Below are 56,278 nucleotides of genomic sequence, written 5' to 3' on the forward strand. Positions count from 1 at the left end.
GGAGGAGAAAGAGCTCCGCACCAGCACCGCTCACTGCAGACGCGTGTCCGCTTCTGTCGTCCGGAGTCACGTTCGTGGGAGTCGGCGATGAATCGATGGGGATAGCAGTGCTGCACGGCGTGCCTTCATCCAGGGTTTCGCGGCCGGTCGTCGACCTGCTGTCGGCGATGGACGGCACGACCTCGCTTCACGATCTGCATCTGCGCTTCGCCGCATCCGAATCCTCCGAGAGCTTCCTCCAGCTGGTCCAGCGTTTCCGCGCCACGGGGCTGCTCGAGGGCGACACCAAGCTGCCGCCCGGTCGGCTGACCTACCGGCCCCCGTTCACGCTGCAGATCGCAACCCTTCGTGCGGCCGCCATCTTCGGTCGACTGCACCGTCTGATCGCGCCCCTCCCACGCCGGGCGATCCTGGTATCCGTTGCGGCCGTGCTCAGCCTGGGGTTCGTGGCGGCCATCCTTCAGGCGAGAGAGCTGCTGAACGTCGTCACCACGCCCATGCCTTTGGGGGCGATCGTGGTTCTCGTCGCCGTCCTCGCGTGCCTCACCCTGCTCCATGAGAGCGCCCACGGCCTCACACTCACGCGCTACGGCGGCAGGCCCCGGCGCGCCGGCGTCATGCTCTTCTATCTCGCTCCCGCCTTTTTCGTCGATGTGACGGATGGCTGGCGCCTGCCTCGCCGTCGGCAGCGCGTGGAAGTCGCTCTTGCCGGACCCGCCGTGCACGCCGTTGTCGCGGCGATCGCACTCACGGCGGCGCTGGTTGCTCCGCAACCGGTCGTCCGCGAGACCCTGCAGATCCTCGGTCTCTCCTGCACAGCCATCGTCCTCGTCAATCTGATCCCGTTCGTGCGGTTCGACGGGTACATCGCGCTCATGAGTGCGATGGACGAGCCGAACCTCAGGAATCGGACGATTCGCGACGGAGCGAACTTCCTGACAGGCCTCCTCTTCGGCGGACGGCGCATGAGCAAGAGCATGAACACGTGGTGGAGCGTGCCGTTCGGCCTCGCGAGCCTCATCGCACCGATCGCGCTGGTGCTGCTCGCCGTCACACGCGCGGTCCGATCTCTGGCCGCGGGTGGACCAATTCTCGGGATGTTCGTGGTGGCGCTGGAAGCCGTCGTCGTGCTCGTCGGGATGGGGCTTTTATGGAGGGCCCTGCACCGGGTGCTCCGGTCAGGTGTGTCGCGACTGCGCTTCATCTCGGTCTGCGCCGCGCTGGGTGCGATCATCGTGATCGCCGGAGCCGTGATCCCCGTACCGATGACCGCCACCTTCGGCTTCTCCACAGAAGGCGGTCGGGTGGTCCTTGTCCACGCCGACGGGCAAACGGCAGTGGAGGTGCGCGACGGGACCCCTATCGTGCTCTTGAGCAGCGGCATCCTGGGCAGCCGGCAGGTCGGCGAAGGAACCGCGAGACCGCAGCGACCCGAGCCCACGAGGGTGCCGCTCGATGCTCTGGTTCCCGCCACAGCGGCGGGCGTGTCGGTCTCGGCCGTGTCCTTCGCAGAAGTGGATGTATCCGACAGAGGCGGGAGCCCTCCCGAGGTCGGGCAGGCGAGGTTCGATCTCGGAATGGTGAGTCTGTGGGAGTTCCTCTGGGCCACCGGCGTGATGCAGCCACTTTCGGCATCCCAGAACGAGAAGTAGAAAGAGGATCAAGATGAACGACCAAGCAATCGAAGTCCGAGCGCTCACCAAGCGATATGGGAACCGGACGGCCGTAGAAGAGCTGTCGTTCGCTGTGCCGCGCGGTTCCATCGTCGGTCTACTCGGTCCCAACGGCGCGGGCAAGTCGACGACTCTGCGCAGCATCGTGGGCCTGCTCGCGCCGACCAGCGGCGACAGCCTCATCGATGGTGCCCCGTTCACCGCACTCGACAACCCCGCATTCCACGTCGGCGTGCACATGGACGGCTTCGGCTTCGAGCTCGGGATCACCGCGAGACGGCATCTGGAGATATCCCGACTCGCGGCCGGCGCATCTTCCGGCCGGGTCGACGAGGTCCTGGAGATGGTCGGACTCGCCCCAGACGCCCGTCGCCGTGTGAAGACCTATTCGACGGGAATGGCCCAGCGGCTCGGACTCGCTGCTGCTCTCATCGGTTCTCCGCGCACTCTCATCCTCGATGAGCCGGCGAACGGGTTGGACCCCGACGGCATTCGGTGGCTCCGCCGGTTCCTCCGCGGCTTCGCGGAAAGCGGCGGCACCGTCTTGATCGCCAGTCATCAACTGGCCGAACTGGAACAGGTCGTGGATGAGGTCGTCGTCATCAAGCGGCGCGCGCTCTACGCCGGGCGGCTCGGCGACCTCGTGACGAGCGACCGCGATTCTCTCGAGAGCAAGTACTTCGACCTGGTCGAAGGAGCACCCGCATGAGACGAGCCATTCGGAGCGAGGTGCTGCGCGCGGTGAGCGGCCTCTCCATTCTGCCCGTCTACTTCATCGCGCTCCTCATGCCCCTGTTCGTTCTCTTCTCCGACGGCTCCCGCTTCGATGTCGCCGGCGTCGAGGCTGGCGCTGCCACGACCCGGCTCCTGGAGCCGCTTGCCTGGTCCGCCATCGCCGCGGCGTTCGTCGGGGCATACGGTGTCACCCGCGAGTACTACTACGGCTCGATGGACAGGACGCTGACCGGCGTCGGATTTCGTCGCGCATTCACGGGAAAGCTCGTCGCCGGTGCCTTCGTCGCGAGCGCACTGTCAGTGTGCATCTTCGTGCTGTGGACGGTGGGGGTGCACTTCCTTCTCGCTCAGAACGGACTCTCGCTCGTGCTCACCCAGGATGCCTGGCAGATATATGCGGGAGCTCTGCTCGGTTCCGTGCTCGGTGCCTTCGTCGGGGGCGCCGTCGGATGGATCACACGGAACTACTATGTGACGGCGGCTCTCGTTCTCGCCATCCCGATGGCGGTGGAGTTCGCGCTGCTGCGGAACGCACCCGAGCTGGCGCGGTTCTCGCCCGGATTGGCTCTTGCCGCACTGAGCGTTCCCGGGTACCAGGATCAGCTGCTCGAGTTCATCCCCGCCCTCGCTGTCGCGCTCGCATGGGCTGTCGGCCTGGTCGCGCTCGCGTGGTACCGGAGACGAAGGGCCGCCTCATGATTCTGCGGGCTCTGCGCGCTCAGAGCCGGAGCTTCGCAGCCGACGTCGTCCTCCTCTGGAGCGCGGTTGCGGCATTCGTGATGTCGCTCTCCCTGGCGACGAGCGTCCCGCCGGAGTTCGCTGCTGCGCCTGCTGATGTCCGTGAGGCGCTCATGGCGCCCTTCGGGGCCGTGCTCGCGACCTATGGGGCAGTTGTCGCGGCTGTTTACGGTTCCTTCCGTTACACGGTTGACCGCCGAGATGGTGTCATCGCGCAGCGTCTGATGCTCCAGCCTCGGTGGGTGATCTTCCTCGCCCGAATGCCCACTTCTGCGCTCGGCGGGGCGGTCGTCGCTCTCGCCGGCGTGGTGGGGGGTCATATTGCGCTGATGATCGCCATGGGCGGCATTCCCGTGCAGTGGTCATCGGTCGGCCCCGCCGTCGCGCTCGGCGCTGTCGCGGGCCTCTGGGGAATGGGGCTCGGGATCGTCATCCAGGCCCATCTGGTGGCTTTGTTCGCCGCATCCATGTCGATGGCGGCGGCGATGCTGGTGGCGCCCTTCTGGAGTGCGGGCGCCGCCTACCTTCCGCTTCTCGCAATGCTCGAAGCCCTTCAGTTCGACATCACCGCCCTGGGAGTGGAACCGAAGGACACCCTCGACACATGGCTGGCCGCGCTGGTGGCAGCAGGGTGGGTGGTGGCGGTGCTCGGCGTTGGCGCAGTCGCGTTTCTGAAGCGCGACGTGAAGTAGCGCGGCAGGGACCGGCTCTGAGCGGGTTCCGCCCACCACCCGCACCCGACGTAGGATTCCTGGGTGGCAACCCCCAAGATCGTCCTCTTCTACGCGTTCACGCCCCTCGCCGACCCCGACGCCGTGCGCGTCTGGCAGCGCGATCTCGGCGAGGCGCTCGGGCTGCGCGGACGACTGCTCATCTCGAAGGACGGGATCAACGGCACGCTGGGCGGCGACATCACGGTCCTCAAGAAGTGGCTCCGTTCCTTCCGCTCGTACGCGCCGTTCGCGGACGCCGACATCAAGTGGAGCGAGGGGACGGGGCTCGATGCCGAAGGCCGCAGCCTCGACTTCCCCAAGCTCAGCGTCAAGGTGCGCGACGAGATCGTGTCGTTCGGAGCCCCGGGAGAGCTGCGGGTCGACGAGCACGGCGTCGTCGGCGGAGGCACCCGCCTGACCCCGGAAGAACTGCACGCGCTGATGGACGAACGCGGCGACGACGTGGTGTTCTTCGATGGCCGCAACGCCCTCGAGGCGCAGATCGGACGGTTCCGCGGCGCGGTCGTGCCCGACACCGCGACGACCCGGGATTTCGTGCAGCTTCTCGACTCCGGTGCCTACGACGACCTGAAGGGCAAACCCGTCGTGACCTACTGCACCGGCGGGATCCGCTGCGAGGTGCTGTCGAGCCTGATGACGGCCCGTGGCTTCGGCGAGGTCTACCAGCTTGAGGGCGGCATCGTCCGCTACGGCGAGAAGTACGGCGATGACGGCCTCTGGGACGGCTCGCTGTATGTGTTCGACGGCCGTGGCTCCGTCGACTTCTCCGACCATGCCCGCGTCATCGGCGAATGCGTCGGCTGCGGAGCGCCCACCAAGCGCACAGCCAACTGCCCCGACCTCTCCTGCCGCTCGCAGTTCGTGGTGTGCGAGGACTGCGTCGCCGTGCCCTGCACGGCTCACGCCGCCTGAACGCGAACTCCGACCGACCAGCGCCGGCCGTTCCGGAGCCCTGCCGTCAGACCGGGACGCCCGGCTCGGCGGCTCGCGGAGCGTACAGGGACCGCGGCAGCAGCGCGGCGCGTACCCGCGTCGGTCTATCGACGCTGGCGCGCAGCTGCCTCAGCACCAGGCCCAGTGGCTCGGACAGATCAGTCTCCGCATCACCGGAGCGGGCGTAATTGGACTGCTCGACGGCATCCGTGAGTCGACGCATCGCCGCCGCGTCGACCTGGTTCGACCGCACGAGACCCGCCGCACGCACACGTGGGGTCTCGGCATCGGACACGTCTTGTTGGAGGTCGATCAACGTGTCGCGGAGCTCGGCCCAAGCCGCCGCGGAGTCTCCGCCTCGCGCTCGGCTCATGCGACCGCGGCGCTCCACGACGCGGATGAGCGCCGGCAGCAGGAGCAGCACGACGACTCCGAGCGCGGTGAACACGAGCGGCATCGCGTCGAGGCCACGCTGTGCGTCGCCGTCCGCCGAGTCGCTGCCGGCGTCTTCGCGGTCCACCTCCGGCCCCGAGGTCTCTTCACTCTGCGGGGCCGTGGTGGGGACGGGGACGGACGGGTCTCCGGAGCCACCGCCCTGCGTAACTCCTGCGCGGAAGACGGTCGGCACGCCCAGGGAGGCGGTCGGCTCGAAAGGAACCCAGCCGACGCCGGGGAAGAGCACCTCCGGCCAGGAGTGCAGCTGATCGCTGGTCACGGAGAACACCGATTCCGTGCCCCGTTTCTCGTCGGTGAGCGCGCCGGGCAGGTAGCCGACCACGATGCGCACCTGCATCCCCAGGCTCTCGGCCATCAGGGCGAAGGCGCCGGCGAAGTGCACGCAGTACCCCTGGCGCTCTTCGAGGAACTGCGCCACGGCCTCGGCCCCGGTGCCGTCGAAGCCCTCCTGCACCGGTGTCTCGAGGGAGTACGCGAACTGCGAGCGGAACCAGTTCTGCAGTGCCACGAGTCGGTCGTAGTCGGTGCTCGCAGCCGCGGTCACGTCGGTGGCCGTCTCGGCGATGATGCCCGGCAGCTCCACGGGCTCCTCCTCGGGATCGACGACGGGGGGCGCGGCGTCGATCGCGCGGATCTGCTCGAGCGTCGGGATCAGGCGGGATGAGGTGACGGTGTAGTCGTTGCCGACGGCATCGGCGCTGCGGGAGAAGAGCGTGCGGTTGTCGGGGGAGACCCGCCACGAGCCGCTCAGACCCTGCACGGCGGTGGCCGGGTACGGCACCGGAAGCCACGAGCTCGACATGCGCAGCACCCGGATGGAGGTGTTCTCCTCCTCCGTCGCGATCTCCTCACCCCACTCCGGGGCGCCGAAGCCGTCGTCCTGCGACTGCAGGTCGCCTCGGTCTGGCTGCCAGACGCGTCCGTCGAATCGGGAGAGCGTCGTCAGCCGCAGGTAGGGGGCGGTCTCGCCGTCCGCCGCCACGGTCAGCACCTCGACCGGGTTCGGTTGGCGCAGGTCGTCACCGAGGCGCAGCGATGCGTCGACCGTGACGCCGACGCCGGTGCCGGCCATGCTCGTCGCGACGGGCAGCGCGGGTGCGATGGCCACGGTCGTGACCAGCGCGGCGGCCCCGAGCGCGACGGCGAGCGAGGTCGACGATCGGCGAGGCGATTCCGGATGCCGGCGCGCGGTGTAACGGAAGAGGAGCAGGGCCATCACGCCGTAGAGCACGAACCAGATCACGTTCGTCTCACCCAGGGTGACGATCATCGGCACCGCGCCGATGGCGCCGGTCAGCAGCGAAGCCAGCACGGCCGAGCGGTGCGCCACGAGCTGGTCGAGGAGGATCGCGACGATCGCGAAGCCGGCGCCCATCGTGGCGGCGAGCCCGGGCGAGGCGTCGAGCGGCGCGGAACCGAACGCGACCTCCTCGAAGGCCGCGGCCCCGAGGGCTCCGAACACCGCGAGGGTGGTCGTCGTCGGGACCACCCCGAAGATCGCGGTGTCACCCGCGACGAGCAGCGTCACGGCGCCGATGGCCACGACGATCTGGGTGAGGAGGGTGCCGGTGTCCCGGACCCATGCCGCCCGTCGGCGCAGCAGGTGCCGCAGCAGCATGCCCGTCCCGGCCACGACGATGACCACGACGAGGACCGTGCCCGACCAGGTGCCCGGAGAGATGACCGACGTGTACGGCCACGTCGCCACGAGTGTCGCCGCGGCAGCCAGTGCACCGGGGCCGACGACGCCGGTCGTCTCCTCGCGGTCGCGGTGCCACTGCGGCGCGGATGGCGTGGGGGCGGCCGCGGTCGGGGCCGACCGCTCAGCGCGGAACATCGCCGACTCCGATCCGCGCCGAGACGGCATCCTCCCACGCCTCGGCGATGTCCGCTCCGAGCTCCACCACCGTCCAGCCGTGCGGGATGGTGGCCTCGGCGGCGCCGGGCAGCAGCTCGGTGCTGAACAGCATCGGGGCGGTGGCTCCCGCCGGACGCAGCAGGGCGGCGTCCTCCTCATCGAGGCGCCCGGTGATGAAGACCAGCGGGCCGGGAGGCGTTCCGCCGATGAGCGACGCCAGGTCCCGGCTCTCGCCGCGGGGCGTCACCATCGCCAGCGCCACGAGCAGTCCGTCACGGTCGTCTTCGTGCCCGCGCAGGGCGCCGAGCAGAGTTCCCGCGCCGTCGATCACGTCGACGCTGTAGCCCTCGGACGCGAGATGGATGGCGGCGGATGCGCACAGGGACACGGCGGCTTCGAAGGCCGGATCGGCGTGGACGCCCGGCGCATCCCAGTGGCGACTGCTGCGGTCGAGCACGACGACCGCGTCAGGGCTCGACTCCTCCTCTTCCTGACGCACCATGAGCTGCCCACGGTGTGCGGTCGCCCTCCAGTGGATGCGACGCATCGAGTCGCCGGGGATGTAGCCGCGCGGTGACAGGTTGTCGCTGCCCTGCCCCAGCCTCGTCGACGAGGTGTGCGCGGTTCCTCCGGCGGCTCCGACCCGCACGGCGAGCGGGGCGAGGGCGAAGACCTCGGGCACGACGGTGACGCTGCGGGTGTCGCCGAACGGCTGCTCGCGCTGCGCCAACCCGAACGGATCCACCGTGCGCAGCATGAGCGGCCCAAGCGGCCAGACGCCGCGTCGGACGCCGGTGATCAGGTAGGTGAGCTGACCGGTCTCGGGCGGGTACTCGCCGCCCGAGTCGCCGGTGACGGCGTCGGGCAGCACGTCGTGCCACAGCCCTCGCGGCACGCGGAGCGCACGCAGCGTGAAGCGCACCGTCACCCTCGAGGTCTCCGACACTGTCAGCAGGTCGGTGGAGATCTGACGGGTGACCGTCCCGGAGCGGCGGGGGAGGCGGACGGCGAGGAGTGAGAACAGCGTGAGGGCGGCGAGCAGCACCCCGATGTAGAGCAGGATGCGGGCGCCGAGGACGTTGGCGGCGATCATGCAGCACAGCGCCGCGATGAGCGCACCGGCGCCGCGGCTGGTGAGGGATCGGCGTCGTCGCATGAGGGTCTCGGTCAGGAGCGGGTCGCGACGGGCACGCGCACCCGCTCGACGATCTGGGTCAGCGCGGTTTCGACGGGCTGCGCGCCGGCACGGTGGGCACCGCGCGCAGGCAGCAGGCGGTGCGCCAGCACGGGGATGAGCAGTGCGGTGATGTCGTCGGGGATGACGTAGTCGCGTCCGTCGAGCGCGGCCCACACCTTCGCCGCCCTGATCAGCTGCAGCGTGGCGCGCGGGCTCGCGCCGAGGTGGAGGTTCGGATCGGAGCGGGTCGACTGCGCGAGGGCGACCGTGTACTCCTCCAGCGCGGGGGCCACATGGACGGAGCGTGCCCACGCGATGAGCTGCGAGATGGACGCCGCATCGGCGACGGGCGTCACCGCGGCGAGCGGGCTCACCACATCGCGCTGGCGGAGCATGAGAGCTTCGGCTGCGGCATCCGGGTATCCCATCGAGATGCGCATCATGAAGCGGTCGCGTTGCGCTTCGGGCAGGGCGTAGGTGCCCTCCATCTCGAGCGGGTTCTGGGTCGCGACGACCAGGAACGGCTTCGGGAGCATGTGCGTGGCGCCGTCGACCGTGACCTGTCCCTCCTCCATCGCCTCGAGCAGCGCGGACTGTGTCTTCGGGGAGGAGCGGTTGATCTCGTCGGCGATCACGATGTGGGCAAAGACCGCGCCGCGCTTGAACTCGAACTCCCGGTCGACCGGGTTGTAGACCGAGACGCCGGTGACGTCGCCGGGAAGCAGGTCGGGGGTGAACTGGATGCGGCGCACCGTCGCGTCCACGCTCGCGGCCAGTGCCCGCGCGAGCATCGTCTTGCCGACGCCGGGTACATCTTCGATGAGCAGGTGCCCCTCGGCGAGGAGGCAGACGAGCGCGCTGCGCACGGCATCGGGCTTGCCGTCGATGACCTGGCCGATGGAGCCGAGGATCGCGGAGGTCTGCGCGGCGAACCGCTCGGCGTCGATCGTCACCGGGACCAGGGGGGCGTTCTCGGGCATGCGTTCCCTCTCACATCGGCGCTGCGGTGCGCGTTACTCGATCGTAACCCTGTGGCGGGGGTAACGCTCTGGCAGTTCCTCGTGCTGAGGTCAGGCGTCGCAGGAGGCGAGGGCCGTAACAGTAAAGTACGGCCCCGCAGAACCACAGCTGGTTCTGGGGGCCGTACTCGCGTTTGCCTCTTATTTCCGAGATCTGGTCTTGTCCCCGGCGTGCTTCTTTTGGGATCGACGGGTGAACGAGAAGAACACCACCAAGAAGAGCATCGCCGACATCATTGCCCAAAGCATGCGGCGAATCTAACACTTCACGCTTGTGGGGATGAACGATGGCACGTCCAGTTTGAGGCAGCGTCCTTCTCCGGAGGCATTTCCGGCCACAGTGGCGATTGCCGCGACGGCACCCGCGCCCACGGTATAGAGAACGGCGGTGACCGCGACGCCTCCAGGCAGCGCGGCAATCGCCGCGCCGGCAGCGAGGATGAATCCGACCACGGCGCCGGTGTCGCGCATTCGTGATCTGCTCAGTCCGCCAAAGAGCGGCGGACTGTCGTCGGGCCCGTCGTCATCGGGTTAGGATGGTTGACGGCTCTCCGCGTGGCGGCATCCAGGCCAATTCCCCCAGGGCGGAAACGCAGCAAGGGTAACCGGGCTCTGCTGGGTGCGCGGAGAGTCACTTTCTTTTTCTGCGGGTGATCCGCCGGACGCTCAGTCGTCTCCTGGCTGCACCTGCGACAATCATCCGGTGACCGTCACCCCGCCGCTGAAGACGCAGCATCCGCTCGGCCGATTCGCCTCGCCGGTGCTCCTGCTCGTCGCGATGTGGGTCGTGCAGTTCGCCGATGCGATCCTGCCGGGATCTTTCACCGGCTTCGGGTTGCGGTCCTGGGACGTCTCCGGTCTCGGCGGAATCCTGCTCGGCCCGCTCCTGCACGCGAATTGGCAGCACCTCATCGCGAACTCGGTGCCGTTCCTCGTGCTCGGCTGCCTCGTCGCGGTGGAGGGCACCCGCCGGTTCTGGACGGTCACGGCCATCGTCGCGATCGTCGGCGGCGTCGGTACCTGGGTGTTCAACGCCCCGGGAACCCTGACGGTCGGCGCCTCCGGACTCGTGTTCGGATACTTCGGCTACGTCGTGATGCGGGTGTTCGCGCCGGGCCGGGTCGCCCACCGGATCCTCTACGCCGTCATCGCGTTGATCGTGCTCGCCCTGTACGGTGCCACGATGCTGGCCGGGGTGTTCGGCGTCGCCGAGGGGATCTCCTGGCAGGGTCACCTCTTCGGTGCGATCGGTGGCGGACTCGCCGCCCTCATCGGCCGTCGCCCGCGAACAGAGCGCGGAGCGCTCGCGGCATGAGTCCTCGACGCGCGGCGTCGCCGGCGAAGCGCAGGCGGGCGACGACGAAGCCGAGATCGAAGCGGAAGAGCACGGCGCGGCGGCGCAAACCCGGTACGCGACGGCAGGCGGCGATCCGGCTCCGCCGCCGGAAGATCCTGCAGCGGGTGCTCGTGTCGACCACGGCCGTCCTGGTGCTCGGCGGGCTGCTGGCCCTCATCCCGCTCGGGCTCGCGCGCGACCCGGCACCGATCTGCATCGACGAGCCGCAGACGTTCCCGGAGGCGGGCATCGAGGGGTGGAGCGGAGAGCAGCTCGAGAATGCGGCGACCATCGTGCGCACGGCGGCCGGGCTGGGCTTCCCGCGAGAGGGGCAGATCCTCGGGGTGATGACGGCGATGGGCGAGAGCAGCCTGCGCAACATCGACTACGGCGACTGGGAGACGAGCGGGTTCACCAATCCCGACGGCTCGCGCACCACGAGCATCGGGCTGTTCCAGCAGCAGGACTGGTGGGGGAGTGCCGAGCAGCGGATGGATCCGGCGACCGCCGCGACCCTGTTCTTCGACCGTCTCGGACGGCTTCCCGACTGGCAGAGCATGACGCCTTCGCACGCGATCCATCGGGTGCAGATCAACATGGACCGCGACTACTACTCGCGGTTCCAGGCGGATGCCACGGCGGTCGTCGACGCGCTGTCGGGCCCGTGCGAGTGACGCCGGCGCAATAGTTCCGGTGGGATGCCCGGTGGGTTCACGGATGCCGCGCCTAAGCTGAAGCCGTGGCGCAGAGCATCTACATCACCTCGGCCGAAGGCCATACCGGAAAGTCGACGATCGCCCTCGGGGCGCTCGACGCGTTGATGCGCGTCTCGCCGCGGGTGGGGGTGTTCCGCCCGATCGCGCGATCCGTCACCGAACGCGACGACATCCTCGAGCTGATGCTGGCCCACGACGGCGTGCAGCTCGACTACGAGAACTGCATCGGCGTCACCTACGACGACGTGCGCAGCGATCCGGAGGCAGCGCTGTCGACGATCGTCGCGCGGTTCAAGGCGGTCGAGGCGCAGTGCGACTCCGTGGTGATCATCGGCAGCGACTACACCGATGTCGCCAGCCCCGCCGAGCTCGGCTTCAATGCCCGGATCGCCGCCAACCTGGGGGCGCCGGTCATGCTCGTGCTCAGCGGTCGTGATCAGCAGCGCCAGGCGGAGCAGCTGGGCACGACGACCGCTCGCGCAGCCGCTGCCGTCGGACAGATCGCAGAGCTGGCGCTGTCCGAGCTCGCCGCCGAACGGGCCGAACTCTTCGCGGTCGCCGTGAACCGGGCGGACCCCGACTCGCTCGACGCCGTGATCGATGACGTGCGTGCGGTCCTCCACGACGAGCGCACGCCGGTGTGGGCGATCCCCGAGGACCGTGCGCTGGTCGCCCCGTCGATCCGCGGCATCCTCGCAGCCGTCGACGGGAAGCTCCTCAAGGGCGACGACGACCGGTTGGCGGCGGAGGCGCTGACGATCGTGGTCGCCGGGATGTCGATGGTCAACGTGCTGCCGCGGCTCACCGAAGAGGCGGTCGTGGTGATCCCCGCCGACCGCACCGAGGTGCTCCTCGCTGCGCTGCTGGCGGACTCGTCCGGCACGTTCCCGCGCATCGCCGGCATCATCCTGAACGGCCCGTTCCCCTTGCCGGAGCCGATCCTCCAGCTGCTCGACGGATTCGCCTCGACGGTTCCGATCATCACCACCGACCTGGGCACGTACGACACCGCGGTACGGGTGATGGGCGCCCGTGGCCGGATCTCGGCCGATTCCCGCGGCCGGTACGACCGTGCGCTCGGCCTGTTCCAGGCGCATGTCGACATCGCCGAGCTCACGGAGAAGCTCGGGCTCGCGGAGTCACGCGTCGTGACGCCGCTGATGTTCCAGTACGGGCTCATCGAACGTGCCAGGGCCGACCGACGCCGCATCGTGCTGCCCGAAGGGGAAGACGACCGCATCCTGCGCGCCGCCGCCACGCTGCTGGCCAGGGAGGTCGCCGACCTCACGATCCTCGGTGACGAGGCCGCGGTGCGGGCGCGTGCCGTCGAGCTGGGCGTCGACATCGCGGCGGCCCAGGTGCTCAGCCCGACCGACCCCGAGCTGGTGGAGCGCTTCGCCGCCGAGTACGCGCGCCTCCGCGCCCACAAGGGCATCACGCTCGCCCAGGCGGCCGACACCGTGACCGACGTGTCGTACTTCGGCACGATGATGGTGCATCTCGGCCTCGCCGACGGGATGGTCTCCGGCGCCGCGCACACGACCGCGCACACCATCCGCCCGTCGTTCGAGATCATCAAGACGAAGCCGGGGGTGAACGTCGTCTCGAGTGTCTTCCTGATGGCGCTCGCCGACCGTGTGCTCGTGTACGGCGACTGCGCCGTGATCCCCGATCCGACGAGCGAGCAGCTCGCCGACATCGCGATCTCCTCCGCGACCACGGCGCGCCAGTTCGGGATCGATCCGCGCGTCGCGATGCTGTCGTACTCGACCGGAGAATCCGGCACCGGCGCCGACGTCGACAAGGTGCGCGCGGCGACCGCCCTCGTGCGCGAGAGGGCACCGGAGCTGCCGGTGGAGGGCCCCATCCAGTACGACGCGGCGGCGGATGCGGCGGTCGCCAAGGCCAAGCTCCCCGGCTCCGCCGTGGCCGGACGGGCGACGGTGTTCGTGTTCCCCGACCTCAACACCGGCAACAACACCTACAAGGCCGTGCAGCGATCGGCGGGCGCCGTCGCCATCGGACCGGTGCTGCAGGGGCTCAACAAGCCCATAAACGACCTCTCCCGCGGCGCCCTGGTCGACGACATCGTCAACACCGTCGCGATCACCGCGATCCAGGCGCAGGGAGAGCACGCATGAGCGCGATCCTGGTGATCAACAGCGGTTCGTCGTCGCTGAAGTACAGCCTGATCGACATCGAGCAGGAGACCCTGCTGGCGAGCGGGCTCATCGAGCGCATCGGCCAGGACGCCAGCCCGGTCGCCCACACCGTCCGCCCCGAGTCCGACGGCACGGCCATGCCGACGATGCTGGACGCGACGTATCGCGACGAGCGCCCGATCGCCGATCATGCCGCCGCCTTCGAGATCATGCGCGCGCAGTTCGCCGCGCACGGCCCGTCACTCGAGGAACACCGCCCGGTCGCCGTGGGGCACCGCGTGGTCCACGGGGGCGCCCGCTTCTACGCCCCGACGTTGATCGATGCCGATGTGGAGCGGCAGATCGATGAGCTCGCTGTGCTCGCGCCGCTGCACAACCCCGCGAACCTGGCCGGCATCCGCGCCGCCCGCGCCGTGTTCGATCAGGTTCCGCACGTCGCCGTCTTCGACACGGCGTTCCACCAGACGCTCCCGCCCGCCGCGTACACCTACGCGATCGACGCCGCGCTCGCCGCGGAGCACCGGGTGCGCCGCTACGGCTTCCACGGCACGAGCCACCAGTATGTGAGCGAGGCCGCGGCGGCGTTCCTCGGTCGCGACCTCGGCAGCCTCCGACAGCTCGTGTTCCACCTCGGAAACGGAGCGTCGGTGACGGCGATCGACGGCGGTCGCTCGGTCGAGACCTCGATGGGGCTCACCCCGCTCGAGGGCCTGGTCATGGGCACCCGCTCCGGCGACATCGACCCCGCCGCGCTCGTGCACCTGTCGCGTCGTGCCGGCCTCTCGATCGACGACCTCGACTCGCTGCTCAACACCCGCAGCGGGCTGGCAGGCCTCGCCGGTCGGAGCGACATGCGCGACATCCTCGCCGGGGTGGAGGCGGGGGACGACGCCGCGATGCTCGCCTTCGACGTTTACGTGCACCGCCTGCGCGCCTATGCCGGCGCGTACATCGCGCAGCTCGGGGGAGTGGACGTCATCTCCTTCACCGCCGGCGTCGGCGAGAACGCGGCGCCGGTGCGGGCGGCCGCGATGGCGACCCTCGGATTCGCGGGTGTGGAGATGGATGCCGCCCGCAACGAGGCGAGGGAACGCGGCATCCGGCGCATCTCCACGAACACCTCACCGGTGACGGTCCTCGTGGTGCCGACGGATGAGGAACTGCAGATCGCCCGGCAGACGGCCGAACTGCTCTGATCCGTCCGCCGGGGTTACCTCCTGAAGCGCCACCGCATTACGCTTGCACAGTGGCACGGAGAGGTGCCGGCCCGACGATCGCCCTTCTCCTGGAGGCTCTGTGCCAGAAGCACTGCCCGACCTGTTCCACGCCGACGGCGTACTGTTCGACCTCGACGGCGTGCTCACTCCGACCGCCGAGGTGCACATGCGCGCCTGGAAGGTCGTGTTCGACGACGTGTTCGCCCGCTGGGGCATCACGTCGCCGTACACCGATGCCGACTACTACGACTACGTCGACGGCAAGAAGCGCTACGACGGAGTGGCGAGTCTGCTGCGCAGTCGCAACGTCGAGGTGCCCTGGGGAGAGGTCGATGACGACCCCTCGGCCGAGACCATCTGCGGGATCGGCAACCGAAAGAACGCCGCCTTCGCGCAGTCGCTGCGCGGGCAGGGCATCGCGCCGTACCCGGGCTCACTCGCGGTCGTCGAGGCTCTGCATGCCGCCGGCATCCCGCTCGGCGTGGTGTCGAGCTCCAAGAACGCTGAGGAGGTGCTGGCCGCCGCCGGCATCCGCTCCTTCTTCCGGATCGTCGTGGACGGGGTCGTGGCCGAACGCGACGGTCTCGCGTCGAAGCCCGCCGCCGACATGTTCGCCGCGGGCGCGGTGGCGCTCGGTGTCGACCCGGCCCGCTCGGTCGCCGTGGAGGATGCCACCTCCGGGGCCGCTTCCGCCGCTGCCGCCGGCTATGCGAGCGTGATCGGCGTCGACCGCGGTGCCGGTGCCGATGCGCTCCGTGCCGCCGGCGCCACCGTCGTCGTCGACGACCTGGCCGTGTTCGTCCCCGATACCCGCACCGACATCCCGGAGACCGCATGATCGACCGCGACCGCTTCCCCGTCGACCCCTGGCGACTGATCGACACGCACTACTCGGAGGAGGGCGTCGGCGAGACGCTGTTCTCGGTCGGCAACGGCTACCTAGGCCTGCGCGGCAACCACATCGAGGGCCGCGGCGCACAGGAGCACGGCACGTTCATCAACGGGCTGCACGAGACCTGGCCGATCCGGCACGCTGAGCAGGCCTACGGTTTCGCCGAGGTCGGGCAGACGATCGTCAACGCTCCCGACGCCAAGGTCATGCGCGTCTACGTCGACGACGAACCCATCTCACTCGACGACGCCGACGTGCGCGAGTACCGCCGCACGCTCGACCTGCGCACCGGAGTGCTGGAGCGTCACGTGGTCTGGGAGACCCCGTCGGGCAAGCGTGTGCGCATGCGTGACGAGCGCATCGTGAGCTTCGAGGAGCGGCACCTCGCCGTGCTGCGGCTCGAGGTCGTCGTCGAGAACGCCGATGCCCCGGTCACCATCAGCTGCCAGCTGCTGAACCGCCAGGACGGTGCGGGCGTGTACGCCGGCACTCCGATCGGCACGAAGGCCGCTGCCTTCGATCCTCGCAAGGCCGAGAAGATCGCCGACCGCGTGCTGGAGCCTGCCGAGCACTGGCAGGACGGGCTGCGCTCCGCGCTGTCGTACCGGGTGGCCGACTCCGGGATGACGGTCGCCGTCGTGGCCGACCACGTGGTCGAGACCGAGAACGAGTACAACGCCCGCACGCTCGTGGAGCCCGACATCGCGAAGAACGTGTTCCGCGTGCAGGCGAAAGCCGGCGTCCCCATCACGGTCACGAAGCTCGTCAGCTACCACACCTCGCGGGGCGTACCGCCGCGGGAGCTCGTCGATCGCTGCCGTCGTTCGCTCGACCGCGCGGCCGATGAGGGCGTCGAGACGGTCTTCCAGCGTCAGCGGGCCTGGCTCGATGCGTTCTGGGAGCGCAGCGACGTGCAGATCGGTGGCCGCGACGACCTGCAGCAGGCCACCCGGTGGTGCCTTTTCCAGCTGGCTCAGGCCTCCGCCCGCGCAGACGGCGCCGGCGTCCCCGCGAAGGGCGTCTCCGGGTCGGGATACAGCGGACACTACTTCTGGGACACAGAGATCTACGTGCTCCCCTTCCTCACCTACACGACGCCGCGGTGGGCATACAACGCACTGCGGGCGCGGGTGAAGATGCTCCCGGCTGCGCGTCGCCGGGCCGCACAGCTCAACGAGGCGGGGGCGCTCTTCCCGTGGCGCACCATCAACGGCGAGGAGGCCTCCGCGTACTACGCGGCCGGTACCGCGCAGTACCACATCAACGCCGACATCAGCTTCGCGCTCGGCAAGTACGTGCGCGCGACCGGTGACGAGGAGTTCCTCCGGCGCGAGGGCGCCGACATCGCGATCGAGACCGCGCGGCTGTGGGCGACTCTCGGCTTCTGGCGTGCCTCGCGGCTGGTGGAGGAGGCGGATGCCGGTGACGGGATCGAGACCTTCCACATCCACGGCGTCACGGGGCCCGACGAGTACACCACGGTCGTCAACGACAATCTCTACACGAACGTAATGGCGCGCTACAACCTCCGCTACGCGGCGAAGATCGTCCGCGAGATCAAGGAGAGCCACCCCGAGGACTATGTGAAGCTCGTCGATCGCACGGGGCTCGGCGTCGGCGAGGCCGAGGCGTGGGATCGCGCGGCGGAGGCGATGTACATCCCCTACAGCGAGGGCCTCGGCATCCATCCGCAGGACTCGCTGTTCCTCGAGCGCGAGGTCTGGGATCTCGCCAACACGCCCGCCGAGCAGCGACCGCTGCTGCTGCACTTCCACCCGCTGGTGATCTACCGGTTCCAGGTGCTCAAGCAGGCGGATGTCGTGCTGGCGCTGTTCCTGCAGGGGAACCACTTCTCGCCCGAGGAGAAGAAGGCCGACTTCGATTACTACGATCCGCTGACCACGGGTGACTCGACGCTCTCGGCGGTCGTGCAGTCGATCCTCGCCGCGGAGGTCGGGTACCAGGATCTCGCGCAGAGGTATTTCGAGCAGTCGCTGTTCGTCGACCTGCACGACCTGCACCACAACGCGGCCGACGGCGTGCATGTGGCCTCCGCCGGTGGAGTGTGGACGGCGCTGGTGTGCGGTTTCGGCGGCATGCGTGACTATGCCGGCGACCTGAGCTTCGATCCACGCCTGCCGGCCGACTGGCCGTCGCTGTCGTTCCCGCTGCAGTGGCAGGGATCCACGCTGCACGTCTCGGTCACCAAGGACGAGCTGCGCGTGCAGGTGCGCAGCGGCCCCCCGGTGCCTTTCAGCGTGCGGGACACCGCGTATTTCGCGACCGTGGAGGACGAGGTCGTCGTGCCGCTGGCGGATCAGGGACCACTGATCCCCGGGCGTCCGACGCTGCGGCAGTTCGCCGACGCCCGCCGCGACGACGGCACCCGGATGTCGGCATCCGTCCCCGTCATCACCACCGCCATCCCGGTGATCGAGTCGACCGATTGACGCTTCCGGACGCCGTGGATCGGCCGACCCGCCGAAGGTCGGTGGCACGCCGTAGGCTGTTGAGGTGACCACAGCCCTCTACCGCCGCTACCGCCCCGAGACGTTCGGCGAGATGATCGGGCAGTCCCAGGTGACCGACCCGCTCATGACGGCGCTGCGCGGCGATCGGGTCGGCCACGCGTACCTGTTCTCCGGCCCTCGCGGCTGCGGCAAGACGACCTCGGCGCGCATCCTGGCACGCTGCCTGAACTGCGCCGAGGGGCCGACCGACGTGCCGTGCGGCGTCTGCCCGAGCTGCGTCGAGCTGTCGCGCGCCGGCGGGGGATCGCTCGACGTCGTCGAGATCGACGCGGCCAGCCACAACGGCGTCGACGACGCCCGTGACCTGCGCGAGCGGGCGACCTTCGCGCCCAGCCGCGACCGGTACAAGATCTTCATCCTCGACGAGGCGCACATGGTCACCCCACAGGGGTTCAACGCGCTGCTCAAGCTCGTCGAGGAGCCCCCGGAGCACGTCAAGTTCATCTTCGCGACGACCGAGCCCGAGAAGGTCCTCGGCACGATCCGCTCCCGCACACACCACTACCCGTTCCGTCTCGTGCCGCCCGCAGCGATGCTCGAGTACGTCGAGAAGCTCTGCGCCGAAGAGGGCGTGATCGTCGAGCAGGGCGTGCTGCCGCTCGTCGTCCGCGCGGGCGGCGGCTCTCCGCGAGACACGCTCTCGCTGCTCGACCAGCTCATCGCCGGATCCGACGCACCCGCCGGTTCCGAGACCGTCACGGTCGGCTACGCGCGCGCCGTCTCTCTGCTCGGCTACACGCACGGTGCTCTCCTCGACGAGATCGTCGACGCGCTCGCCGCCGGAGACGCCGCCGCCGCGTTCCCCGCCATCGACCGTGTCGTGCAGACCGGTCAAGACCCGCGGCGCTTCGTCGACGACCTGCTCGAACGGCTGCGCGACCTGATCGTCATCGCGGCCGTCGGTGCCGGCGCTTCGGCCGTCCTGCGTGGGATCGCCGAAGACGACCTGCAGCGCATGCGCGGCCAGGCAGAGGTCTTCGGTGCCGCGCGCCTGTCCCGCACCGCCGACGTCGTGAGCGCAGCCCTCGACGACATGTCGGGGGCGACATCCCCGCGCCTGCATCTCGAGCTCATGGTGGCGCGTGTGCTCGCCAGTGCGACGGATGCCGGCGCTGTGGCTCCGGCGGCTCCCAGTGCCGAGCGCGCCCCGGCGCCCACGCGGCCCACCGCAGCGTCGGCGCCTGTTTCGGCGCCTGCGGCCTCGGTGCCCACTCCCGCTCCATCGGTGTCGGACACGCCACCTGCGTCCGCGCCTGCCGTCGCCACACCCGCGGCGCCGAGTTCAGCCGCGGCCGAAGCGCCCGCTCCGGAAACGACTGCGACAGGGCCGGCTGCCACCGAACCGTCTGCCACCGAACCGTCTGCCACCGAACCCGCTGCCACCGAACCCGCCGCTCCTCGAGGACCGGTCACGTTCGACAGCATCCGTGCGTCCTGGCCCGCTGTCCTCACCCGGCTCGAAGGCATCAGCCGCACATCCTGGCTGCTGGCCACGGCCGTGCAGCCGCTCGCCTACGTCACCGACACCGAGGTGCTGACGTTGGGCTTCACGAGCCAGCACGACGTCGCGAAGTTCAAGGGCACGACCCCCGGTTCCGGTCCCTCCGACCACCTGCGGTCCGCGATCGAGCACGAGCTCGGGGTGCGGGTGAAGTACCTTCCTGCACCGATGCCTGCCGGTGGTGCTCCGCGCCAGTCGGCGGCATCCGGTCCCTCGGCGCCCGCCGATTCCGCTGCCGCATCGGAGCCTGCGTCAGCGAGTTCCTCCCGCTCGCAGGTCCGTGGCTCGTCGGCATCCGCGGTGACCGAATGGGCGGTCGCACCGATCCCCACCGCGCAGGAAGAGCCGGCGAGCGCCCCGCCCGCGCCGTCTTCGCCGCTCCCCGTCGACGAGGAGCCCGAAGAGGTGGAGGCAGCGGCATCCGCTCCCGTCCCGCCATCCGATGGTGCGGTCGATCGTGACGAACCTCCGCTTCCGGGCGACGATGAGGCTCCGGCCTTCGATGACGAGCCGCCCTACGATCCTTCGTACGAGCCGCCGGTCTCGCGGCAGCCTGCTCCGCGGGAGGCAGTGCCTCCACGGGCTGCTCCTCAGCAGCAGCCCGCCCCGCAGGCGCAGCGCGCGGCAGCAGCCCCACCGGTCGTCATCGAGCGCGCGCCCTCGGTCGGGGGAGTTCAACGCTACGGCGAGGCCGTGATCCGCCAGGTGCTCGGCGCGACGTTCCTGCGTGAAGAGCCCTACGAGCCCCCGACGAGGTTCAACTGATGTATGACGGCATCGTTCAGGAGCTGATCGACGAGTTCGGTCGCCTGCCCGGCATCGGCCCGAAGTCCGCCCAGCGGATCACGTTCCACATCCTGCAGACGCCGACGTTCGACGTCGCCCGTCTCGCGGAACTCCTCAGCGAGATCCGCACCCGTGTGCGGTTCTGCGAGATCTGCGGCAACGTCGCCGAGCAGGAGCGGTGTGCCATCTGCCGCGACCCGCGCCGCAGCCAGACGCTGATCTGCGTGGTCGAAGACGCCAAAGACGTCGCGGCCATCGAGCGCACGCGCGAGTTCCGCGGCCTCTACCATGTGCTCGGCGGGGCCATCAGCCCCATCGCCGGTGTCGGGCCCGACGACCTCCGCATCGCGCAGCTGATGACACGTCTCGCCGACGGCACGGTGCAGGAGGTCATCCTCGCCACCAACCCGAACCTCGAGGGGGAGGCGACAGCGAGTTACCTGAGTCGGCTGCTCACGACGATGCAGATCACGGTGTCCCGGCTCGCCTCCGGGCTCCCGGTCGGCGGCGACCTCGAATATGCCGACGAGGTCACCCTCGGTCGTGCCTTCGAGGGCCGGCGCATCCTGTGACCCCGAACGCGGGCTTCTCGCGTCGTGGCTGGCTTCTCTTCGGGGCCATGGCCCTGCTGTGGGGCGTGCCGTACCTGTTCATCAGCGTCGCGGTCGAGTCGTTCTCTCCACCTGCGATCGTCGCCGGGCGCACTCTCATCGCCGCCCTGCTGCTCCTGCCGTTCGCCATCCGCAGCGGCGCGCTTCGGGCTGCGCTGAAGCACTGGCCGTGGGTGCTGGCCTTCGGCGCCGTCGAGATGGCCGGTCCCTTCCTGCTGCTCGGACATGCCGAGATGACGCTGCCCTCCGGCATGACCGGTCTGCTGGTGGCGACGGTTCCGCTCTTCGCCGCGCTGATCGCTCTCGGCGGCGGCGACCGTGGGGTGCTGCGGCCCACTCGCGGAATCGGCCTGCTCGTCGGCTTCATCGGCGTCGCGATCGTGGTCGCCGGTCCCGGTCTCTTCGGTGGCGAGGTCAGCCTGCTGGCGGCCGGCGAAGTCCTGCTGGTGGCGGTGCTCTACGCGATCGCCCCGTTCATCGTGGCGCGCAAGCTCAACGACGTCCCCTCGCTGGGCACCATCACCCTGTCGCTGCTCATGATCGGCATCTTCTACCTCCCGATAGGTCTGCTCACGCAGCACGAGGTCCCCACACTGCCCTCGATCGCCGCGCTCCTCGCGCTCGCCATGATCTGCACGGCCGTAGCGTTCCTCGCGTTCTTCGCCCTCATCCGCGAGGTGGGCCCGGTGCGCGCCCCGTTGTTCACCTACGTGAATCCGGTGGTCGCGATCATCCTCGGGGCGATCGTCCTCGCCGAGCCGCTGACGCCCGGGTTGCTGCTCGGGTTCCCGCTGATCATCGTCGGCTGCTGGTTCGCCGCCACCGGTGGCCGTCTGCGTCCGGTCTCTCCGCAGGCGCTCCCTCCCGCACTCTGACCCACGCGCGCCCCGTGACACATGCACAACGGGGCATACGCGCCGATCGTAGAATGAGCGTGGGCGGATCCGCCCGACATCCCAGGGAGTGATCGTGGCCCTCATCGTGCAGAAGTACGGCGGCTCGTCCGTCGCCGACGCAGAGAGCATCAAGCGCGTCGCCAAGCGCATCGTCGACACCCGTCGTGCCGGTCACGACGTCGTGGTCGCGGTCAGCGCCATGGGCGACACCACCGACGAGCTGCTTGAGCTCGCCAACGAGGTCGCCCCGATTCCCGCGCCGCGCGAGCTCGACATGCTCCTCTCCAGCGGAGAGCGCATCTCGATGGCGCTGCTGGCCATGGCGATCCACTCGATGGGCTTCGAGGCGCGCTCTTTCACGGGCAGCCAGGCGGGCATGATCACCGACTCGCAGCACGGTGCCGCCCGCATCGTCGATGTCACTCCCGTGCGTCTGCGCGAGGCTCTCGACGAGGGGGCGATCGTGATCGTCGCCGGATTCCAGGGCTTCAACCGCGACACCCGCGACATCACCACGCTCGGTCGCGGGGGGTCGGACACCACGGCCGTCGCCCTCGCCGCCGCGCTGGACGCCGACGTGTGCGAGATCTACAGCGACGTGGACGGCATCTTCACCGCCGATCCGCGCGTGATCCCGAAGGCGCAGAAGCTCGATCACGTCTCGAGCGAGGAGATGCTGGAGCTCGCCGCCAACGGCGCCAAGGTGCTCTACATCCGCGCCGTCGAGTACGCGCGCCGTCATGGCGTCCTCATTCACGCTCGGTCGACGTTCTCGTCGGCCGAGGGCACGTACGTTCTGGGCGAGGGTATGAAGAACCCTCGCGAAGCCGAGGGAGCAGTCATGGAAGAACCGATCGTCGCTGGGGTCGCCACCGACTTCAGCCAGGCCAAGATCACGGTCGCGGGCGTGCCCGACGTCCCCGGCAAGGCCGCCGAGATCTTCAAGATCGTGGCCAAGTCCGGCGCGAACGTCGACATGATCGTGCAGAACGTCTCGGCCACCGGGCGCACCGACATCTCCTTCACCGTCCCCAAGGCGGATGCCGCGGCAGCGCTCAAGGCGCTGGCGGGGGATCAGACCGAGGTGGGCTTCCAGAATCTGATCCACGACGACCAGATCGGCAAGCTCTCCGTCGTCGGTGCGGGTATGCGCACTCACTCCGGCGTTTCCGCGACGCTGTTCGAGGCGCTCTCCGCCGGCGGCATCAACATCGAGATGATCTCGACGTCCGAGATCCGCATCTCGGTGGTCCTGCGCGACACCGACCTGACCGAGGCCGCGCGCACCGTGCACACCGCCTACGGACTCGACGGGGATTCCGACGCCACGGTCCACGCCGGCACCGGACGCTGATCTCTGCCATCCGCCTTCGCTTTCCTGCCGACTGTGCGGGCGTGTGCAGCGTGGAAGCCGCATCGCCTCGGACCGCGGTAGACTCACCGAAACCCTGACACCGGCGCCAGGCGCAGCATCCGCATCCCGACGCCGCGCCCGAAGCCTCGTACGCCGCACCGCACGACGCCAAGGAACATCATGACCCGCATCTCCGAATCAGGACTCTCCGTCGCCATCGTCGGCGCCACCGGCCAGGTGGGCACCGTGATGCGCGAGATTCTCGCCGAGCGGTCGTTCCCGATCCGCGACCTGCGCCTGTTCTCCTCCGCACGTTCCGCCGGCACCGCGATCGAGTTCGGTGGGGCGACGGTCATCGTCGAAGACGTCGAGACGGCGGATGCCGCGGGCATCGACATCGCCCTGTTCTCCGCCGGGGCCACCGCGAGCCGTGCCTACGCGCCGCGTTTCGCCGCTGCCGGTGCCGTGGTCGTCGACAACTCCAGCGCTTGGCGCATGGACCCCGAGGTTCCGCTCGTCGTCAGCGAAGTGAACCCGCACGCGATCGATGAGCGCCCCAAGGGCATCATCGCGAACCCGAACTGCACCACGATGGCCGCGATGCCGGTGCTGAAGGCGCTGGATGCCGAGGCCGGCCTCGAGCGCCTGATCGTGTCGACCTACCAGGCGGTCTCTGGCTCCGGCCTCGCCGGTGCGCAGGAACTGCTCGGCCAGGTCGAGGGCGTGCTCGCTCAGGGCGACACCCTGCGTCTCGTGCACGACGGCTCGGCGGTCGACTTCCCCGAGCCCGAGAAGTACGTCGCACCGATCGCGTTCGACGTGATCCCGTTCGCCGGCAACCTCGTCGACGACGGCGACAACGAGACCGACGAGGAGAAGAAGCTCCGCAACGAGAGCCGCAAGATCCTCGAACTCCCCGGCCTCCGCGTGGCGGGCACGTGCGTGCGCGTCCCGGTCTTCACCGGTCACTCGCTGTCGATCAACGTCGAGTTCGCTCGGGACATCACGCCCGAGCGTGCCCGCGAGGTCCTGAGCGCGGCTCCCGGCGTCGTACTCGACGAGGTTCCGACCCCGCTGCAGGCGGCGGGCAAGGACCCGAGCTTCGTCGGCCGCATCCGTGCCGACCAGTCGGCAGCTGAGGGCAAGGGTCTCGTCCTCTTCATCAGCAACGACAACCTGCGCAAGGGTGCGGCGCTGAACGCCGTGCAGATCGCCGAGGTCCTCGCGGAGCGTCTGGTCATAGCCTGACGGTATCCCCGCCATGTCGAACCGGTCTGGCAGGGTCGGACGCATGGTCTGCGACCCCGTGCCCGCGAACTAGACTGGTTCGGTGACAGAAAACGTCGATGTCGTCCTGATCGGCGGTGGCATCATGAGCGCCACCCTGGGTACTCTCCTGCATGAGCTGCAGCCGGAGTGGAAGATCGTCGCCTTCGAGCGACTCTCCGATGTGGCTCAGGAGAGCTCGAACCCGTGGAACAACGCCGGCACGGGGCACGCCGCCCTGTGCGAGTTGAACTACATGCCGCAGCAGGGCGATGCTCCGCTCGACCCGGCGAAGGCCGTGTCGATCAACGAGCAGTTTCAGCAGAGCCGTCAGTTCTGGTCGTCGCTGGTCGAGAAGGGTGTGCTCGACGCGCCGTCGACGTTCATCAACGCGACTCCGCACATGACGTTCGTCCGCGGCGAGAAGGATGTCGCCTACCTCAAGGCCCGCTACGAGGTGCTCAAGGAGCAGCCCCTGTTCGCCGGCATCGAGTACAGCGAGGACTCCCGCGTCATCAACAAGTGGGCGCCGCTGCTCATGCAGCAGCGCCGCAAGGGTGAGCCGTTCGCCGCGACGCGCGTGCCGGCCGGCACCGATGTCGACTTCGGAGCCCTGACGCACCAGCTCTTCGACCACCTGACCGAGTCGGGTGTCACGCTGCGCACGAACCACGAGGTGCGCAGCCTCAAGAAGCAGAAGGACGGCGGCTGGCTGGTCAAGTACCGCACGACCATCGGTCGCACGCCGAACGAGATCAAGGCGCGCTTCGTGTTCGTCGGTGCGGGTGGCTGGGCGCTCAAGCTGCTGCAGAATTCCGGCATTCCTGAGATCAAGGGCTACGGCGTCTTCCCGATCGGCGGCCAGTTCCTCAAGACCACGAACCCGAAGGTCGTCGCGCAGCACAAGGCGAAGGTCTACTCGCAGGCATCCGTCGGCGCTCCGCCGATGTCGGTTCCGCACCTCGATACCCGCGTCGTCGGTGGTGAGTCCTCGCTCATGTTCGGACCCTTCGCGACGTTCAGCCCGAAGTTCCTCAAGAACGGATCGATGCTCGACATCGTCTCGCAGGTGCGCCCGCACAACCTGCTGCCGATGCTGCAGGTCGCGGTGAAGAACCCCGATCTGATCACGTACCTCGTGGGTGAGCTGCTGAAGAACCACGCCAAGAAGGTCGACAGCCTGCGCACGTTCATGCCGACGGCCAAGGACGAGGACTGGACTCTCATCGACGCCGGTCAGCGTGCTCAGGTCATGAAGAAAGACCCGAAGAAGGGCGGCATCCTGCAGTTCGGCACGGAGGTCGTCTCGTCGGCAGACGGATCGATCGCCGGGCTCCTCGGTGCTTCTCCGGGAGCTTCGACCGCTGTCCCGATCATGCTCGAGCTGCTCAAGGCCTGCTTCCCGGACGAGTATCCGCACTGGGAGCCGGAACTCCGCGCCCTGATCCCCACGTTCGGCGAGAAGCTGAACAAGGATGCGGCGCTGGCGGAGCAGTACACCGAGGCGACCGCCGCCACCCTCGGCATCAACGTCTGAGTCCGGACCGTGGCGAAGCTCTACTTCCGCTACGGCGCGATGAACTCGGGCAAGTCGACCTCGCTGCTCCAGGCTGCCTACAACTATGAGGAGCGCGGCCAGCACGTGCTGCTGGCGAAGCCCGCGATCGACACCAAGGGGGCGTCCGAGATCGAGAGTCGGCTCGGCGTCACCCGTCCGGTCGACTTCCTGATCGGCCCCGACGACGACGCGCGAGTGCTCTTCGCGGAGCACCGTGCGCGCATGCAGCATTCGTCGGACGACGAGCTGCTCCCGGCGGGACCCACCGATGTCGCCTGCCTTCTCATCGACGAGGCGCAGTTCCTCACGCCGCCTCAGGTCGACGACCTCTTCCGCATCGCGGTGGAAGACGGCATCCCGGTGATGGCGTACGGGATCCGCAACGACTTCCTCACGCATGCTTTTCCCGGCTCCGCGCGACTGCTCGCGATCGCGCACTCGTTGGAGGAGCTCAAGACGATCTGCCGCTGTGGGCGGAAGGCCGTGTTCAACGGCCGGGTCGTCGGCGGGCGCTTCGTGTTCGACGGCGATCAGGTCGCCATCGACGAGGGGGCCATCGGGTCGGCCTCGCCGGAGCTGACGACGTACGAGTCCCTGTGCGGCACCTGCTACCTCCAGGAGTCCGGCGGACGCCTGGGCTGATCGCCCGGCACCCGGCCCGCAGCGCGTGCAGCGGGGCGATCGAGCGCGCTCGTTTGCGTGGTCTGACCACACGCGCTAACCTGTGGTCAGACCACAGGAGGACCGATGAGCGACCAGCCGGCGCGCGCCTGGCAGCTCGTGCTCGAGCACATCGAGCGCGACCTGCTCGACGGCCGACTCGGGCCCGGTGACCGTCTGCCGTCGGAGCGAGATCTCTCGACCGAGCTCGGCGTCGGCAGGTCCAGCGTCCGCGAGGCGTTCCGCGTGCTCGAGGTGATGGGACTCATCCGCACCGCGACCGGTTCCGGTCCGCAGTCCGGCGCCATCGTCATCGCCACGCCGACCGGTGGCATGTCGGCGCTGCTGCGGCTGCAGGTGGCGGCTCAGGGTTTCGCGCTGGATGATGTCGTGCGCACCCGCCTCGTCCTCGAAGACGCGGTCGTCACCGCCCTGGCCACTTCGCCCGATCGCGACACCGCACGAGCTCATGAGCTGCTCGAGGCGATGGATGCCGTCGGCCTGTCCGCCGGGGAGTTCCTCGCCCTCGACGCCCAGTTGCACCTCTCGCTTGCGGAAGCGAGCGGGAACACCGTCATCGCCGCGATGATGGCGGGCCTGCGCTCCTCGATCGAGTCCTACGTGCAGGCGGGGGTCGCGGCGATCCCGGACTGGGCGGCGATGGCGACCAGGCTCCGCGCCGAGCACCACGCACTGGTCGCCGCGATCGATGCCGCCGATGTCGAGGCTGCTCGAACCCTCGTCCGCACGCACATCACCGGCTACTACACGTCCGCGGGGCTCACCCGCGATATCCATCCCCAGAACTGAGAGGCACATCATGGTGCAGCGCCAGCTCCCCAACCCCGTCGAACTGCTCGATCTCATGAAGTTCAAGAAGCCCGAGCTCGATGGCCGCAAGCGCCGCCTCGACGCCGCGCTGACCATCGACGATCTGCGTCTGATCGCCAAGCGGCGCACTCCCAAGGCCGCGTTCGACTACACGGACGGTGCGGCCGAGGGCGAGCTCTCCCTCACCCGAGCGCGTCAGGCTTTCCAGGACGTCGAGTTCCACCCCGGCATCCTGCGTCCGGCACCCGATGTCGACACGAGCACCGAGATCCTCGGAGGTCCGTCGGCCCTGCCGTTCGGCATAGCGCCCACCGGGTTCACGCGCCTGATGCAGACCGAGGGCGAGGTCGCCGGAGCCGGTGCGGCGGCTGCCGCGGGTATCCCGTTCACACTCTCCACTCTCGGCACCACGTCGATCGAGGGCGTGAAGGCTGCGAACCCGGACGGGCGCAACTGGTTCCAGCTGTATGTGATGCGTGATCGCGAGATCTCCTACGAGCTCACCCGCCGCGCGGCCGCGGCCGGCTTCGACACCCTGCAGTTCACCGTGGACACCCCCGTCGCCGGTGCTCGTCTGCGCGACAAGCGCAACGGCTTCAGCATCCCGCCGCAGCTGACGCTCGGCACGATCATCAACGCGATCCCGCGTCCCTGGTGGTGGTTCGATTTCCTCACCACCCCCAAGCTGGAGTTCGCGTCGCTGAGCACCACCGGCGGCACAGTCGGCGAGCTGTTGGATGCGGCGATGGATCCGACGATCAGCTATGACGACCTCGCCGTCATCCGCGACATCTGGCCCGGCAAGATCGTGATCAAGGGCGTGCAGAACGTCGAGGACTCCGTGCGTCTGCGTGATGCGGGCGTCGACGGCATCGTCCTGTCGAACCACGGTGGGCGCCAACTCGACCGCGCGCCCATCCCGTTCCACCTGCTGCCCGAGGTCCGGCGGGCTGTCGGCGACGACTTCACCGTCATGATCGACACCGGGATCATGAACGGCGCCGACATCGTCGCCGCGGTCGCTCTCGGCGCCGACTTCACGCTCATCGGTCGCGCGTATCTCTACGGGCTCATGGCCGGTGGGCGCCAGGGCGTCGACCGCACGATCGCCATCCTGCGCAGCGAGATCGAACGCACGATGCGGCTGCTGGGCGTCTCTTCGCTGGCCGAGCTCGAGCCGGGTCACGTCACCCAGCTCACCCGTCTGGTGCCGGTCGCCCGCGCGAACGCCGGGGCGCGCACGCACTGATCGCGTCGGCCGCGCGGTGGTTTCGCCGTCTCAGGACTGCGGGGCCACGGCGCGCGCACGCGGCGGCCACGGGATGAGCATCGAGGTCGAGCGCTTGTACTCCGCGTAGGCCGGGTACTTGGATGCGGTGATCGACTCCGTGAAGATGGTCGACCCGATGAACAGCACCGTCAGCAGGGCGGGACCGACGATGGTCGGGTTGAGCGCCCCGCCGACGAAGCCCGCACCGCCGGCGACCGCAGCCGTCGCCCCGAGCGCGTAGAACGCCCACCACTGCGCCTGCTCGAAGAAGAAGTTCGGGTGGCGGCTGAAGCGGAACAGCCCGGTCGTCAGGAACCCCGGGGCGAGCGTGCCCCCTGCCTCCTTCTTGCGCTGGTGGAAGCGCCACTGCTGCTGATCGGCCACGGTCTCGCCGAGGAGGAACCCGAGGAACGCAGCGACGAACAGTGCATCCCACCCGGTGAGGGCTGCGGGATGCTCGGCCGCGACCAGGGCGGGCAGCGTGATGAGCACGAGCAGCGTCATCTGGTAGCCGATGATGAACAGCACGTTGAAGACCTGGAACTGCCACGGGCGCATGCGCCCGCGCAGGATCGCCCACCGGTAGTCCTCCACGCCCGTGTAGCCGCCCTTGCGCGCGAAGTTGAAGGTCAAGCGTGCGCCCCAGGCGGTCGCGAGCACCCCCATGAGTACGACACGCACGGAGCCGTCGCCGTTAGCGAAGGCGCCGGCCACGAAGATCCACACGTACACGACGGGAACGATCGACCATGCCCGATCGACCCACGAGGTGTCTCGTGTGATCAGGGAGAGGATCCAGCACACGGCGCTGGCGACCGCGGCGGTGATGACGACGATCAGCAGGGCATCCATGACGCCATGTTAGGACCAGGGGGCGGCAGAACGTCGCAGGACGCCCCCGAGGTCAGAGCGTCCGCAGGAGGCCGTCGAGCTTGTCCGCCGTGTCTTCCCAGCCGTCGACGGCCACGGACGGCACTCCGATGGCCAGGACCGGGTAGTCGTTCCCGCCCTCGTCGAGTCGGTCGCCGTAGAACAGCATCTCGGTGAGAGGGATGCCGGTGTGCTCGGCGAGCTGCCGCATCCCGAAGGCCTTGTCGATGCCGGCCTGGGTGATGTCGATGGATGTCGATCCGCCGGAGCGGACCTCGAGTCCGGGAAGGCGGGCGGCGACGGCGGCACGAAGAGCCGCGCGCTTGGTCCCCGTGGGATCCCAGTCGTGCTTCGCCTCGCGCGGCGCGCGCTGCCCCAGTGCGGAGAAAGTGATCTGCGAGCCGCGGTCCTCGAGGATCTCGCCCCAGGGCTCGGCCTCCCACAGCCCCAGGTGCTCGGCCTCTTCGCGCAGCGCCGTCAACGCGGACTGCTTGTCCTCGTCGCTGAGGTCGTGCGCATACACCGGTGTGAAGTCGGTCCCGTCGTGGCGGAGGTAGCGCGTACCGCACGTCGGCAGCAGGTGCAGGCGGGCGAGGTCGGCGGCATCCGCATCGCCCAGGCGCGAGAGCACCTGACTGCGGAACTGCGCCTCGTTGCCGCCGGAGATGATGGCAACGTCGACCGAACGCAGCAGGCTGCGCAGCAGCGCGGCGATGCGCGGGTCGATCAGCCCCTTGGAAGGGGCGAGCGTGTCATCGAGATCGAAGGCGACGAGTGTGGGCGCGGTCATGATGTCTCCAGCCTAGAAGGTGGCCGCTGGGAGGGTCGTGAAGCAAGCAGCAGTGTGCAGAGGATGGCGAACACGACGCCGACGAGCGCGCCGGTCGAGTTCGCCACGATGTCGGTGACGGTGGCGGCGCGATGGGGGAGGGCCACACGCTGCGCGGTCTCGATCCCGAGCGACAGCAGCGGCCCGACCAGCAGGGCGAGCGGCCACACCCGGCGGGGGAGCAGGACGAAGGCGAGGATGCCGACGGGCACGAACACCAGGATGTTCGCGATGATCTCGAGTCGAGTGAAGTCGAGCGAATCCCAGCCGAGGCGGTGCGCGGCGTGGAGGGTCAGATCGAGGAGATTGGGCATGACCTGCTCGACCCGAGACGGTGTGAGGGTGAGAGCCGCAAGGCCCAGGAGGAACGGGATGCCGAGAGCGAGAGCCCACACGCGGGTGAGCCGGCGCGGGGGCGGAAGCAGAGATCCCATGCTTTCCCTTCCCCTTCTGCGTGTTCCCCATACAGAGAAGGCCGCCCCTGTGGGGGGCGGCCTTCCGGTGTCACTGGTCGGGGTGACAGGATTTGAACCTGCGACCTCTTCGTCCCGAACGAAGCGCGCTACCAAGCTGCGCCACACCCCGTTTGCAACCCTCCGAGTCTACAGGGAAATGCTCCGTGCGCCGAATCGAGCCGGCGATGCTGTTCGCACTGGTGTCGGGGGCCAAGACGAAGCGACCGCATACGCAAGCTCATTGCAAGTGAGAGCAGTGGAACCGTAGATCGCCTTCGTGTCATCCGGGTCGGTGACGTACCGTGGCATGGCTGCATGCGCGAATCAATGCCACGATACGACAGGTCTGGCAGGCCTGATTAGTTCTGGGCTCCGAGAACGTAGTTCGCCCAAGCCTTGTAGGTTCCTGCGCCAAGGACTCCGTCTATCGCTCCCTTGTAGCTGTGGGCGCGGAGCATCCGCTGCAGTGCTGTCTTAGTCTGGTAACCCGGAACGCCGTCTACAGTGCCTGCGTTCCAACCGCCGGCATTGAGCATTCGCTGGAGCGCCTTCCATGACCCGTTGCCCATGACGCCATCGATTGCACCGGTGTAGCCATATGGCCGCAAGACGAATGCCTGCAGATCTTGATAGAAGCACTTGTCGGGAGTCCCGGTGCTCCAGGTATACGATCTACAGCCGTTCCACATCTTGACTGTGGTGGTCACGCCGCGATCCTGCGGGGCGGCCGCATGGGCTGGGAGTGGGATGGCGATTGCGAATGACGCGAGTACGACTGCAGTCGCGTACGAGCGCTTGAATTTCATACTTTCCTCCGGTTATTTGATGTATCCCCTTCGGTCGACGTTATCTAAGCGGGTGCGATGCGGCAATTGAAGAATATTGCGCAGTTTCGCGATGGAGCGCACCTCCGCGTGATTCAGCAGAACGCGTTGTGCCGCTTCCGCAAGTGGTAAATCGTGGCCCATGGGCCACGGGCCACGGCCTTACGCGGTGAGCGTGAGCAGCGTCGCCTCGGGGCGGCAGGCGAAGCGGACCGGCGCATAGATCGAGTGTCCGCAACCGGCGCTGACGTTGAGCGGCACCGTGCGGCCCTCGTGCGACCACGTGCTCAGTCCCTTGGCCTGCTTGAGGGGGATGTCGCAGTTGGCCACAAGGGCGCCATAGCCGGGGAGGCACACCTGGCCGCCGTGGGTGTGGCCACCGAGGATCGCGTCGGCGCCGAGATCCGTGAACCCGTTGAGCACGCGCTGGTACGGCGCGTGGGTGACGCCCAGCATCGGTGTGCCGGCGTCACGCGGACCGAGCGCGCCGATGGCGTCCGGCAGCACGTCGAGGCGGTCCCAGTCGCGGTGGGCGTCGTTCACGCCGAAGAGGTCGACCGCTGTGCCGGCGAGGGTGAGACGCGCCGCGGCGTTGTTCAGGTCGGTCCACCCGAGCTCGTCCGTGAAGTACCGGTCCATCGCCGCGGTGTCGAGGTGCTCCGGCTCAGGCTGCTTCTTGGACGGCCCGAGGAAGTAGCGCAGAGGGTTGCGGGGAGACGGAGCGGTCACGTCGTTCGATCCGTGCACGAACACCCCGGGGATGCCCGCGAGCGGGTCGAACGCGCGGCGGATGCCTTCCAAGCCGTTCGCGTGCCCGAGGTTGTCGCCGGTGTTGACGACGAGGTCCGGCTTCAGTTCGGCGAGCGAGGCCAGCCAGTCCTGCTTGCGGTGCTGCCAGGGCGCCATGTGCGCGTCCGACACGTGCAGGATACGCAAGGGGGCCGAACCGGGAGGGAGCGCGGATGCGGTCGCCTCGCGCACCGTGAACAGGTAGCGCTCGATGCCGATGCCCCAGACCGCTGCGGCCGCACCGACGGCCCCCACCGCGCCGAGCGCGATGAGGGCCGGGTGCGCAGCGCCGCGAGCGGTCACTTGCACGTCACGGTGACGGCGGTGGACTTGCTGGTCGCCGTGCCTGGTGCCGGGTCCGTGGCGGACACCACCGCGGTCGGCGGGTTGCACGAGTTGTCGATGGCGATCGACGTGAATCCCGCAGCGGTGAGCGCTGCCGACGCATCGGATCGAGACATACCGACCAGGCCGGCGGGAACGGTGGTGCCCTGGCCGTTGCTGGGCGAGATCGTGATGGTCGACCCGCCTGCGGTCTGTCCCTGCGGGTCCTGCGCGACGACGACGTTCGTGGGCTTGTCGCTGTCGACGGCGGCACCGACGGACACGCCGAAGCCCCGGCTCTTGAGAGTCGACTCCGCCTCTTCGACGGTCATGCCGACGACGTTCGGGACCTCGGTCATCACCCGTCGGGTGAGCTTGTCGTCCGGACGCGGGAAGTCCTTTCCCCCGTACACCGCGTTGGCGGCGGCCTGGGCGGCCTTGGCCAGTGGATAGCGCATGTTGTTGAGTTGGTAGTCGCCTGCCCACTTCTGGTAGATGTCCGACTGGCCCTTCCAGCGTCCTGCCCAGACGGCCGTGGCGACCTCGGTGCTGGACTCGATCATCATGGTGGACCAGCGGTCGTGCGTTCCGGTCTTGCCGATCAACGGCGTGCCGTCGAACGGGTTGGCGCGGTCGCCGGTGCCGCCGGAGCCCATGACGCCCTTGAGCGCGTAGGCGGCGGTTGCGGCGACCTCGGGCGAGATCACGCCGTCGGTGCACGATGCGGCCGGGAGCTCGCGCTCCGCGCCGTCGGGGCCGACCACGCGGTCGATCGCTCGCGGGGTGCAGTACTTGCCGCCGCTCGCGACCGTGGCGTAGGCGTTCGCCATGGCGATGGGGGAGATGTTCTTCGGGCCGAGCACGTCGTAGGGGACGTTCTCGTCGGTGACCTTCTTGCCGCTGGCGAGAGTGACACCCATCCGATCGGCAACCTGGTTGATCTCGCAGATGTCGAGCTTCGAGGCCATCGCGAAGTAGCCGCTGTTCAGTGACTGTCGCGTGAAGTCCATGACGCTCGCGGTGTATCCGCCGCCGCCGCCGAAGTTGCCGATCTCCTTGGTGTTCGCGGTCTGCGGGCTCTCGCAGACGGGGATCTTCAAGTTCGTCTGCACACGCCCGTTGAGCACCTCGTTGACGGAGTGCCCCTTCTCGAGCCAGTCGATCAGCGTGAACAGCTTGTACACCGAGCCGACCTGGAAACCGCCGGAGTTGCCGTGCTTCTGGTCGCCGGCGAAGACGAGCGAGGTCTTCCCGAGATCGTCGGTGGTGGTCTCGTCGAACTGCGTGTTCTGCGTGATCGACAGGATGCGACCGGTGCCGACCTCGATCGAGACGCCGGCAGCGCCGAAGTAGTCGTTGTCGTAGTTCGCCGGGACGATGTCGCGCATCGCCTGTGCGGCCGGATTCTGAATGTTGTAGTCCAGCGAGGTGTAGATCTTCAGGCCGCCGCGACGGAGCAGGTCGGCGCGGTCCTGGGGAGTCTTACCGAATGCTTCGTCGTCGAGCACGATCGACCGCACATACTGGCAGAAGTAGGCGTTGACGCCGGCCGCCGCGCAGCCCTGCGTGGGCTGCTTCAGCGTCGGTGTGATCTCGGACGCATCCGCCTCGTCATACTGCGCCTGGGTGATCTTGCCGTCGGCGAGCATGCGGCCCAGCACGTAGTGGCGACGGTCCTTCGTGAGCGAGTAGCCGCTGTCGGCGGTGTTCAGCGCCTCACCGGCCTCGTTCGTCGTGGTGCCCTGCGGCATGTCGATGCGGTACGTGTTGGGGTTCTGCACGATGCCGGCCAACGTCGCCGCCTGCGCGACCGTGAGCTTCGCGGCACTCGTGCTGAAGTAGTACTTCGATGCGGCTTCGATGCCGTACACCGTGCCGCCGAAGTTCGCGATGTTCAGGTATCCGAGCAGGATGTCGTTCTTGGAGAAGTCCTTCTCGACCTGGATCGCGTAGCGCATCTCCTGCAGCTTGCGTTCGATGCCCTCGTTACCGCTGGCGTTGGTCGCGTCTTCGAAGCACTTGCGCAGGTCGTCCGTGTAGGTCTCGGAGGCGCGGTCGACGTCTTGCTCGCACTCCTGGATCAGCACGTTCTTCACGTACTGCTGGCTGATCGTGGAAGCGCCTCGGCTGGAGGTGCCGCGCACGTTGTCGACGAGCGCCTTCACGGTCGCGCCGAGGTTGACGCCGCCGTGGCTGTAGAAGCTCTTGTCCTCACTGGAGAGGATGGCGTCGTACAGCACGGGGGCCACCTGCTCGTACGTGACCGGGATGCGGTTCTGCTCGTAGAAAGAGGCCAGTTCGACCGGCTTGCCGTCGGGGTCCGTGGCGTAGATCGTCGACTGCTCCATCGGTGTACCCGGGTTGAGGTTCTCGGGGAGCTGGTCGAAGAGAGTCAGTGCCTGGGCGCCGGCGAGACCGGTCATGGTGAGGACGGGCGTGACGCTGGCAGCGACCAGGAGGCCGGCGACGGCGCTCAAGCCGACGAGCCCGACGAGACCGCCGAGCACGCCTCTCACCGTGCGATTCTTTTGGGGCATACGCTTGATCGTAGGGGAGTTCCCTGAATACCACCTTTGACGAGCCGGCCCGCAATCACGGTGTCGCGCCCCGATCGACAGGAGTGCCATGACCACGTGGGAGTACCTCACCACGCCGCTGCTGATCCACAACACGGCAGCCATCCTCAACAACTGGGGCAAGCAGGGCTGGGAGCTCGTGCAGGTCGTGCAGGGTCCCGAAGGCGGTCTCGTCGCCTACCTGAAGCGTCCGGTGAACGCGGATGCCTCCGCCAACGCCGGTCTCGCCGCGGCGGAGCAGGCCGCCCGTCAGTTCGAGGGAGGCCAGGCATGAGCGTCTCCGCCCGCCTCGCCGAACTCGGCATCGAGCTGCCCGCGGTCGCCGCACCCGTCGCCGCCTACGTCCCGGCGGTCGTGCACGACGGTCTCGTCTACACCTCGGGCCAGCTCCCGTTCGTCTCCGGTGCGCTCCCTGCCGTCGGCAAGGTCGGCGCCGAGGTCTCGGCGGAAGACGCGAAGGCGTATGCGCGCACCTGTGCGTTGAACGCCCTTGCCGCGGCGGCGGATGCCGCGGGCGGCGTCGACCGCATCGGCGGAGTGCTCCGCGTGGGCGGCTTCGTCGCCTCCACCGCAGACTTCACGGGGCAGCCGGGCGTCATCAACGGCGCCAGCGAGGTCCTCGGCGAGATCTTCGGCGACGCCGGGCGTCATGCGCGTGCGGCCGTGGGTGTGGCGGAGCTTCCCCTCGGCAGCCCGGTCGAGGTCGAAGTGACCTTCATCCTCGCCTGAGCATTCGGCCATCCGGCACGTCCGTGCCGCACACGAAGAACGCGCCTCCCCGGATCGGGAAGGCGCGTTCTTCGTCTACGGGGGAGTCCTACTTGACCTGCGCCGAGATGATGCTCATCACCGCGGTGTCGGCCAGCGTCGTCGTGTCCCCGACCTCGCGGCCTTCGGCGACGTCGCGCAGCAGGCGCCGCATGATCTTGCCGGAGCGGGTCTTCGGCAGCTCGCCCACGATGTACACGTCGCGCGGGCGGGCGATCGCCCCGATCTGCTCTCCGACCCACAGGCGCAGCAGCTGCGCGAGACCTGCGGGCTCGTGCTCGGCGAGGTAGCTCTCCTTGATGATGACGAAGGCCACGACCGCCTGTCCGGTCGTCTCGTCCGACGCGCCGACCACGGCGGCCTCGGCGGTCGCTTCGTGCGCGACCAGTGACGACTCGATCTCCGCCGTGGAGAGACGGTGCCCCGAGACGTTCATGACGTCGTCGACGCGGCCGAGCAGCCACAGGTCGCCGTCCTCGTCGAGTCGGGCTCCATCACCCGCGAAGTAGTAACCCTGGTCCTCGAACTTCTCCCAGTACGTCTCGCGGTAACGCTCCGGGTCGCCCCAGATGCCGCGCAGCATGCTCGGCCAGGGCTCGGTGATCACGAGGAGTCCGCCGTTGCCGTTGCCGACCTCGACACCCTGCTCGTCGACGACATCGATGGAGATCCCCGGAAGCGGAACCTGCGCGGATCCGGGCTTGGTCTCGGTGACGCCCGGGAGGGCCGAGACCATGATCGCTCCGGTCTCGGTCTGCCACCACGTGTCGACGATCGGCGTCTTGCCGGCGCCGATGACCTCGCGGTACCACATCCACGCCTCGGGGTTGATGGGCTCACCCACCGAACCGAGCAGTCGCAGCGACGACAGGTCGAACTTCTTCGGCACGCTGCGGCCGATCTTCATGAACGAACGGATCGCCGTCGGCGCGGTGTAGAAGATCGAGACCTTGTACTTCTCGATGATCTCCCACCAGCGGCCGGGGTGCGGAGCGTCCGGCGTGCCTTCGTAGAGCACCTGGGTCGCGCCGTTCGCGAGCGGACCGTAGGTGACGTAGCTGTGTCCGGTGATCCATCCGATGTCGGCCGTGCACCAGAAGACGTCGGTCTCCGGATGCAGGTCGAACACGTACTTGTGCGAGTACGCGACCTGGGTGAGGTAACCGCCCGAGGTGTGCAGGATGCCCTTGGGCTTCCCGGTGGTGCCCGACGTGTAGAGGATGAACAGCGGGTTCTCCGCGGGGAAGGCCTGGGCCGTGTGCTCGGCGGACGCCGCGGGAACCACGTCGTGCCACCACAGGTCGCGTCCCTCGACCCAGTCCACCTCGTTCTCGCCGCGTCGGACCACCAAGACATGCTCGACGGTCTGCTGCTCGCCATCGCCGCGGTCGGCGAGCGCCTGATCCACCGCCGGCTTCAAAGCGGACACCCGGCCCTTGCGGTAGCCGCCGTCAGCGGTGATGACGAGCTTCGCTCCGGCGTCGTCGATGCGTGAACGGAGGCTGTCGGCGCTGAATCCGCCGAACACGACGGAGTGGATCGCACCGACGCGGGCGACGGCGAGCATCGAGGCGATCGCCTCGGGGATCATGGGCAGATAGATCGCGACGCGGTCGCCCTGGCCGATGCCGAGCCCTTCGAGGACGTTGGCGACCCGCTTGACCTCTGCGGTCAGCTCGGCGTAGGTGATGCGCCGGGAATCCCCGGGCTCACCCTCCCAGTGCAGAGCGACCCGGTCGCCGTTGCCCTCTTCGACGTGCCGGTCGAGGCAGTTGTACGCCACGTTCAGCTCGCCGTCGTCGAACCACTTCGCGAACGGCGGGTTCGTCCAGTCGAGAACCTGCGTGAACGGCTTGTGCCAGTGCACCAGGTCGCGGGACTGCTCGCCCCAGAACGCCTCGCGATCGGCAGCGGCGCGCTCGTAGAGTTCGGGCGATGAGATGGTCTGGGTGACGAATTCCTCCGACGGTGCGAACCGCCGGGTCTCGTCGAGAAGGTGGTCGATCTGGCTGCTCATCGGCAGGCGCTCCTTTGCGGCATTCGGGTCGTTCGAACCTGGCCGTGGGGGTGGACGGCGCGGTCAGGGTGAATCTATCCGCGGGGCCACACATCGCATACTGCCGAAAGTCGGTAGTCGCACCGGTTTTGTCAGGACGGTTGCCTTGCGTACACTCGACGACAGCCGAAATCTCATTCCGGCCTTGGCATGCCCGATTCCCCCAATCGTGCATCGCCGTGGGCGGCATCTCATTCCCCCCGTGAGATGCCGCCCATTCCGTTGGGAGCGCTCCCGTTCTCGGCGCCCCGACCCCGTCCGTCTCCTGCACCGGTCGGCGACTGCGACTCTTCTGCACAGCGCCTGAGCCGCGGTGGCGTATCCGATCGCTCGCGCCGTCCCGGCCGCCTACCTTCGCGGTATGCCCGATTCCTTCGTCATCCAGCCCCGTGGTGCGGCACCGGTGACGGGCGCGATGGATGCCGCTCCCGAGCCGCTGCGTCTCGACCCCGCCTTCGGTCCGCTCATCGCCCACATCGACGACGCCGTCACCGATGTCTTCGTCAACGGCCCGGCGGGTCTGTTCGTCGACCGAGGCAGCGGCGCCGATCCTGTGAGCGGATGGCGGGCGTCGGAGCGGGAGGTCCGCGACCTCGCCGTCGCCCTCGTCGGTCTCGGCGGGCGCCATCTCGATGACCAGGCTCCGTGCGTCGACGTCCGTCTCGATTCCGGCATCCGCGTGCATGCCGTCCTCGCTCCGGTGTCCACGATGGGCACCGCGCTCTCGATCCGCATCCCTCGGGTGCGGGCGGCCGACCTCGAGGCGCTCGCTGCGCTCGGCTCCTTCGGCGCACGTCAGCAGGCCTGGCTCCTCGGGCTGGTGGCCGAACGGGCCAACATCCTCATCACCGGCGGCACCGGAACGGGCAAGACGACGCTCCTGTCCGCGCTGCTCTCCGAGGTCCCAGCGACCGAGCGCATCGTCACGATCGAAGATGTCGCAGAGCTCCGTCCGCGCCACCCGCATCACGTCGCCCTCGAGGCGCGTCAGGCGAATGTCGAGGGAGCGGGAGGGATCACGCTGGCTCGGCTGGTGCGCGAGTCACTGCGGATGCGGCCGGACCGTCTGGTGGTGGGCGAATGCCGCGGGGAAGAGGTCCGAGAGCTGCTCACCGCGCTCAACACCGGACACGACGGTGGCGCCGGCACGATGCACGCCAGCGGGCTCCGCGATGTGCCGGCCCGGCTCGAGGCCCTCGGTGCGCTGGCCGGGATGGATGCAGTCGCCCTCGCGCGGCAGGCGGTGAGTGCGTTCACGGTGGTGCTGCATCTCGACCGTGCTCCCGGGGGCGTCCGTCGGATCCGGCAGGCCGGACGACTCGTGATGGCGGGCGACCGGTTGGATATCGAGGAGGTCACGCCGTGGTGATCCGGCGACGCCCTGCGCCCCCTGCGAGTGAGACGGGGGCGAGCGATGCCGCGACCTCGGTGCAGACCCTGGCCGTCCTGCTGCAGGCGGGAGCGGTGCCGGTCGTCGCCTGGCGGCACCTCGCCGACATCGGCGACCCGCATGCGCTGGCCGTGACCGAGCGGGTGGAGGGAGGCGTTCCCCTGCTCGACGCCATCGAGGCCGAGGGTGGGGCCTGGGTCGACCTCGCGGCCGCATGGGAGATCGCCACCACGGTCGGTGCCCCGCTTGCCGAGGTGCTCCGGATCATCGCCGAATCTCTGCGCGACGCCGCGTCCGCCGCCGACGATGTGCGCATCGCACTCGCCGAGCCCGCGGGAACAGCGCGCCTGCTGCTGTGGATGCCGCTCGCGGGACTTCTTCTCGGGTTCGCGCTCGGCTTCGACACCGTCGGCGTCATCGTCGGCAATCCGCTCGGTGCCGCCTGCGTGGTCGCGGGCCTTCTCCTCGTGCTCGCAGCTCGGCTGTGGACGCGGCGGCTGCTCCGCCGCGCTGCGCCCGAGCCGGGCACGCCCGGGATGCGAGCCGAACTGGTGGCCGTCGCGCTCGCCGGGGGCGCCTCCATCGACCGCGCCCTCCGTCTGGTCGCCGAGAGCTCGGCCGGCGGGGGGACCGAGGAGGGCATCCGATCCGTGCTCGAGCTGTCCCGTGCAGCCGGCGTGCCCGCGGTGGAGCTCCTTCGAGCGTCCGCAGCGCAGGATCGGCATGCCGCGCGGGTGCACGGCCGCCTGCGTGCGGCGAAGCTCTCGACACGACTGCTCATCCCGCTCGGTGTGTGCACCCTGCCCGCGTTCCTCCTGCTCGGTGTGGCGCCGATGCTGCTCAGCGTCCTGGCCTCGACACCGCTGCCCCTGTGAGTGACGTGCCGAGTGACCCGCTGAGATCGACCAACCGATGCGAAGGCATCACAGAGAAAGAGGTACATCATGATCCGCATCCCCCGACTCGACCGGCGCCGCGCGGCTGCGCTGTTCGGCGACGACACCGGCGCGGCCACGGCCGAATACGCGATCACCACGATGGCCGCCGTGGCGTTCGCAGGGCTCCTGGTCGTCATCATGCGATCCGACGAGGTTCGCGGCATCCTGACGGATCTCGTCCGGCGAGCCCTCACCGTGTCCTGATGCGCCCCCGGAGGAGCGGCGCCGGTCGCGCCGGGGCGGGGGAGCGAGGCTCCGTCGCCGCAGAACTCGCTCTCGGGCTGCCCGCCGTGGTGCTGGCGCTCCTGCTCGGTGCGGGCGCGCTCGGCGCGGCATCGCGCCAGGTGGCGCTGCAGGACGCATCGGCGGATGCGGCACGTCTCCTCGGCCGCGGCGAGGGGGCGGACGCCGCCCAGCGCGTGGTGGGCACGGCCGTCCCCGGCGCAGGGATCTCGTCTTCGCACTCGGGTGACCTCGTGTGCGTCACGGCAACCTTCGAGGCCTCGATCGGCGCGCTGGTGCGGCTGCCCCTCCGGGCTTCGAGCTGCGCGCTCGACGGAGGCCGCTGATGGCGGGCACGGCGGTGGCCGCGGGGGTCCTGGTGGTCGCCGCTGCGCTGTCTCTCGGGCTGGCCGCCGTCGGCGGAGCGGCGGTGACGGCGCAGCGCGCGGCCGGGGCGGCCGATGCCGCGGCGCTCGCCGCAGCCGATGCCGCGAACGGTGCCGTGCCGACCGCAGCGGAGCCGTGTGCGCTCGCCGCGCGGGTCGCGGAGGCGGCGGGCGCGGCGCTCACCGGCTGCTCTCTCGAGGGCTTCGTGGCGACCGTGGAGGTGCAGGCGGCGTACGCTGGACTCGCAGCCGTCTCCCGAGCCCGTGCCGGGCCACCCGAGGGACAGTGACGGCCGTGCGACCTCACTCACTGTGAACGACCCCACACAGTGGTGTGTATGGTGTGCTTCGAAGAAAGGACGCACCCTTGGCTGAAGGCAAGAAGCTCGTCATCGTCGAGTCCCCGACGAAGATGCGGTCTATTCAGGGATACCTCGGCGACGGCTATGAGGTGCTCAGCTCCGTCGGCCATATCCGCGACCTCGCTGACAAGAAGGACATCCCGGCTGCCGACAAGCAGGCCTACGGGAAGTACTCCATCGACATCGACAACGGGTTCGACCCGTACTACGTCGTCTCCGATCGCAAGACGAAGACGGTCGCAGAACTCAAGCGCGCACTGAAGAGCGCCGACGAGCTCCTGCTCGCCACTGATGAGGACCGCGAAGGCGAGGCGATCGCCTGGCACCTGCTCGAGACGCTCAAGCCCAAGGTCCCCGTCAAGCGCATGGTGTTCCACGAGATCACCAAGGACGCGATCCAGGCGGCAGTCGGCAACACGCGTGAGCTCGACCACGACCTCGTCGACGCGCAGGAGACCCGCCGCATCCTCGACCGCCTGTACGGCTGGGACGTCTCGCCTGTCCTCTGGTACAAGGTCAAGACCGGCATCTCGGCCGGACGCGTGCAGTCCGCCGCGACCCGCCTCATCGTCGACCGCGAGCGTGAGCGCATGGCGTTCACCTCGGCCGAGTACTGGGACGTCGACGCTCAGGCAGCCGCGACCGGCACGTCGTTCAAGATCCGCCTCGTGCGTGTCGACGGCGGCCAGCTCGCCCGCGGCACCGACTTCGACGATGACGGAAAGCTGAAGAAGGCCGTCGTCATCCTCGATGAGGCCACCGCTGCCGCGCTCGCCGAAGCGGTCGACGCCGTCGGTGCCGGCAGCGTCACCAAGGTCGAAGCCAAGCCGGGCACACGCAGCCCTTATGCGCCGTTCACCACCTCCACGATGCAGCAGGAGGCGGGACGCAAGCTCTCGATGGGAGCCAAGCAGGCGATGGGCGTGGCCCAGCGGCTGTACGAAAAGGGCTACATCACTTATATGCGTACCGACTCCACGTCGCTGAGCACCCAGGCGGTGCAGGCGGCGCGGAGCCAGGCGGTGGCCCTCTACGGCGACGCCGCGGTGCCGTTGAAGCCGCGCGTGTACAAGTCCAAGAGCAAGAACGCGCAGGAGGCGCACGAGGCGATCCGTCCCTCGGGAGACACCTTCCGCACGCCCGCCTCTCTCTCGTCCGAGCTCGACCGCGACGAGCAGCGCCTCTACGACCTCATCTGGAAGCGCACGGTCGCCAGCCAGATGTCCGACGCGAAGTACGAGACCACCACGGTCACGATCGCCGTCGACGCCGCGGGGAAGAAGGCCGAGTTCACGGCCTCCGGAACCGTCTACACCTTCAAGGGCTTCCTGGAGGCGTACGAAGAGGGTCGCGACGAGAAGCGCGGCGACGCGGATGCCGCCGAGAATCAGTCGCTGCCTGCCGTCGCCGTCGGAGATCAGCTCGCGGTGTCGGATGCGGAGGCCAAGGGGCACCGCACCACGCCGAAGCCGCGCTACACCGAGGCATCGCTCGTGAAGGTCCTCGAAGAGAAGGGCATCGGCCGTCCCTCGACCTTCGCCTCGATCCCCGAGACCATTCTCGACCGCGGTTATGCGGTCAAGCGCGGACAGGCACTCGTGCCGACGTGGCTCGCGTTCAGCGTGGTCCGGCTGCTCGAGGAGCACTTCGCCGAGCTGGTCGACTACGACTTCACCGCTGCGCTCGAGGACGACCTCGACACGATCGCCCGCGGCGAGCAGAACCGCGTGGAATGGCTCAAGTCGTTCTACTTCGGCTCCGACTCACACGTCGGCCTCCGCCAGGTCGTCGACAACCTCGGCGAGATCGACGCGCGCGCCCTCAACTCCACCCGCATCACGGACACCGCCACGCTGCGCTTCGGCAAGTACGGTCCGTACCTCGAGGTCGCCGACCCGGAGAACCCCGACGCCAAGCCGCGCATCGTCAATGTGCCGGAAGACCTCGCGCCCGACGAGCTGACCGCCGAGAAGGCGCAGGAGCTCATCGACGCTCCCGTCGCGGGCGACCGTGTGCTCGGGGAGAACCCCGAGAACGGCAAGATCGTCGTCGTCAAGGACGGCCGGTTCGGACCGTACGTCCAGGAGAACGACCCGGTGTCCGAGGACGCAGCGGTCGACGAGACGACCGGTGAGGTCGTCGAGGCCCCGAAGCCGAAGCGCGGAGCGAAGAAGGAGGCGGCCCCGAAGCCGCGCACCGCATCGCTGTTCCGCTCGATGTCGGTCGACACGATCGAGCTCGACACCGCGCTGCAGCTCCTGAGCCTGCCGCGTGTCGTGGGCGTCGACCCGGAATCGGGAGACGAGATCACGGCACAGAACGGCCGCTTCGGTCCGTACCTGAAGAAGGGCACCGACTCGCGGTCGCTCGAGAGCGAATCGCAGATCTTCGACGTCACGCTCGAGCAGGCGCTGGAGATCTACTCCCAGCCGAAGTACGGTGCCGGTCGTCGTGCATCCAGCGCACTCGCCGAGTTCGAGGCCGACCCCGTCAGCGGTAAGCCGATCCGCATCCGCGACGGCCGTTTCGGGGCCTACGTGACCGATGGCGAGACGAACGTGACGATTCCGCGCGGGCAGACCGTCGAGGACATCACGTTCGAGATCGCCGTGCAGATGCTCGCCGACAAGCGTGCCAAGGGCCCGGCTCCGAAGCGCGGCGCGGCCAAGAAGGCGCCCGCCAAGAAGGCGCCCGCCAAGAAGGCCGCCGCCAAGAAGCCCGCCGTCAAGACGGCGGCCACGTCGACGACCGCGAAGAAGGCCCCCGCGAAGAAGACCACGGCGGCGACGTCGGCCGCACGGTCGGCTGCGGCGAAGAAGGCTGCAGCCACACGTGCGGCGAACGCCGCCGCGAAGGCAGCGGAGAAGGCGAGCTCGTGACCCCAGGTCACGGGGTGTGGATCACGCTCGAAGGCGGAGACGGCTCTGGCAAGACCACGCAGTCGACTCTGCTCGCGGAGTGGCTCGAAGGCACCGGGCGCACCGTCGTGCGCACGCGCGAACCCGGCGGTTCCGAGGTCGGGCAGCTCATCCGTGACATCGTGCTGCATCATCGCGGTGACATCGCGCCGCGCGCCGAGGCGCTGCTCTACGCGGCCGACCGCGCGCACCACGTGGCGACGGTCGTGCGACCCGCACTCGACCGCGGGGATGTCGTGCTGCAGGATCGCTACCTCGACTCGTCCGTGGCGTACCAGGGTGCCGGCCGTGTGCTCGATGCGACCGAGATCCGTGATCTTTCGCTCTGGGCGGCCGAAGGCGCGCTGCCCGACCTGACCGTGCTGCTCGACCTCGACCCCGCTGCGGCCCGCACCCGCCTCGACTCCGCAGACAAGCCGTTCGACCGGCTGGAAGCAGAACAGGCGGAGTTCCACGGGCGCGTTCGCGACGCGTACCTGGCCCTCGCGGCGGCCGAGCCCGAGAGATTCCTCGTCCTCGACGCCGCCGCAGCGCCGACGGTGATCGCGGAGCAGATCCGTGCGCGGGTCGGCGCACTGCTCGGCTGACCTGCGCGAGTGACACCCATGCCGTCGGCGTCGGTGGTCGCGATTAGGCTGAGTGCATGCCCCGCACCGTTCCTCCTCCTTTCCCGTGGGCGGACGTGTGGGGGCAGGATGCTGCCGTCGACACGCTCCGTGCGGCGGCATCCGATCCGGGTGCGCTCTCGCATGCCTGGCTGATCACCGGCCCGCCCGGATCCGGCCGTTCGACTCTCGCGTACGCGTTCGCGGCCGCTCTGGTCGCCGACCACCCCGAAGATGAGGCGGTGATGCGGCAGGTCTTCGCGGGCACCCATCCCGACGTCACGGCGCTCCGCACCGACAAGGTGATCATCACGATCGCTGAGGCCCGCGCTCTCGTGGAGCGCTCCTACTTCGCACCCTCCGCGGGTCGGTACCGCGTCATCGTCGTCGAAGACGCCGATCGCATGGTCGAACGCACCTCCAATGTGCTGCTGAAAGCACTCGAGGAGCCGCCCGAGCAGACGGTGTGGATCCTGTGCGCGCCCAGCGAGGCCGACCTGCTGCCGACGATCCGCTCCCGGGTCCGCTCGCTGCGACTGCGGGAGCCGGATGTCGCCGATGTGGCCCGGCTCATCACCCTGCGCACGGGGGCCGATGAGGCCGTCGCCGAGCAGGCGGCGCGGCATTCGCAGCGCCACATCGGGATGGCGCAGCGTCTCGCCACCGATGACGCGGCTCGGCGTCGGCGCGACGAGACCCTGCGGTCCGTCATCGGCGTCCGCGGTGTCGGCGATGCGGTCGATGTCGCGGGTCGGATCATCCAGGCCGCGACCGAAGACGCGAAGGCCCTCACAGCGGAGCGCGACGCGCAGGAGCGGGCTTCGCTCCTGCGCACGATCGGAATCGCCGAGGGGCAGGCCGTGCCGCCGGCATTGCGCACACAGCTCTCGGCGCTCGAAGACGATCAGAAGAAGCGCGCCACGCGCAGCCTGCGTGACGGCATCGACCGCGTGCTCACCGACCTGCAGTCGCTGTTTCGCGACGTGATCATGCTGCAGTTCGGTCGCGGCGACGATCTCATCAACCGCGAGCTGCGCCCCGAGCTGGAAGGCCTCGCGTCGGCCTGGCCTGAGGCCCGTACCCTTGTCGTACTTGACCACCTTGCCGAGACGCGGCAGTCGCTGGAGCGCAACGTCGCTCCGCTGCTCGCACTGGAGAGCTTGCTCGTGACGATCACGAGCGGGAGGAAACCGTGAACAACCGATCGACTTCCCGCTTCCGTCGCGCCGCCGCGGTCATCGCCGGCCTCGCCGCGGCATCCGTCGCCCTCTCGGGCTGTCTCTACGCCATGATCCCCGAGCAGTCGTCGCGGCCGGCGACGACCATCGTCCCCGACACCGACGGGGTCGCCGAAGATCTGCTGCCGTTCTATTCGCAGGAACTGGAGTGGACGGACTGCGGCCCCGGCTTCGACTGCACCGAGGTGACGGCGCCCCTCGACTGGGAGAACCCGGGAGCCGGTGACATCAGCCTGTCGGTGATCCGCCATCGCGCGCAGGGGACCCCCGTCGGCTCCCTGTTGACGAACCCGGGCGGTCCCGGATCGAGCGGTGTGGAGCTCGTCCAGAGCAGCCTCGACTTCGCGGTGGGACCTGATCTCATCGAGAACTACGACGTGATCGGCTTCGACCCGCGCGGAGTCGGGGGCTCCACCGCGGTGACCTGCTACGACGCACCGGAGATGGACGACTACCTCTACGGCATCCCGTCCGCCGCCCGTGGTACGGCGGAGTGGGAAGCCGAGCTGCTCGACGCGCACAAGTCGTTCGCCGAGGCATGCGAGGCGAACAGTGACGGCATCCTGCCGCACATCACGACGGTCAACTCCGCCCGCGACATGGACCTGATCCGCGCGGTGCTGGGCGACAAGCAGCTCAACTATCTCGGCTACTCCTACGGCACTTTCCTCGGCGCGACCTACGCCAAGCTCTACCCCGAGAAGGCCGGACGCCTGGTGCTCGACGGCGCGATCGATCCGGCGGTTCCGGGGCTCGAGGTCGGGGCGACTCAGGCTCTGGGCTTCGAGTCGGCGCTGCGCGCCTACATGCAGAACTGTCTCGACTCGGGGAACTGCCCCTTCAACGGCACAGTGGACGAGGCGATGGCCGATCTCGGGGCGCTGCTGGCGAGCGTCGACCGCACTCCGCTCGAGAACGGCGATGGGCGGATGATGGGTGCGGACTCCCTGCTGACGGGGATCATCGCCGCGCTCTACGCCCAGGAAAGCTGGGACATCCTCACCCAGGCCCTCGATGAGGCGCTGCAGGGAGACCCGACCACGGCGTTCCTGCTCGCCGACTATTACAACAAACGCGGCGATGACGGAATCTACACCGACAACTCCACCGAGGCCTTCCGTGCATACAACTGCATGGACTACCCGGTCGAGGACGACCCGGCCGCCGAAGCCGCGATCGAGGCCAAGATCGCCGAGGGCGCGCCGACCATCGCCCCGTACTGGACCGGACCGGACTCCTGCGAGGTCTGGCCCTACCCGCCGACCGGCACGCGCGGCGAGATCGCGGCTGAGGGTGCAGGACCCATTCTCGTGATCGGCACGACGAACGATCCGGCGACGCCGTACGAGTGGTCCGAGTCGCTGGCGGACCAGCTCGAAGAAGGGGTCCTGATCACCCGCGTCGGCGAGGGCCACACCGGGTACAACAAGGGCAACGTCTGTGTGGACGACGCCGTCGAAGCGTTCCTGCTCGACGATGTGGTGCCCGAAGACGGCCTGCGCTGCGAGTGAGGCGGGCTCGATTCGCGACCGGGCACGAGACAGGGTAATATCGGTGATCGCGCCGCTCACGCGTCGCACGCCGCTTTAGCTCAGTCGGCAGAGCATTTCACTCGTAATGAAAAGGTCGTCAGTTCGATTCTGACAAGCGGCTCCGAAGGCCCCGTGATGTGAAGAACATCACGGGGCCTTTCCCGTTCCAGCGGCGTACCCTCGAATCATGAGCAGAGCGCTTCTGATCGTCGATGTGCAGAACGATTTCACGGAGGGTGGTGCACTCGCCGTGACGGGCGGTGATGCGGTGGCCGCTGCCGTCACGACATTCCTCGCCGCGCATGCCTCCGACTATGGGGTGATCATCGCGTCGCGGGACTGGCATGACGCGCAGGGAGACAACGGCGGACACTTCGCCGGCACGCCCGATTACGTCGACTCGTGGCCGGTGCACTGCGTCGCGGGTACCGACGGTGCGGAGTACGACCCGCTCCTGGTGACGGATGCCGTGACGCACCACGTCCGCAAAGGGCAGGGCAAACCCGCTTACTCGATGTTCGAGGGGGAGACGGAGGCGGGTGAGACCGTCGGCGCGCTCCTCACTGCCGCGGGAGTGCTCAGTGCCGATGTGGTCGGCATCGCGACCGATCACTGCGTCCGGGCGTCCGCGCTCGACGCGATCGCGCACGGCGTCCATGTACGGATTCTGACCGACCTCGTCGCCGGGGTGGCTCCGGAACCGAGCGAAGCAGCCCTCGCAGAGCTCGTGCACGCAGGTGCGGAACTGGTCGAGAGCACCGACGCGTGAACCGCAGCTTCCTGCTGCTTCGGGCTGTGAACGTCAGCGGACGCAACAGCGTGCCGATGGCACGGTTGCGAGAGGTGCTGGCGACCGATACCGAGCTCGCCGACGTGTCCACCTACATCGCGAGCGGCAACATCATCTGCGCGACTCCGGAGAACCCGGATGCCGCATGCTCCGCCGTGCGCGTCGCGATCCACGAGGAGTTCGGGGTCGACACCCCGGTCATCCACCGGACACACACGCAGCTGGTCGCGTCGGAGTCCGCTCAGCCCTTTCCCGAGGGTGACGTGAAGTTCGTGCACGCGATGTTCCTCGAGGGGACGCCCTCGGCGGGGGCGGTCGAGGCGCTGGAGAGACGACTCCTGCCGGAGGAGCGTCTGGAGCTCCTGGGGAACGACCTGTGGATCGACTACGGGAGCGGCGGAGTGCACTCCACGAAGCTCACGAAGGGAGTGCTGGACCGTGCGCTGGGCGTGGCCGGCACCGCCCGCAACCTCCGGACGACGCGCACACTCATCGAGCTGACGGCGTGACGGCGTGACGGAGTGACGGCGCCGGAGATCGTCGAGGCCTGAGTCTCAGCCCTGGGCCCCGCCGGTCTCCGTGCTCAGCGCGGTCGGCGGCGTGTGCGGGTGCGACTGCAGGTCGACGCGGCGGGTGCCGCATCCCTCGCACCGCACGTAGAGGACGACGCCCTCACTCGTCGGATGCCGCGACTCGACGAGCCATGCGTGCTCATGGGACGCGGTTTCGGGCCGGGTGCGGGGGATCGGGAGCGTGTTCTGCGAGGTCATGTACCCAGCGTGATGTAATGGTCTTATGCATCTCAACCCTTACGGCGAATACGCGGTGCTGCTGGCCGCCTCCCTCGCCAACGACTGGCCGGCCGACCGCGCCGGGATCGAGGAGCGCACCCTCGAGCTAGGCATGACGCAGACGTTCCCGCCGGCGGCCGACGACCACGAGAAGATCAGGGCGGTCATCGACGACTGGCTCACGATCGTCGACGAATCCGACCCGGATGCCCGGGCTCTGCTGCTGAACGCCCAGCTCGCGGCAGCAGCCGCTTACCCCCGGCTCACTAACCACGACGGGGAGGGCTGGCACCTGCACTACCGCGATGACGTGCCGTCACTGCCCTACGTGTTGCGGGCGATCATCAGCCTCGGCACCTCGCTGCACCTCGTGACACGGGGGATGAGCAGGCTCGGCAGGTGTCAGGCCGCGCCGTGCACGAATGTCGTCGCGGACGTGACCCGCAACGGCCGTCAGCGCTTCTGCTCCGTGCGCTGTGCGAACCGTGCGGCCGTCCGACGGCACCGGGCGCGGGCCTGACACCGCTGCTCAGGCGGTCTGCCCGGAGTGCTTGCCCTCGCCGATCTCCTCGACGAGCTTCGCGTTGAAGGCGGGCAGGTCGTCGGGAGTGCGGCTGGAGACGAGGCCCTCGTCCACGACGACCTCCTCGTCGACCCAGGTCGCCCCCGCATTGCGGAGGTCGGTCGTCAGGCTCGGGTAGCTGGTGAGCGTCCGGCCGTCCACGACGCCGGCCTCGATGAGGATCCAGGCACCGTGGCAGATCACGCCCACGGGCTTGTGCTGCTCGAAGAAGGACCGCGCCAGGGCGATCGACGGCTTGTCGAGGCGCAGATGGTCGGCGTTCACGACACCGCCGGGGAGCACGAGCGCGTCGAACTGGTCCGCCGACGCGTCGGAGGCGAGGAGATCCACGGCCTGCTCGTGACCGTTCTTCCCGGTGATCGCGGCGCCGTCCGGGGCGATCAGCGTCGCGCTCGCGCCCTCGGCGGTCACCGCATCCCACGGGCTGGTGAGCTCGCTGTCCTCGAATCCGTCCGTCGCCAGGAATGCCACTCGGTTGCCGGTGAGAGTCATGGTTCGTCGTCCTTTCGTGGAGGGTCGTCCGCGGGGAGCGGACGAGTACACCCTCTCCCGGGACACCCGAATGTGGGAAGGGGGTGGCCACTGCGAGGAGCCGGTGATACAGGAGAAGCCGTCGTCTCCGGAGCGCTCCCCTCGGAATCCGCTGCGGCAGCAGTAGCATCCAGACATGCGCGTTCGTCCTGCTCTCGTCCTCCTGCCGATGCTCGTTCTGCTCGCGGCCTGCGCCCCTGAGCCGGCTCCGAGCCCGTCACCGTCGGCATCGGAGACATCCGGGACGGCTTCGCCCACTCCCACGCCGTCTGAGACCTCCGCGCCGACACCGGACCCGACGGAGGCCGCCTCGGAGTTCACCGGTTCCCAGCTCGTGAAGCTCTGCACCGAGAAGACGCGCAGCCTGGCACCGGACGCGACCTACTACGCCGACATGGCGACCACCGAGTGGCTTGCGGAGAAGTCCCTCTGGTTCGTCGTCATCCCCAAGACGCTGGACGGCCAGGACAGCGTCGCGGTGTGCGCGATCGGCGGTACCCCGAAAGCCCCGACGTTCGAACTCGAAGGCGAGACGCTGCCCAGTGGCGTGGCCGACATCCGCGCGGAACTGCTGGCGGGCGAGCACGACGGCGAATCCTGAGACAGGTGCCGCCGCGCTCACCCTGCGGTGGGCCCCGTGGGGCTCGAACCCACGACCCGCGGATTAAAAGTCCGATGCTCTGCCAACTGAGCTAGAGGCCCCTGCTCAAAGTCTAGTGCGCACGACGAGGGGCCGTCGGCGACAGAACGTCGCCGGCGGCCCCTTCTCCTTCCCGGGTGGCTCCCCCTACCCCGAGAAGGCCGCGTGCCGGGTCCTCCTCCCGGCCATCCCGTGCTTAGGAAGCCGGGGGCATCAGGACCGTGTCGATCAGGTACACGGTCGCGTTCGCGGTCTGCACTCCACCACAGACGACCTTGGCGTCGTTGACCATCCAGTCGTCGCCGCTGCCGGTGACTTCGAGCTCGGCACCCTGGACCGTCTTGTGCATGCCCTCGATGTCGGCCGGCTCGATCTGGCCGGGAACCACGTGATAGGTCAGGATCGAGCTCAGCGTCTCGCTGTCGGTCTTGAGAGCCTCGATGGTGGCCGGGTCGATCTTCGCGAAGGCGTCATCCACCGGTGCGAACACGGTGAACTCGTCTCCGTTGAGCGTGTCGACGAGGTTCACGTCGGGGTTGAGCTGTCCGCTCACTGCGGCGACCAGCGTGGTCAGCATGGGGTTGTTGGATGCGGCGACGGCGACCGGGTCCTGGGACATGCCCTGGATCGAGCCTGCGCCCTCCGGCACAGCTTCGGCGTAGGCGGCGCAACCGGGGCCCACGAGGTTCGCGGCCGGGTCCATCTCCTCCATCGGCGTCGACTCCGACGTCTCCGGAGTCTTGGGCTCGGTGGACTCCTCCGTGGTGCTGCCGCTGCCCATCGAACAGGCGGAGAGCAGGAACGCGCTCGCCAGGCCGAGGGTGATGGCTGCGGTGACCTTCTTCTTGGTGCTGAACATGTCGAGCTCCTTCAGAACTGAGCCACGGCCTCTCCGTGGCGTCGAGGGCTGTTCGGAGCACCTTCGAGATCGGATGGGAGAAATCTCAGAAATCTCTCAGATCGATCGAATCCAATCCGTTGTCGTCCCCGGAGCGAACAGCTCCCGACAGAAGTGGGGACCTCATGGACCTGATCATCATCGGCCTGCTCGGCGGGCTCATCACCGGCATCTCGCCGTGCATCCTGCCCGTGCTGCCCGTGATCTTCCTCACCGGGGGCGCTCAGTCCGCGCGGTATGAAGACGAGGTGGTGCCCGCCAGGCGCAGCCGCCCGTACTTCGTGATCGCGGGGCTGGTGCTGAGCTTCACGCTCGTCACGCTCGGCGGCTCACTGCTGCTCGGGCTGCTGAATCTGCCGCAGGACATCATCCGCTGGGGCGGCATCGCGGTATTGATCATCATCGGCGTCGGGCTCATCGTGCCGCGGTTCCAGCACATCCTCGAGCGCCCGTTCCAGCGGTTCGGTCAGCGCGAGGTGAAGAACCGGGGGAGCGGCTTCGGCGTCGGTCTCGCGCTGGGTGCGGTCTTCGTGCCGTGCGCCGGCCCCGTGCTGGCCGCCATCATCGTCGCCGGCTCCACCGGTCAGATCGGCATCGGAACCGTGCTGCTCACCGTGTCGTTCTCGATCGGCGTGGCGGTGCCGTTGCTGATCTTCGCCCTCGCCGGCCGCAGCGTCGTCGAACGCATCCGCTCCTTCCGCTCGAAGGAGCGCGGGCTGCGCATCGCCGCCGGCATCGCGATGATCGCGCTCGCCGTCGGGCTCGTGTTCAACGTGCCCCAGGCGCTGCAGCGTCTGCTGCCCGACTACACGGCTCCGCTCCAGGAGCAGATCGCCGACTCCGACCAGGTGAAGGACGCCCTCGATCTCGGCGGACTCGTCAACGAAGAGAACAAAGATCTCGACAAGTGCACCAACGGTGCCGAGGAACTCGAGTCGTGCGGAACGGCGCCGTCGATCAAGGGCATCCAGGAATGGCTCAACACCCCGAACGGGGAGGCGCTCGACCTGAAGGACCTGCGCGGTCAGGTGGTGCTGATCGACTTCTGGGCGTACTCGTGCATCAACTGCCAGCGTTCGCTCCCGCACGTGGTCGCCTGGGATGAGGCGTACCGCGATGCGGGCCTGCAGGTGATCGGCATCCACTCTCCCGAGTATGCGTTCGAGAAGGACCCGGGCAATGTGGCGGCCGGCGCGCGAGACTTCGGCATCGAATACCCGGTCGCCCTCGACAACAACCTGTCGACGTGGACGAACTACCGCAACCGCTACTGGCCCGCCCACTACCTGATCGATGCAGAGGGAACCGTGCGCCACATCTCGTTCGGAGAGGGCAACTACGCCGCGACCGAGTCGATGATCCGCGAGCTGTTGAAGGACGCGGATCCGTCCGTCGACCTTCCCGGCGCGACAGACGTCGAAGATGACACACCCGATGTGGGGTCGACGACGAGGGAGACATTCCTCGGTTCGTCGAAGGACGTCAACTACGGCGGCGACGGCGACTACCGCTCCGGCACCAACGCGTACACGTTCCCGAAGGATCAGCCGGCCGACAGCTTCGCGCTCGACGGCGACTGGACGATCGAGACGCAGTACGCGACGCCAGAGGGCGATGACGGACGGATCAGCCTCGAGTATCACGCCGCCGAGGTGCGGGTCGTGGTCGCCGGAACCGGCGACATCGAGCTCCGTCGCGACGACGGATCGACGGAGACGATCTCGATCGACGGGACCCCGCGCTCGTACGAGCTGCTGAAGCAGGCCGACATCGCCGAAGGCACCCTCACGCTCGACGTCCCGCCCGGAATCCAGGTCTATTCCTTCACATTCGGGTGACGTCTGCACGGGTACGGAGAGGAGATGCGGCATGCTTGTGGAGATGGTCATCGATGGAATGGACGTCCCGGAGGACGGCGCGACGCAGGATGCTGTCGGCGACCTCCTCGTGCGCGTCGCCGACGGTGACCAGGCTGCCTTCGCGGCCCTCTACGACGCCCTCTCCTCCCGCGCCTTCGGGCTGATCCTCCGCGTGCTGGTGAACCGGGCGCAGAGCGAGGAGGTCCTGCAGGAGGTCTTCCTGGAGATCTGGCAATCCGCTTCCCGCTTCGCTCCGAACAGAGGTCAAGGACGAACGTGGGTCATGACGATCGCACATCGTCGGGCCGTCGACCGGGTGCGGGCATCGCAGTCGAGCGCCGACCGCGATGTGCGGGCCGGATTCAAGGACATCGGTGTGGCACACGACAGCGTCGCAGAACAGGTGGAGCTGGGAATCGAAGGCGAGAAGGTCGTCGACGCTCTCTCGGGGCTTCCTGAGGTGCAGCGCGAGGCACTCGTCCTCGCCTACTACGGCGGTTACAGTCAGAACGAGATCGCGGCCCTGGTGGGCGCGCCGCTGGGGACGATCAAGACACGGATGCGAGACGGGCTGACCCGTTTGCGCACGGCGATGGGGGTGACGGCATGAACGAGAGAGAGTTCGCAGAGCTCGCGGCAGGTGCCGCCCTGCACGCGCTGTCGGCAGACGACGAGCGCCGTTTCCGTGACGCACTCGCCGCGCACCCCGAGTGGCAGGCCATCGTCGAGGCGGATGCCGGTGCGGCCGGGCTACTCGCCGAGACGGCCGCGACGGTCGATCCGCCCGCGAGCATCCGGTCCGCCCTGCTCGCGCAGATCGCCGTCACGCCACAGAGAAACGAGTCGGACGGTGACGAGCCGCGTGCGGCCGCTCCGGCACCGGAGAGCTTCACGACGGAGGAGGCCGCCGCCGAATCCCCGAAGCCGCGCCGATGGACTCGCACGGTGTTCGCGTTGGCCGCGTGCCTCGCCCTCCTCGTCGGCGTCGGCATCGGCGCAGTGGCTCTGAATCAGCAGCTGAACCGCCCCGCGAGCGTGGTCGCCCTGCAGGAGATCGAAGCGGCGGGAGACGCCGAGCAGGCGACGGTCGCGCTCGATGACGGCGGAACGGCGACGGCGCACTGGTCGGGCTCGGTCGGCAAGGCCGTGCTCGTGACCGACGGGCTCCCGAATCCCGGGGAGGGCGAGACCTACGAACTCTGGTTCGTGCGCGGTGACGCCCCCGTCTCGGCAGGCGTGTTCGATGTCGACGGCGGTGAGGCGACAGCCCTGCTCGATGGCGACATGCAGGCAGGAGATGCGATCGCGGTGACCGTCGAACAGGCCGGCGGGTCGCCGACGGGGCAGCCGACGTCTGACCCGGTGATCGTCATCCCCACGGCCTGAGCGTCGCCGATCGCGCGTACCCTGGAGGGATGCCTGAGCAGCACCACCGCCCTGTGCGCCGACCGTCCTCCTCCTTCGACAACATCGTCGGCGCGCACGATCCCGCCGAAGAGACGCGGGTCGCACACGCCACGGCATCCGCTCTGCTGACGCGCGTCCGTGCGGACGAGAGCGGTGCCAGCGCGGAGCGGCTCGTGGCATTCACCTCCGAGCACGGCATCGACGAGATCGCGGAGCTGTGGTCGAAGGCTCCGTCCCGCACGCTTCCCGGCGCGCTGTGGCGCCTGTACGTGCTGCAGCTCGCGATCCACGCCGACGCCCGCACGGCCGCGCTGCTCTACGACCGCGGTCGGGTGGAGCTGGCCTCGGCCGATGTCGTGATCGCCGGCGCTCCGGTGCCGGCGAGCCCTGACGAGCTCGTCGCGCTGATCGACACGATCCTGCGCGGGGCGTTCCGCGGGGACTTCGCGGTGGCTCTCGACCGCGCCGCCGCGTTCTGCCGGGTGCAGGCTTCGGGGGCGACCCACTCGGCGGACGACTACGAGCCCACCGAACCGGCGCGAGCCAGCGAACTGACCACCCGAGCGCTGCGACTCAGCAGCTATGCGCAGGATCTGGCGGCCGCAGCGGTGCTGTGGCGCACGGGGGCTCTCAGCTGACGGACACGCTCCGGCGGGCCGCCGGCCCTGCAGAATAGAGCCCGGACAAAGAAAAGACCGGGCCGCAAGAACGCCTCTCGGCGGAAGGCCGCTCGTAGCGGCGAAAAATGGAGCCCGGGGTTATGCGGCCCGGCCACTCAATTGTAACG

53 protein-coding genes, 3 tRNA genes and 1 other RNA gene are annotated in these 56,278 nt (G+C 68.7%); 41 read left to right on the forward strand and 16 right to left on the reverse strand.

Going from position 1 to position 56,278, the window contains the following annotated elements:
• The first annotated feature begins 95 nt into the window (after positions 1-95).
• From mpaP to ACIOTO_RS12265, 5 genes are all read left to right on the forward strand, one after another.
• Positions 96-1,652, forward strand: coding sequence for a daptide biosynthesis intramembrane metalloprotease (mpaP, locus tag ACIOTO_RS12245; RefSeq protein ID WP_400857998.1), 1,557 nt, complete (start codon positions 96-98; stop codon positions 1,650-1,652).
• 13 nt (positions 1,653-1,665) lie between these two features.
• Complete coding sequence (locus ACIOTO_RS12250) at positions 1,666-2,382, forward strand: ATP-binding cassette domain-containing protein (protein WP_400857999.1); 717 nt, start codon at positions 1,666-1,668, stop codon at positions 2,380-2,382.
• The gene (locus ACIOTO_RS12255) at positions 2,379-3,107 is read left to right on the forward strand and encodes an ABC transporter permease (protein ID WP_400858000.1); all 729 of its coding nucleotides are present in this window, start codon (positions 2,379-2,381) and stop codon (positions 3,105-3,107) included. Before ACIOTO_RS12250 ends, ACIOTO_RS12255 begins: the two co-directional genes overlap by 4 nt.
• Positions 3,104-3,838, forward strand: a complete 735-nt coding sequence (locus ACIOTO_RS12260; protein ID WP_400858001.1) for a hypothetical protein — start codon at positions 3,104-3,106, stop codon at positions 3,836-3,838. The genes ACIOTO_RS12255 and ACIOTO_RS12260 overlap by 4 nt, the downstream gene beginning before the upstream one ends.
• A 63-nt stretch (positions 3,839-3,901) precedes the next feature.
• Positions 3,902-4,792 carry a rhodanese-related sulfurtransferase gene (locus ACIOTO_RS12265; protein WP_400858002.1) on the forward strand — a complete coding sequence of 297 codons (891 nt, stop codon included), beginning with the start codon at positions 3,902-3,904 and terminating at the stop codon, positions 4,790-4,792.
• Positions 4,793-4,838: 46 nt separating this feature from the next.
• Here the strand turns inward: ACIOTO_RS12265 and ACIOTO_RS12270 are convergent, their stop codons facing one another.
• From ACIOTO_RS12270 to ACIOTO_RS12285, 4 genes are all read right to left on the reverse strand, one after another.
• Positions 4,839-7,106: a transglutaminaseTgpA domain-containing protein gene (locus ACIOTO_RS12270; protein ID WP_400858003.1), complete on the reverse strand. Its 2,268-nt coding sequence runs from the start codon at positions 7,104-7,106 to the stop codon at positions 4,839-4,841.
• Positions 7,093-8,283: a DUF58 domain-containing protein gene (locus ACIOTO_RS12275; RefSeq protein WP_400858004.1), complete on the reverse strand. Its 1,191-nt coding sequence runs from the start codon at positions 8,281-8,283 to the stop codon at positions 7,093-7,095. The genes ACIOTO_RS12270 and ACIOTO_RS12275 overlap by 14 nt, the downstream gene beginning before the upstream one ends.
• 11 nt (positions 8,284-8,294) lie before the next feature.
• On the reverse strand, positions 8,295-9,284 hold the full coding sequence (locus ACIOTO_RS12280; protein WP_262001277.1) for a MoxR family ATPase: 990 nt from the start codon (positions 9,282-9,284) through the stop codon (positions 8,295-8,297).
• 297 nt (positions 9,285-9,581) lie between these two features.
• The gene (locus ACIOTO_RS12285; protein WP_400858005.1) at positions 9,582-9,794 is read right to left on the reverse strand and encodes a hypothetical protein; all 213 of its coding nucleotides are present in this window, start codon (positions 9,792-9,794) and stop codon (positions 9,582-9,584) included.
• A gap of 71 nt (positions 9,795-9,865) precedes the next feature.
• Here ACIOTO_RS12285 and ffs point away from each other — a divergent pair.
• The 16 genes from ffs to ACIOTO_RS12365 all read left to right on the forward strand — a co-directional run bounded on the left by ffs (position 9,866) and on the right by ACIOTO_RS12365 (position 28,889).
• Positions 9,866-9,962, forward strand: an RNA gene (gene ffs / locus ACIOTO_RS12290) — signal recognition particle sRNA small type.
• Between the two features lie 64 nt (positions 9,963-10,026).
• Entirely contained in the window at positions 10,027-10,638 is a 612-nt protein-coding gene (locus tag ACIOTO_RS12295; RefSeq protein ID WP_400858006.1) for a rhomboid family intramembrane serine protease, read from the forward strand.
• Positions 10,635-11,333: a hypothetical protein gene (locus ACIOTO_RS12300; protein WP_400858007.1), complete on the forward strand. Its 699-nt coding sequence runs from the start codon at positions 10,635-10,637 to the stop codon at positions 11,331-11,333. Before ACIOTO_RS12295 ends, ACIOTO_RS12300 begins: the two co-directional genes overlap by 4 nt.
• Before the next feature lie 65 nt (positions 11,334-11,398).
• Positions 11,399-13,516, forward strand: coding sequence for a phosphate acetyltransferase (gene pta, locus ACIOTO_RS12305; RefSeq protein ID WP_400858008.1), 2,118 nt, complete (start codon positions 11,399-11,401; stop codon positions 13,514-13,516).
• On the forward strand, positions 13,513-14,733 hold the full coding sequence (locus ACIOTO_RS12310; protein ID WP_400858010.1) for an acetate/propionate family kinase: 1,221 nt from the start codon (positions 13,513-13,515) through the stop codon (positions 14,731-14,733). The genes pta and ACIOTO_RS12310 overlap by 4 nt, the downstream gene beginning before the upstream one ends.
• Positions 14,734-14,833: 100 nt before the next feature.
• Entirely contained in the window at positions 14,834-15,592 is a 759-nt protein-coding gene (locus tag ACIOTO_RS12315) for an HAD family phosphatase (protein WP_036302886.1), read from the forward strand.
• On the forward strand, positions 15,589-18,096 hold the full coding sequence (locus tag ACIOTO_RS12320; RefSeq protein WP_029261035.1) for a glycoside hydrolase family 65 protein: 2,508 nt from the start codon (positions 15,589-15,591) through the stop codon (positions 18,094-18,096). The genes ACIOTO_RS12315 and ACIOTO_RS12320 overlap by 4 nt, the downstream gene beginning before the upstream one ends.
• Before the next feature lie 64 nt (positions 18,097-18,160).
• Entirely contained in the window at positions 18,161-20,443 is a 2,283-nt protein-coding gene (locus tag ACIOTO_RS12325) for a DNA polymerase III subunit gamma and tau (protein WP_400858011.1), read from the forward strand.
• Positions 20,443-21,036, forward strand: coding sequence for a recombination mediator RecR (gene recR, locus ACIOTO_RS12330; RefSeq protein WP_029261037.1), 594 nt, complete (start codon positions 20,443-20,445; stop codon positions 21,034-21,036). Before ACIOTO_RS12325 ends, recR begins: the two co-directional genes overlap by 1 nt.
• Positions 21,033-21,950: a DMT family transporter gene (locus ACIOTO_RS12335; RefSeq protein WP_400858012.1), complete on the forward strand. Its 918-nt coding sequence runs from the start codon at positions 21,033-21,035 to the stop codon at positions 21,948-21,950. Before recR ends, ACIOTO_RS12335 begins: the two co-directional genes overlap by 4 nt.
• A gap of 94 nt (positions 21,951-22,044) precedes the next feature.
• Entirely contained in the window at positions 22,045-23,325 is a 1,281-nt protein-coding gene (locus tag ACIOTO_RS12340; RefSeq protein ID WP_029261039.1) for an aspartate kinase, read from the forward strand.
• Positions 23,326-23,505: 180 nt separating this feature from the next.
• Positions 23,506-24,573 carry an aspartate-semialdehyde dehydrogenase gene (locus ACIOTO_RS12345; RefSeq protein WP_029261040.1) on the forward strand — a complete coding sequence of 356 codons (1,068 nt, stop codon included), beginning with the start codon at positions 23,506-23,508 and terminating at the stop codon, positions 24,571-24,573.
• An 82-nt stretch (positions 24,574-24,655) separates the two neighbouring features.
• Entirely contained in the window at positions 24,656-26,128 is a 1,473-nt protein-coding gene (locus ACIOTO_RS12350) for a malate:quinone oxidoreductase (protein ID WP_105711365.1), read from the forward strand.
• Positions 26,129-26,137: 9 nt separating this feature from the next.
• Complete coding sequence (locus ACIOTO_RS12355; protein ID WP_262001271.1) at positions 26,138-26,791, forward strand: thymidine kinase; 654 nt, start codon at positions 26,138-26,140, stop codon at positions 26,789-26,791.
• Between the two features lie 105 nt (positions 26,792-26,896).
• Complete coding sequence (locus ACIOTO_RS12360; protein WP_400858013.1) at positions 26,897-27,619, forward strand: FadR/GntR family transcriptional regulator; 723 nt, start codon at positions 26,897-26,899, stop codon at positions 27,617-27,619.
• A 10-nt stretch (positions 27,620-27,629) separates the two neighbouring features.
• Complete coding sequence (locus ACIOTO_RS12365) at positions 27,630-28,889, forward strand: alpha-hydroxy acid oxidase (RefSeq protein WP_262001269.1); 1,260 nt, start codon at positions 27,630-27,632, stop codon at positions 28,887-28,889.
• A gap of 30 nt (positions 28,890-28,919) precedes the next feature.
• Here ACIOTO_RS12365 and ACIOTO_RS12370 read toward each other — a convergent pair whose 3' ends face one another.
• The 7 genes from ACIOTO_RS12370 to ACIOTO_RS12400 all read right to left on the reverse strand — a co-directional run bounded on the left by ACIOTO_RS12370 (position 28,920) and on the right by ACIOTO_RS12400 (position 35,517).
• On the reverse strand, positions 28,920-29,762 hold the full coding sequence (locus tag ACIOTO_RS12370; protein ID WP_400858014.1) for a DUF1295 domain-containing protein: 843 nt from the start codon (positions 29,760-29,762) through the stop codon (positions 28,920-28,922).
• A gap of 52 nt (positions 29,763-29,814) precedes the next feature.
• Positions 29,815-30,570, reverse strand: a complete 756-nt coding sequence (locus ACIOTO_RS12375; RefSeq protein ID WP_372469196.1) for an HAD-IIB family hydrolase — start codon at positions 30,568-30,570, stop codon at positions 29,815-29,817.
• Positions 30,567-31,043: a VanZ family protein gene (locus ACIOTO_RS12380; protein WP_400858015.1), complete on the reverse strand. Its 477-nt coding sequence runs from the start codon at positions 31,041-31,043 to the stop codon at positions 30,567-30,569. The genes ACIOTO_RS12375 and ACIOTO_RS12380 overlap by 4 nt, the downstream gene beginning before the upstream one ends.
• 74 nt (positions 31,044-31,117) lie before the next feature.
• Positions 31,118-31,194, reverse strand: a tRNA-Pro gene (locus ACIOTO_RS12385).
• Between the two features lie 229 nt (positions 31,195-31,423).
• Positions 31,424-31,771, reverse strand: coding sequence for a peptidoglycan-binding protein (locus ACIOTO_RS12390; protein ID WP_400858016.1), 348 nt, complete (start codon positions 31,769-31,771; stop codon positions 31,424-31,426).
• Between the two features lie 279 nt (positions 31,772-32,050).
• Positions 32,051-32,980 (reverse strand): metallophosphoesterase, encoded by a 930-nt coding sequence (locus ACIOTO_RS12395; protein WP_400858017.1) that lies wholly within the window; start codon positions 32,978-32,980, stop codon positions 32,051-32,053.
• Positions 32,977-35,517, reverse strand: a complete 2,541-nt coding sequence (locus tag ACIOTO_RS12400) for a transglycosylase domain-containing protein (protein WP_400858018.1) — start codon at positions 35,515-35,517, stop codon at positions 32,977-32,979. The genes ACIOTO_RS12395 and ACIOTO_RS12400 overlap by 4 nt, the downstream gene beginning before the upstream one ends.
• 109 nt (positions 35,518-35,626) lie before the next feature.
• On the opposite strand from ACIOTO_RS12400, the gene ACIOTO_RS12405 reads away from it, so the two are divergent.
• Together ACIOTO_RS12405 and ACIOTO_RS12410 are read left to right on the forward strand one after the other, a co-directional pair.
• On the forward strand, positions 35,627-35,851 hold the full coding sequence (locus ACIOTO_RS12405) for a hypothetical protein (protein WP_029261050.1): 225 nt from the start codon (positions 35,627-35,629) through the stop codon (positions 35,849-35,851).
• Complete coding sequence (locus ACIOTO_RS12410; RefSeq protein ID WP_400858019.1) at positions 35,848-36,306, forward strand: RidA family protein; 459 nt, start codon at positions 35,848-35,850, stop codon at positions 36,304-36,306. The genes ACIOTO_RS12405 and ACIOTO_RS12410 overlap by 4 nt, the downstream gene beginning before the upstream one ends.
• 88 nt (positions 36,307-36,394) lie before the next feature.
• Here ACIOTO_RS12410 and acs read toward each other — a convergent pair whose 3' ends face one another.
• On the reverse strand, positions 36,395-38,362 hold the full coding sequence (acs, locus tag ACIOTO_RS12415) for an acetate--CoA ligase (protein ID WP_400858020.1): 1,968 nt from the start codon (positions 38,360-38,362) through the stop codon (positions 36,395-36,397).
• Between the two features lie 400 nt (positions 38,363-38,762).
• Here acs and ACIOTO_RS12420 point away from each other — a divergent pair, with 400 nt between their 5' ends.
• The 12 genes from ACIOTO_RS12420 to ACIOTO_RS12475 all read left to right on the forward strand — a co-directional run bounded on the left by ACIOTO_RS12420 (position 38,763) and on the right by ACIOTO_RS12475 (position 49,291).
• Positions 38,763-39,770 (forward strand): TadA family conjugal transfer-associated ATPase, encoded by a 1,008-nt coding sequence (locus ACIOTO_RS12420; protein WP_029261054.1) that lies wholly within the window; start codon positions 38,763-38,765, stop codon positions 39,768-39,770.
• A complete protein-coding gene (locus ACIOTO_RS12425) occupies positions 39,764-40,666 on the forward strand; it encodes a type II secretion system F family protein (RefSeq protein WP_029261055.1) in 903 nt (300 codons plus the stop codon). Before ACIOTO_RS12420 ends, ACIOTO_RS12425 begins: the two co-directional genes overlap by 7 nt.
• Before the next feature lie 69 nt (positions 40,667-40,735).
• Positions 40,736-40,933, forward strand: a complete 198-nt coding sequence (locus ACIOTO_RS12430; protein WP_029261056.1) for a DUF4244 domain-containing protein — start codon at positions 40,736-40,738, stop codon at positions 40,931-40,933.
• Positions 40,933-41,298, forward strand: coding sequence for a TadE family type IV pilus minor pilin (locus ACIOTO_RS12435; RefSeq protein WP_136025903.1), 366 nt, complete (start codon positions 40,933-40,935; stop codon positions 41,296-41,298). Before ACIOTO_RS12430 ends, ACIOTO_RS12435 begins: the two co-directional genes overlap by 1 nt.
• Positions 41,298-41,627 carry a helicase gene (locus ACIOTO_RS12440; RefSeq protein ID WP_262001261.1) on the forward strand — a complete coding sequence of 110 codons (330 nt, stop codon included), beginning with the start codon at positions 41,298-41,300 and terminating at the stop codon, positions 41,625-41,627. Before ACIOTO_RS12435 ends, ACIOTO_RS12440 begins: the two co-directional genes overlap by 1 nt.
• Before the next feature lie 77 nt (positions 41,628-41,704).
• Positions 41,705-44,578 (forward strand): type I DNA topoisomerase, encoded by a 2,874-nt coding sequence (topA, locus tag ACIOTO_RS12445; RefSeq protein ID WP_400858022.1) that lies wholly within the window; start codon positions 41,705-41,707, stop codon positions 44,576-44,578.
• Entirely contained in the window at positions 44,575-45,204 is a 630-nt protein-coding gene (tmk, locus tag ACIOTO_RS12450; protein WP_029262797.1) for a dTMP kinase, read from the forward strand. Before topA ends, tmk begins: the two co-directional genes overlap by 4 nt.
• 56 nt (positions 45,205-45,260) lie before the next feature.
• Positions 45,261-46,418, forward strand: a complete 1,158-nt coding sequence (locus ACIOTO_RS12455; RefSeq protein ID WP_372469218.1) for a DNA polymerase III subunit delta' — start codon at positions 45,261-45,263, stop codon at positions 46,416-46,418.
• Positions 46,415-47,971: an alpha/beta hydrolase gene (locus ACIOTO_RS12460; RefSeq protein ID WP_029262795.1), complete on the forward strand. Its 1,557-nt coding sequence runs from the start codon at positions 46,415-46,417 to the stop codon at positions 47,969-47,971. Before ACIOTO_RS12455 ends, ACIOTO_RS12460 begins: the two co-directional genes overlap by 4 nt.
• 69 nt (positions 47,972-48,040) lie before the next feature.
• A tRNA-Thr gene (locus ACIOTO_RS12465) sits at positions 48,041-48,113 on the forward strand.
• 66 nt (positions 48,114-48,179) lie between these two features.
• The gene (locus ACIOTO_RS12470) at positions 48,180-48,761 is read left to right on the forward strand and encodes an isochorismatase family protein (protein WP_105711352.1); all 582 of its coding nucleotides are present in this window, start codon (positions 48,180-48,182) and stop codon (positions 48,759-48,761) included.
• A complete protein-coding gene (locus tag ACIOTO_RS12475; RefSeq protein WP_400858023.1) occupies positions 48,758-49,291 on the forward strand; it encodes a DUF1697 domain-containing protein in 534 nt (177 codons plus the stop codon). Before ACIOTO_RS12470 ends, ACIOTO_RS12475 begins: the two co-directional genes overlap by 4 nt.
• A 45-nt stretch (positions 49,292-49,336) precedes the next feature.
• Here ACIOTO_RS12475 and ACIOTO_RS12480 read toward each other — a convergent pair whose 3' ends face one another.
• Positions 49,337-49,552 (reverse strand): hypothetical protein, encoded by a 216-nt coding sequence (locus ACIOTO_RS12480; protein WP_400858024.1) that lies wholly within the window; start codon positions 49,550-49,552, stop codon positions 49,337-49,339.
• Between the two features lie 25 nt (positions 49,553-49,577).
• On the opposite strand from ACIOTO_RS12480, the gene ACIOTO_RS12485 reads away from it, so the two are divergent.
• A complete protein-coding gene (locus ACIOTO_RS12485; RefSeq protein ID WP_400858025.1) occupies positions 49,578-50,093 on the forward strand; it encodes a CGNR zinc finger domain-containing protein in 516 nt (171 codons plus the stop codon).
• A gap of 9 nt (positions 50,094-50,102) precedes the next feature.
• Here the strand turns inward: ACIOTO_RS12485 and ACIOTO_RS12490 are convergent, their stop codons facing one another.
• Positions 50,103-50,648, reverse strand: a complete 546-nt coding sequence (locus tag ACIOTO_RS12490) for a type 1 glutamine amidotransferase domain-containing protein (protein ID WP_105711349.1) — start codon at positions 50,646-50,648, stop codon at positions 50,103-50,105.
• 175 nt (positions 50,649-50,823) lie between these two features.
• Here ACIOTO_RS12490 and ACIOTO_RS12495 point away from each other — a divergent pair, with 175 nt between their 5' ends.
• On the forward strand, positions 50,824-51,288 hold the full coding sequence (locus ACIOTO_RS12495; protein ID WP_400858026.1) for a hypothetical protein: 465 nt from the start codon (positions 50,824-50,826) through the stop codon (positions 51,286-51,288).
• A 28-nt stretch (positions 51,289-51,316) separates the two neighbouring features.
• Here ACIOTO_RS12495 and ACIOTO_RS12500 read toward each other — a convergent pair.
• A tRNA-Lys gene (locus ACIOTO_RS12500) sits at positions 51,317-51,389 on the reverse strand.
• A 134-nt stretch (positions 51,390-51,523) separates the two neighbouring features.
• On the reverse strand, positions 51,524-52,186 hold the full coding sequence (locus tag ACIOTO_RS12505; RefSeq protein WP_029262788.1) for a fasciclin domain-containing protein: 663 nt from the start codon (positions 52,184-52,186) through the stop codon (positions 51,524-51,526).
• 164 nt (positions 52,187-52,350) lie between these two features.
• Between ACIOTO_RS12505 and ACIOTO_RS12510 the strand changes: the two genes are divergently transcribed.
• The 4 genes from ACIOTO_RS12510 to ACIOTO_RS12525 are packed head-to-tail and all read left to right on the forward strand — an operon-like array spanning position 52,351 to position 56,129.
• The gene (locus tag ACIOTO_RS12510; protein ID WP_400858027.1) at positions 52,351-54,063 is read left to right on the forward strand and encodes a cytochrome c biogenesis protein DipZ; all 1,713 of its coding nucleotides are present in this window, start codon (positions 52,351-52,353) and stop codon (positions 54,061-54,063) included.
• 31 nt (positions 54,064-54,094) lie between these two features.
• Positions 54,095-54,694 (forward strand): ECF RNA polymerase sigma factor SigK, encoded by a 600-nt coding sequence (gene sigK, locus ACIOTO_RS12515; protein WP_029262786.1) that lies wholly within the window; start codon positions 54,095-54,097, stop codon positions 54,692-54,694.
• Positions 54,691-55,470, forward strand: coding sequence for an anti-sigma factor domain-containing protein (locus ACIOTO_RS12520; RefSeq protein WP_400858028.1), 780 nt, complete (start codon positions 54,691-54,693; stop codon positions 55,468-55,470). The genes sigK and ACIOTO_RS12520 overlap by 4 nt, the downstream gene beginning before the upstream one ends.
• Before the next feature lie 29 nt (positions 55,471-55,499).
• A complete protein-coding gene (locus ACIOTO_RS12525; protein ID WP_029262784.1) occupies positions 55,500-56,129 on the forward strand; it encodes a hypothetical protein in 630 nt (209 codons plus the stop codon).
• Positions 56,130-56,278: the final 149 nt, after the last annotated feature.

The organism is Microbacterium sp. NPDC087592, assembly GCF_044743585.1.
Classification (GTDB): Bacteria; Actinomycetota; Actinomycetes; order Actinomycetales; family Microbacteriaceae; genus Microbacterium.

What these genes read in the sequence shown, in the direction of transcription:
- mpaP (WP_400857998.1), top strand. Translation starts at nt 96, where the DNA reads ATGGGGATAGCAGTGCTGCACGGCGTGCCTTCATCCAGGGTTTCGCGG.
- ACIOTO_RS12250 (WP_400857999.1), top strand. Translation starts at nt 1,666, where the DNA reads ATGAACGACCAAGCAATCGAAGTCCGAGCGCTCACCAAGCGATATGGG.
- ACIOTO_RS12255 (WP_400858000.1), top strand. Translation starts at nt 2,379, where the DNA reads ATGAGACGAGCCATTCGGAGCGAGGTGCTGCGCGCGGTGAGCGGCCTC.
- ACIOTO_RS12260 (WP_400858001.1), top strand. Translation starts at nt 3,104, where the DNA reads ATGATTCTGCGGGCTCTGCGCGCTCAGAGCCGGAGCTTCGCAGCCGAC.
- ACIOTO_RS12270 (WP_400858003.1), bottom strand. Translation starts at nt 7,106, where the DNA reads ATGTTCCGCGCTGAGCGGTCGGCCCCGACCGCGGCCGCCCCCACGCCA.
- ACIOTO_RS12275 (WP_400858004.1), bottom strand. Translation starts at nt 8,283, where the DNA reads ATGCGACGACGCCGATCCCTCACCAGCCGCGGCGCCGGTGCGCTCATC.
- ACIOTO_RS12280 (WP_262001277.1), bottom strand. Translation starts at nt 9,284, where the DNA reads ATGCCCGAGAACGCCCCCCTGGTCCCGGTGACGATCGACGCCGAGCGG.
- ACIOTO_RS12285 (WP_400858005.1), bottom strand. Translation starts at nt 9,794, where the DNA reads ATGCGCGACACCGGCGCCGTGGTCGGATTCATCCTCGCTGCCGGCGCG.
- ACIOTO_RS12300 (WP_400858007.1), top strand. Translation starts at nt 10,635, where the DNA reads ATGAGTCCTCGACGCGCGGCGTCGCCGGCGAAGCGCAGGCGGGCGACG.
- ACIOTO_RS12310 (WP_400858010.1), top strand. Translation starts at nt 13,513, where the DNA reads ATGAGCGCGATCCTGGTGATCAACAGCGGTTCGTCGTCGCTGAAGTAC.
- ACIOTO_RS12320 (WP_029261035.1), top strand. Translation starts at nt 15,589, where the DNA reads ATGATCGACCGCGACCGCTTCCCCGTCGACCCCTGGCGACTGATCGAC.
- recR (WP_029261037.1), top strand. Translation starts at nt 20,443, where the DNA reads ATGTATGACGGCATCGTTCAGGAGCTGATCGACGAGTTCGGTCGCCTG.
- ACIOTO_RS12345 (WP_029261040.1), top strand. Translation starts at nt 23,506, where the DNA reads ATGACCCGCATCTCCGAATCAGGACTCTCCGTCGCCATCGTCGGCGCC.
- ACIOTO_RS12360 (WP_400858013.1), top strand. Translation starts at nt 26,897, where the DNA reads ATGAGCGACCAGCCGGCGCGCGCCTGGCAGCTCGTGCTCGAGCACATC.
- ACIOTO_RS12365 (WP_262001269.1), top strand. Translation starts at nt 27,630, where the DNA reads ATGGTGCAGCGCCAGCTCCCCAACCCCGTCGAACTGCTCGATCTCATG.
- ACIOTO_RS12370 (WP_400858014.1), bottom strand. Translation starts at nt 29,762, where the DNA reads ATGGATGCCCTGCTGATCGTCGTCATCACCGCCGCGGTCGCCAGCGCC.
- ACIOTO_RS12375 (WP_372469196.1), bottom strand. Translation starts at nt 30,570, where the DNA reads ATGACCGCGCCCACACTCGTCGCCTTCGATCTCGATGACACGCTCGCC.
- ACIOTO_RS12380 (WP_400858015.1), bottom strand. Translation starts at nt 31,043, where the DNA reads ATGGGATCTCTGCTTCCGCCCCCGCGCCGGCTCACCCGCGTGTGGGCT.
- ACIOTO_RS12405 (WP_029261050.1), top strand. Translation starts at nt 35,627, where the DNA reads ATGACCACGTGGGAGTACCTCACCACGCCGCTGCTGATCCACAACACG.
- ACIOTO_RS12410 (WP_400858019.1), top strand. Translation starts at nt 35,848, where the DNA reads ATGAGCGTCTCCGCCCGCCTCGCCGAACTCGGCATCGAGCTGCCCGCG.
- acs (WP_400858020.1), bottom strand. Translation starts at nt 38,362, where the DNA reads ATGAGCAGCCAGATCGACCACCTTCTCGACGAGACCCGGCGGTTCGCA.
- ACIOTO_RS12420 (WP_029261054.1), top strand. Translation starts at nt 38,763, where the DNA reads ATGCCCGATTCCTTCGTCATCCAGCCCCGTGGTGCGGCACCGGTGACG.
- ACIOTO_RS12430 (WP_029261056.1), top strand. Translation starts at nt 40,736, where the DNA reads ATGATCCGCATCCCCCGACTCGACCGGCGCCGCGCGGCTGCGCTGTTC.
- ACIOTO_RS12435 (WP_136025903.1), top strand. Translation starts at nt 40,933, where the DNA reads ATGCGCCCCCGGAGGAGCGGCGCCGGTCGCGCCGGGGCGGGGGAGCGA.
- ACIOTO_RS12440 (WP_262001261.1), top strand. Translation starts at nt 41,298, where the DNA reads ATGGCGGGCACGGCGGTGGCCGCGGGGGTCCTGGTGGTCGCCGCTGCG.
- ACIOTO_RS12455 (WP_372469218.1), top strand. Translation starts at nt 45,261, where the DNA reads ATGCCCCGCACCGTTCCTCCTCCTTTCCCGTGGGCGGACGTGTGGGGG.
- ACIOTO_RS12470 (WP_105711352.1), top strand. Translation starts at nt 48,180, where the DNA reads ATGAGCAGAGCGCTTCTGATCGTCGATGTGCAGAACGATTTCACGGAG.
- ACIOTO_RS12480 (WP_400858024.1), bottom strand. Translation starts at nt 49,552, where the DNA reads ATGACCTCGCAGAACACGCTCCCGATCCCCCGCACCCGGCCCGAAACC.
- ACIOTO_RS12485 (WP_400858025.1), top strand. Translation starts at nt 49,578, where the DNA reads ATGCATCTCAACCCTTACGGCGAATACGCGGTGCTGCTGGCCGCCTCC.
- ACIOTO_RS12490 (WP_105711349.1), bottom strand. Translation starts at nt 50,648, where the DNA reads ATGACTCTCACCGGCAACCGAGTGGCATTCCTGGCGACGGACGGATTC.
- ACIOTO_RS12495 (WP_400858026.1), top strand. Translation starts at nt 50,824, where the DNA reads ATGCGCGTTCGTCCTGCTCTCGTCCTCCTGCCGATGCTCGTTCTGCTC.
- ACIOTO_RS12505 (WP_029262788.1), bottom strand. Translation starts at nt 52,186, where the DNA reads ATGTTCAGCACCAAGAAGAAGGTCACCGCAGCCATCACCCTCGGCCTG.
- ACIOTO_RS12510 (WP_400858027.1), top strand. Translation starts at nt 52,351, where the DNA reads ATGGACCTGATCATCATCGGCCTGCTCGGCGGGCTCATCACCGGCATC.
- sigK (WP_029262786.1), top strand. Translation starts at nt 54,095, where the DNA reads ATGCTTGTGGAGATGGTCATCGATGGAATGGACGTCCCGGAGGACGGC.
- ACIOTO_RS12520 (WP_400858028.1), top strand. Translation starts at nt 54,691, where the DNA reads ATGAACGAGAGAGAGTTCGCAGAGCTCGCGGCAGGTGCCGCCCTGCAC.
- ACIOTO_RS12525 (WP_029262784.1), top strand. Translation starts at nt 55,500, where the DNA reads ATGCCTGAGCAGCACCACCGCCCTGTGCGCCGACCGTCCTCCTCCTTC.